The sequence below is a fragment of the Actinacidiphila oryziradicis genome, assembly GCF_005047355.1.
In the GTDB taxonomy this organism is placed as follows: domain Bacteria; phylum Actinomycetota; class Actinomycetes; order Streptomycetales; family Streptomycetaceae; genus Actinacidiphila; species Actinacidiphila oryziradicis.
This window is the reverse complement of the sequence record NZ_SUMC01000058.1, coordinates 1-52,632: the sequence shown is the minus strand read 5'-3', so window position 1 is coordinate 52,632 and position 52,632 is coordinate 1. Positions and strand designations below refer to the sequence as shown.

Below are 52,632 nucleotides of genomic sequence, written 5' to 3'. Positions count from 1 at the left end.
GGGGGTTCACGTAATTCACCCGTCCAGCCTTTCCCTCGCCTGTTGCTCCCCGATGGCCGGAGAACTCTTGGGCTTGAACGCTCAGCTTCACACCCCGCCGTTACCGGCAACGCATGTGAGCGCGGGAACGGATTTTGGACACTAATCCGGGGTCAGCACATGTCTCCTTCCTTCGCGGCTTTCCCACTTAACGTGTGCGGCTTCGTGTCGCACCTTGATCTTGTTGATGCACCGCTCCACGGTGTTGCGCTGTTTGTACAGCTCGGCGTCGTGCGAGACCGGGCGCCCGCCCCGCGCCCCCTTCTTCCTCCGGTTGGCCGCCTGGTCCGCCTTCTCCGGGATCACCGCCTTGACCTTGCGTTTCCGCAGATGGACGCGGTTGGCCCGGGAGGAGTACGCCTTGTCCGCGGCCACCGCGCCGGGCCGGGTGCGCGGGCGCCCGACCGGCCCGCGCACCCACACCCCGGCCAGCACGGCGGCGAACTGCGGGCTGTCGGCGACCTGCCCGGCGGTGACCACGAACGACAAAGGACGGCACCGCCGGTCGGCCGACAGATGAACCTTGCAGGTCAAACCGCCACGGGAACGGCCCAGGGCCGCCGCCTTCAGCCGGGCCCGCCGCCGACGCCGCAACCGGCGGCGCTCCTCGCGCTCCGCATCGGGCTCGGCCTCGGTGTCCTCCGGCGGGGTCACCGCCTCGGCTGCGACCTGCCCTTTTCGCACCTTTCGTGCGCCCCCTTTTCGGCCTCGGCGGCCCGCTCCAGGGCGACAAGGACCTCCTCGTCCACGACCATGCCGGCCGCGTCGTGGTGGGCGCGGGCGGTGGTGGAGTCCACGCTGACCAGGGACAAGTCCGCCTGCCCACGGCGAGCGGCCTCGGCGATCACGGCTTCCATCACGGCTGCGAACACCCCGGCGTCGCGCCACTGGGCGAACCGGTCGTAGACCGTGGACCAGGAGCCGAACACCTCCGGCACGTCCCGCCACGGGCTGCCGGTGCGGAACCGCCAGATGATTCCCTCCAGCTGATCGCGCAGGTGCTCCGGGTAGGGGCCGTACTGCCCGATCGGCAGGTGAGGGCAGATCAACTCCCAGTCGTCGTCGTTCAGTTCACGTCGCGCCACACCGGTGTTCTACCAGCTCAACCACGATCGTCGGTACCGGTTGGGGAAACCGAGATCACGACTCCGAACAGGCCCTAGGTCGGATGCGGATCCATAGGCGTGATTCAGACGGGACCAGTCCAGTGTCATGCCCGCGATCATCCCAGCCGCATCCGACCGGCACCCCGTGCCTCACCAATCCCACCAACAAGATCGTGTCACGATTTCATAGCGCTGTTCGGGCGCATTGCACCGCCCCGCCCAGGCATGCCATGAAAATGGGGGGAGGTGTTGACCATGAACATGGACTTGCTTTCTGGCCCCGTAGAGCAACTCTCAGCGTGGCGTCGAGGTCCAGGACCAGGCCGGGAAGTTCTCGTCCGCCGGCCTGGACGGCCGGTATGTCCTGGCCGGTCTCGGCGGCCTGCATCCAGGCGACTTCCCGGGCTGAGGCGCGGGCCGCTCGCACCGAAGCGAGTACTGCCCCGTCGGTGTCGGCGAGCAACCGCCAGGCGGTGGGCGTGGAGGCGACCGGTCCGAATACCTCGCCCTGGTCCCGCAGCACGGCCAGATCCGCTATCGCCTCACTGCCGTCGGCGAGCATCACCGCGAAATCGGTGGCGGTCCGACCTGGATCGTGCCCGGTGCCACGCGGTCGCAGCGGCCTGAGCGCAGTGGAGTAGGCGGTGGTCAGACCGGCGGCATCGGCAAGATCCGCCAGCAAACGTGCGCCCGCGTGCCCGACCACCCCCGAACCGTCAGTGGAGACGTGGAGCTTGGGACGAGAACCGATACCCTGCACGCAGATAGCGCCTTCCGCTTGGACCGACAGAACCCCTCGACAAGGTTCATCGTCCCAGCTCAGAAGGCACTTTCGTATTTCCTCCCCGCTTCCGGCCTCATCTCAACCGAAACGGCGAGGTTAGTCGCCGAGGACCCGCTCCCACAGCAGCCCGTCCCGCCAGCTCCCGTCGAGAAAGATCGAGGAGTGCGCGACGCCGTACGGGCTGAACCCGTTGCGGCGCAGCACCCGCTGCGACGGCAGATTCTCCAGATTGGTGGACGCCTCGGCGCGGTGCAACCCGAGTTCGTCCGTCATCACCCGGAGTACAAGCCCGACGGCGTGCCCGGCGTGCCCTTGATTCTGGGCAACGCTGGCGATCCAGTATCCGACGGAGCCGCGGCGCAGGTGCGGCTGCAGCAGGATGCCTCCGACGGTGACCTGCCCTATGACCTGGTCGTCGGCAAGCACCACGCCCGGCCAGACCGCGCCGGCCCGGTATCCGGCCAGCAGCCTGTCGATCCGCTCCGCCTGGCCCTCCGGGGTGAAGAAGTCGGCCGGCTGGGCCGGTTCCCACGGCCGGAAAGCCTCGAAGTCCCGCACCCGATGCGCGACGATCGCGGCGACGTCGGTGGGCTCGATCAGGCGGATCCTGGTGCCGCTGCGCATGCGCTGATCCTCGTCGCGGTGCGTCGGATGACACGGCCAGCCTATGCGAGGGTGGCCCGGCCGTCACCGCCGCCGTGTCCTCGGTGCCGTCGGGGGCGGGGGGTCCGGGTAGGCCGCCACCCAGTACGATCACGGGCGCCGCGCAAGCCGGCCAGCGGCTCATCACACCTCCACCCCAGGTGATCGTCCCCATAACGAGGAAGAGCGACCATGCGCGGCACTGCGCCCCCGAACCGCATCGAGCGCGGCGGCCTGAGCATCTCTGTCCGAGCCGCGCTGGCTGTCGTCCTGCCGGCCGGCTTCTACCTGCTGGCCCTGGGCATCGTCGTCGGCACGGTCGCGGTGGACGTCGCCCTGGCCGAGCACTCCAACTATCCGTTCAGCGTCGGAGCGTTCAAGGTGTACTTGGCCAGCGCTCTGCTCGTCTACCCGGTGCTCCGGGTGGTCTTCCTCTCACGCCGCCCGAGGCACGGCGCCCCGGCCGTAGGACTGCCCGTCACGCCCGAGGAGCAGCCGGAGCTGTGGGCCAGGGTCCGGCAGCTGGCCGAGCGCACCGGGACCCGCCCGCCCGCCGAGATCCGGCTGATCGCCGAGGTCAACGCTGCCGTCAGCGAACAGTCCCGACTGCTCGACCTGCTCCCCGGCAGGCGCACCCTGGCGATCGGCGTGCCGCTGCTGATCGGCCTGACCGAAGCGGAACTCGGCTCTGTCCTCGCCCATGAGTTCGGCCACTACAGCAACCAGGACGCCCGGTTGGGCGGGCACGTGTACGCCGGACGCCGGGAGGTGCTGCGCACCGTCGGCGATCTGCACCGGCGCGCCGACCGCAAGCAGGCCGAGCAGCAGGCGCAACTGAACGCCGTGGCCGCCGCCCGCCGCGCCAAGGGCAGGAAGATACGGAAGCGGCTGGCCACCGGCGGCCTCGACCGGGTGCTGGCCATGATCTTCGCCGGTTACGCCAAGCTGTACGTCACCGTCTCCGAGTCGGTGAACCGCCGTCAGGAGTACGCCGCCGACCTTGCCGCGGTCCGGATTGCCGGCCGCGACGTGACCGCCGCCACCCTGCGCAAACTCCCCTCGCTGGACGCCGCGTTGAGTTTCTACCTGGACCATTACGCGATGCTCGGGTGGGAGGACGGGCTGCTCCCGCTGCCCGGACAGGTGTACGGCGGGCTGGCGAATCTGCTGACCGATCCCAAGCGCCGGCAGGAGCTGACCGAGCTGCGCCTGGAACTGCCCGAGGACGAGCACGACCCCTACGACTCGCACCCACCGATCGCGGCCCGGGTCGCCGCCGTCGAGTCCCTCCCACCGGACGGCTGCGGCCCGGACACCTCCGGACCTGCCCTGGGTGTACTGGCCCGCTCCGAACAGACCCTCGCCGCTCTGGAGGCGGTCACCCTGCTGCCGGAGGCGGCGGCGATGAGCCGGCTGGACTGGCCCGAGCTGGCCCATCGGGCAGGCTGTGCCAGGCACACCAAGGGCGCGGAGGCACTCCGACAGGCCGTCGGCGCAGTGAGCCCGGGGGCCGCGTTGGCCGCCGTCCTGGACGCGGTGGCGGCTGGACGTCGCTGGGAGCTCGCCGACCGCCTCCCCAAGAGCCCTCAAGCCCAGGCCGCCACCGGACGGGCCGCTCAGGAGTTCACCCGCCCGGTGTTCCGCTCGGCGCTGCGCGACCTGGTGATCCTGGCCCTCGCCGAGACCGGCGCGGCGCGCTGGGAGCTGTCCTGGTCCGAGCCGGTCCGCCTGCGGCTGGCGGACGGCCTGGCCGAGGCGCTGCCACCCGCGCTGGACGCCGTGATGGCGGACCCGCAGGACGTCACGGCCCTACGCACGCTGCTTGCCTCGACCCCGCTTTCCCGACTCCTCTGACGCCCCGACAAGAAAGCCCCATCATGGATCTCCTCACCTCGATCGGTGGTGGCACCGGTCTGATCCTGGTCACCGCCGCCTCTGCCTACCGCAAGGCCCGCCTGGCCCGCCGCCCGGCGCCCGCTCCGCCGCGGACCGGTGGCCGTACCATCAACCCGGCCGACTACGGTCTGGTTCCTCGCACCGGGCTGATCGTCCAGGGGAATGAGATCACCCCCGAGGTGGCCGCCGCCCTCGAGGCCGCACGGGTCGGCGACTGGCGCCCGGCCGCCGGCTACCTCGGCCGGCGCGGCACCGACTGGGACCTGGCCTGGACGCGGCTCGGCCCGTTCCACGACCTGGTGCTGGAGGACGACCGCTGGCTGCAGGCATGGCGCCAGGAGCAGCCCGACAACGCGGACGCTGCCCTGCTGCACGCCGACGGGCTCGTCGGTGTCGCCTGGCAAATCCGCAGCTCGAAGCTGGCGCCCGAGGTGAGCCGTGAGCAGTTCGAGGGTTTCCACCGAGTGTTGCGGGAGGCAGAGCAGGCGGCCTACGAAGCGATCCAGCTCGCGCCGACGCACGATCCCAACCCGTACGTGGTCCTCATCGCCGCCGCGATGGGTCTGAACTGGCCCAACGACCGCTTCCGCGCGCTGTGGTCGGAGATCGCCTCCCGTGCGCCCCAGCACTGGCGGGCACACGACCGCGCGCTGCAGTACTGGTGCCAGAAGTGGCACGGTAGCCATGAGTTGATGCACGGGTTCATCGACAACGCCATCGCCACGGCCCCCGCCGGCAGCCTGCTCCCGATGCTCAAACTGGAGGCCTTCCGTGAGCAGTTCACCCGCGATGACGAGCCGATGACCGCCTGGCAGCGTCCCGAGGTGACAGCTGCGCTGGACACCGCACTCGCGGACCTCGCCGCCGCCGACCCCGCGCACCCGCGCCTGATGGCGGCCCGTGGCTGGCTCGCCTACGGCCTCACCAGGAACGGCCGGGGCGCCGAGGCCACCGAGCAGTACCGTGCCCTCGGCAACATGGTGACCTGGCCGTGGAGCGGCTTCAACGACCCGGTCGGCAGCTTCGTGGGCATGCGGGCGGACGCCGTGCTGGCCATGCTCGAGGCGCAGGCCGCGGGGGCGGGATCCCACGCCGCCAGTTGAACACCTCCCGCTGACTTTCCCGCTCCCTTGGAGCCCCGCCGGCAGGGCCCGGCGGGCAGGGCCTGGCCGGCCGGACGGCCCCCAGCCTCGTTCAGATTGACCAGGCCGAGTCGTATTGTCATGGTGGCTTTGTACGTGGGACTCGGCCCCGTCATCCCGCGCGTCCCGGGCCTTCCGCCACGTCGGCCGCGGCTGGATTGGGGGCCGTGGTGATTCCGAGCAGCGGTTTGAAGGGCGGGGGCAGCATGCCGGGTTGGTCGAGGAGATCCCACTGACAGCCGGGGATCTGCTCGTCCGCAGCGCGCAGTGCTTGCCTCATCAGCAGCAGGGGCAGTGTGGAGTTCGCGTGATCGGCGGGTGACCAGCGGCGGTCGCGCAGCACGTCCATGACGTAAATCCCGGCCAGCATCCAGCGGCCGGATGTCCACTCGCTGAAGGCGTCGCCGAGCTGCCCAGCATCGAGTTCGGCTTCGAGGCGCTCGCACAGGCCCAGGGCCCAGTCCCGGGTCTCCTGCGCGGTCTGCCAGGCCGCGTGGAAGTCATCGAGGGACGCGGTGTCGGCCAGGAGACGGAGGGTGTCGCGGACATGGCCGTCGGGGACGGTGGTCATCCCGCCGTCGGGACGGAAGATCGTGGGGCGTCGGGAGCGTCCTGGAAGGTGTGCTCGGCCAGAGAGGCGATTGGGTTCGCGGCCGTGCCCGGCTGCAGGGCGCGGAACAGGTCCCCGAGTCCCTGCGGGTCGATGGCGGCGCCGCCGAGGAACATGGTGGTCACTGCGGAGGTGGTGGCGTCGTCAGCGGTGAGTGGTGTGGGGCCGGGGTTGTCGTCCAGGCGGCCAGTTCCGGCGGGGGCCAGGACAGCCCCATACCGTGAAGGTGGCGCGCGATCCGTGCGTCGATGCGCCGGGCCCGGGCCGGGACCAGAGTCATGGTCAGCTCGGCGGCGACCGCCCGGTCGGCGATCCGGGCCGCCCGCTCCTCCGGGTCCTCTGCTGGGTCGTTGTCCTCTTCGGGTTTCTCGACGCTGAGGACGACGCGGTCCACGGCGGCGCGGAACGCGGCCCGTACGGTGGCCTCCGGCACCGGCAGGCGCTCGGCGAACAACAGGAGCGCGAGATCGGCCGGGCGCCGTCCCCGCCCGCCATGCCGGGCGAGTCCGACCACCAGGTCGAACGCCTCGGGGGCCGGCTCGGAGGTGCTGCCGTAGCCCCGTCCGCGGGAGGTAGGCGTGTACGGGTCCTCGGGGGTGAGGACGCCGAGGCTGCGGCACAGGTCCACCAGGTGGCGGTAGCGCGGTTCGCCGCGCAGGCCGAGCGGGTCGCTGTCGTGGGTCCACAGTTCGTGGTTGCCGGGGACCCAGACAACCTGGGCGAAGCGGTCGGCGAGCAGGCGCAGCGTCCACTCGATGTCGGCGGACCGCTCGCCGATGTCCCCGGCGACCAGCAGCCAGTCGCCGTCGTCGGTGGGCCTGATCCCCTCGACGACCGCGCGGTTCTCCTCGTAGGAGACATGGAGATCGCTGACGGCGAGCAGACGGCTACCGGACATGCGCGTTCAGCCGGTCTCGGAGGATGCGGATCACGGCTTCCTGATGATCTGCCAGGTAGAAGTGGCCGCCACCGAACACCTCCAGGAGGAATCCGGCGGTGGTGTGATCGCTCCACTGACCGGCCTCGGCCAGGGTGACCTTGGGGTCGGTGTCGCCGACGAGAGCGGTGACGGGGATGTCCAGCCGCGGGCCGGGGTGGTGGATGTAGGTCTCCACAGCCTGGTAGTCGGCGCGAAGCGCCGGGAGGACCATGGCGAGGATCTCCTCGTCGTCGAGTGCGGGGTTCGCGGTGCCGTTCAGGGCCCGCAGTTCTGCGACGAGACGATGGTCGGGGGCGAGGTGGAGGCGTTCGTCGCGGTGGGTGGACGGGGCACGGCGGCCCGAGGCGAACAGGGCCAGAGGAGCTCTGGTGGTTCCGTCCTGTCCGAGTCGGCGGGCGACCTCGTAGGCGACGACCGCGCCGTAACTGTGGCCGAGGAGGGCGTAGGGGCGGTCGGTCCAGGGGGACAGCGCGTCGGCGACGTGGTCGGCGAGGAGATGGAGGTCGGTGAACGGCTGCTCCCTCAGCCGGTCGTGGCGTCCGGGGTACTGGACGGACAGCACCTCGATGCCGGGGGTGAGTGCGGCGGACAGCGGGAACCAGTAGCCTGCCGCGCCTCCGGCGTGCGGAAAGCACACCAGGCGGATCCCGGCGTCGGGAGCGGGGTGGTAGTTCCGGATCCAGGCGTCGTCGGTCATGCCAGGGCTCCTCCGGGGACGGCCGCGAGCAGTTCGCGGGTGTACTCCTGGGCCGGGTGTGCGAAGACCTCTTCCACGTCGCCAGTTTCCACCACCCGGCCGTCCTTCATCACCACGATGCGGCCGCTCACGTGGTGGACGACGCCGAGGTCGTGCGAGATGAACAGCAGGGCCACTCCGGTATCGCGTCTCAGGTCGTCCAGCAGGTCGAGGATCTGCGCCTGGACGGACACGTCGAGTGCCGAGACCGGTTCGTCGCAGACGATGACGTCGGGTGACGGGGCGAGGGCGCGGGCGATGGCGACGCGCTGGCGCTGGCCGCCGGAGAGTTCGAGCGGACGGCGGTCCAGCAGGGCGGCCGGCAGGCCGACCCGGTCGAGCAGTTCGGTGACCGCGGCCCGGCGTTCGCGGCCACGGCGCGGTCCGGTGAGGGCGACCGCCTCGCCGATCACCCGCTCGACGGTGAACCGCGGGTCGAAGGAGCCCAGCGGGTCCTGCTGCACGGCCTGGATCCGGTGCCGGGCCGCGCGTCGGGACCGCTCGGGGATGCCGCTCCACGGGCCGCCGTCGAAGCGTACGGCGCCGGCGTCGGGCTCGGTCAGGCCGAGGACGATACGGGCGACGGTGGTCTTGCCGGAGCCCGACTCACCGACCACGCCCAGAGTCTCCCCGGCGCGCAGCCGGAAGGACACCTCGCGTACGGCGTAGTACGACGTGGCGTCCGGGGCCCGGAAGCGCTTGGAGATGGCGTCGGCCTCGACCAGCACCTCGCCCGGTGCGCCGTCATGGCGGGCGGGCTGCGGGACGCGGAGGGTAACGGCGACGGGCTGTGCGGGGTACCAGCACAGCGCGCCCTGGCTGTCGCGCTCGGGCAGGGCCTTGCGGCAACCATCGTCGGCGGCGGCGCAGCGGGTCGCGTAGGGGCAGCCATCCGGAGCCGGAGCCGGGCCAGGGCGGGACGCGGTGTCGGCGGAGAGCCGGGTGCCCTTGGCGTGGGCGGCGGGCACGGCGTCCAGCAGGGCCCGGGTGTAGGGGTGGCGGGGATCTCCGAGTACGTTGGCGGTGAGGCCCTGTTCGACTATCCGGCCGCCGTACATCACGGCGACGCGGTCGGCGAGCCGGGCCACCACGGACAGGTCGTGCCCACTCGGGGGACGGGGGCTGCGGTCCGAGACCGAGAAAGCTGAGTCCGGAGGCGGCGATGAGCGAGGAGCCGAAGCCGACCGTGGCGAGGACCAGCATGGGTCCGAGCGCGTTGGGGAGCACATGACGGATGATCAGCAACGGCCGGGGCAGGCCGAGTCCGATCGCGGCCTCGACGTATCCCGAACGGCGTAAGGAGAACGCGGTCAGCAGCAGGATGCCGGTCCAGTACGAGGGAGTGGAGACGGTCAGCAGTTCGGCGAACGTGGCGACCGCCCGCAGGACCGGGTTGCGCCCCGCCGTCGCCACCGCCGCGGTGACGGCGAGAGCGACAGCCAGGAACAGCGCGGCCAGGGCGAGTTGCACGGTCGGCCAGAGCTGGTCGCCGATCAGCGCGGTGACCGGCCGCTGGAGCTGGTACGACTCCCCGAAGTCACCACGGGCCAGGTGGCCCAGGTAGTGCAGGTACTGCACGGCGACCGGCTGGTCGAGTCCGTACTGGGCGGTGATCTGCGCCCGTACGGCCGGGGTCGCCGCCGTCCCCGGCCCGAGCATCACCGTCACCGGGTCGCCGGGGATGAGCTGGAGCGCGGCGAAGGCGACGGTGGCGGCGCCGAGCAGGACGGCGACCGCCGCCGCCAGCCGCTTGGCGACGCCGCGCAGGACGTGTGCCGTCATCACGTCACTTCCCGAGCCAGGTGTCGTAGAAGCTGACCCAGGTGTTGGGGTCGGTCTTCAGGCCGTGCACCTTGACGGAGGCGCCGACCACGGCGGTGCGGACGTAGAGCGGCACAATCAGGGCGAGGTCGATGGCGCGCTGCTGGGTCTTGCCGTACACGTCCTCGCGGGTGGTCTTGTCCAGGGTGGACTTCCCGGCATCGGTCCACTTGTCGAGGTCGGCGTCCTTGTAGAAGGTCGCGTTCTGGCCGCCCTTGCGGGGGTCGCTGGCGCTGTTGAAGTACAGCCGCAGGACGTCCGGGTCGAAGCGGCCCCAGCTGTAGTCGGCGATGGCCTCCTGGCCGCCGTAGACCTTGGTGATGTAGGTGCCGATGTCCAGGCGGGGGCGCTTGACCTCGATGCCGAGCTTCTTCAGGTCGGCCTGGATGGCCTGGCCGAGGGTGTCGCGCTGCTCGCGGATGTACTGCTGGGGCATCAGCGGCCACTCGATGGACAGCCGCTTGCCGTTCTTGGTGCGGTAGCCCGCGGAGTCGCGGGTGGTCCAACCGGCCTGGTCGAGAAGCTTGTTGGACAGGTCGGGGTCGTAGGGCCAGCTGTTCGCCAGGGAGCTGTCGTAGTAGGGCGTGGTCGGGGAGACCGGGCTCCAGGCGCGCTTGTAGACCCCGAAGTAGACGCTCTTGACGTCGGTGGCGATGTCGATGCCGCGCTGAACGGCCTTGCGGACCTTGATGTCGTTCAGCGGCGTCTGGGTGGTGTTCAGCACCAGGCTGTAGTTTGCCCCCGGCGCCTGCGAAGTGAGCGTCGTCAACTGGGAGTTGGCCTCGACGGCCTTGACATCGGTGGGCGCGACCGGGTCGGCGACCTGGACTTGGCCGCTGCTCAGGGCACCGGCGCGGACCGAGTCCTGGGTGAGGAAGCGGATGGTCAGCTTGTCGAGGTAGGCCGGGCCCTGGTGTGCCGCGGTGGAGGGGGCCCAGTTGTAGGCGGGGTTCCGGGTGAGGACCACGCTCTGGCCCTTGGTGTAGCTGGTGAAGACGAACGGGCCGGTGCCGACGTCCGCCGGACCGCCGGAGCCCAGCTTGGAGCCGTACTTCTTGATGGCCGCCGGGGAGTAGAAGCCCAGGTAGGAGGTGCTGGCAGTCCGCAGTGCGTGCAGTGCGCCCATTTCCAGCCGTGCTCGTGCAGTCGGTCGGGGGCCGGGTGGTGGCCCAGGGGTATAAACAGTTGAAGACCCTGGTTCCGGGAGAGCCCGTGCGGCTGGAGATCCATGCCCACGAGCCGTTCGCCGACGGTCATCGGTTCGCCGGGACCGGGGCGTACGAGGTGATCACCGCCACGGCTCACTACGCGGTCGATCCGGCCGCGCCCGCCCATCGATCGATTGCCGACCTCGCGCTCGCACCCCGCGACAACACGGGGCGGTCCGGTTCAGCGGGGACGTCGAGATCTACCGGCCGGTCGACGGCGGGCGTCGACGGTTGTTCTTCGACTGGGGCAACCGGGGGAACAAGCGGGCCATCCAGTACTTCTGCGACGCCCCGCACACGAACCGCCCGCGGACGATCGCCGGTGCGGGCAACGGCTACCTGATGCCGCGCGGGTACACGATCATCTTCGGTGCGTGGCAGGGCGACCTGCTGCCCGGCGAAGGCCGGCTCCTGCTCGATCTCCCGGTGGCGGTCCGCGACAACAAACCCGTGCGGGGCCTGACGACGGCCGAGTTCATCGTGCAGGAGCCCACCTGGTCGCTTCCACTGTCGCGCTGGACGAACACCAGATCCTCGCCGGTCAGCGAGGCGGGTCAGCTCACCGCCCGGCTCACCCGGCGGCGCTACCCGCACAGTTCGGCGGAAGAGGTACCGGCGAAGACCTGGCGGTTCGCCCGGCTGCAAGGGGGCGGGGGTGACCTGCAGGGTGGTGCCGCGGGCGTCCAGTGGTCAGCGGGTGCCCGCTCCCGCCGGTCGGTCACCGGTGCTCTCCAGCGTAAGGCGGCCGTTCAGACCGGGTCCGGTTCCCGCAGCAGGTCGAGGAGCTGGTCCCCGATCCGCACGATCTCCTCCTTGTAGGGGGTGTCAGAGAGCACGAAGTGGGTGATGCCCAACTCACCGTACTTCCGCAGGGCCGCGGCGACATCGTCGGCGGAGCCGACGAGCCAGGTCGTGGCCGCGCCGCCGCCGCCGACCTTACCGGGAGTGGTGTAAAGGCAGGAGTCGAGCACCTCACCGCGCTGCGCGAGGTCGAAGAGCCGCTGCTGGCCCACGGCCCGCCGCCGGTGGCTGTTGAGGAGCGGATCCCCGGCGCCTGCCATCTTCGCCACTTTCGCCTCGGCGTCGCGCCATGCCTGCTCGGTGGTGTCCCGGACGAGCGTGGTGATCCGCAGCCCGAACTCCAGCGGAGGATGCTCCCGGCCGAGGGACTCAGCCAGTGCCTTGAGCCGGTCGATGCGCCCGGCGACGCCGTCCAGCGGCTCGCCCCAGAAGAGCTGGACGTCGGCCTCGGTAGCCGCGACGCGCTCCGCCGCGGCAGAGGCCCCGCCGAAGTACAGCCGCGGGTGCCGGCCATGCTCGGCACCGTAGGGCCGCGGGCTCACGGTGGAGCCTTCGACGCGGAAGAACTCGCCTCGGAAGGTGACGTTCTCCTCGCTCCACAGTCGCCGTACGAGTCGCAGGAACTCCTTCGTGCGGTCGTAGCGGCGCGCGGGGTCGAACTCCACGTCACCGTACGCTTCCAGATTGTCCAGACCGCTGACGATGTTGACGAGCAGACGCCCTTGGCTGAGCTGGTCGAGTGTGGCGGCGGCGCTCGCGAAGTGGGCCGGCTGCCAGTAGCCGGGCCGGGCCGCCACCAGGGGTTGGAAGGTGGTGGTGCGAGCGGCCAGCGCGGTCGCAACGGTGAAGGTGTCCGGACGTCCCCAGCCCGTGCCGAGGAGGGCACCGCCCCAGCCGTGGTCCTCCGCGGTGCGGGCGAGATCGGTGGAGAAGTCAAGGCTCCCCCACCCGTCCTTCGTGTCGTCGCCGCGGTGCCCGTGCTCAACCGTGTTGGGGATGTACCAGAGGAATTCCTGACTCATGCCACGGCTCCGATTCGCTTCTGCTCATGTCGGTCCGGGGTGGCCGAGGGACCGGCCAGCCCGAGGTTCTCGCACAGCGCCAGGCCCGGGTACTCGGTGTGGAGCAGGCTGCGCTGCTTGAGCAGCGGCACCACCAGCCGCGCGAAGTTCTCCAGGTCGACGGAGGTGTCCGCCGGCATGACGGTGAATCCATCGGCCGCACCGGCCCGGAACCAGAGCTCAAGGTCGTCGGCTATCTGCTCCGCGGAGCCGACGAGCAACCGGTGGCCGGACCCGCCGGCGGAGCGGTGGACCAGCTCGCGCACGGTGATCCCTCCCTCGGCGAGCAGCGCGCGCGTGCCCAGAATCCTTCCGAGGAGTTCTCCGCCGGACGGTCCGGCAGATCCTCCAGCCGGATCACGTCGTCGGGCCGTATGTGCGCGGGGTCCAGTCCCAGCGCTGCCGCCAGCCCCTGCGCCGACTGCTCGATCGGCAGCGTGTCGTACAGCTCGCGTTCACGGCGGCGCGCCTCCTGCTCGGTGGCCGCGACCAGCACCACCACCCCGAGCGAGATCTCCACCGAGTCGGGGTGGCGGCCGACGGCTGCCGCGCGCCGCCGGATGTCGTCGCGGAACGCGACGGCCTTGTCCTGGGTCTGCGCGACCGTGAAGACCACGTCGGCGTGCGAACGGTGTCATGCTCGACGACAGAGGGACGCGCTGGTGCGCGCCAGATCCACATGCAATCTGCGGTACAAGGCCGGGGCGGTCACGCGACCACGGTAGTCGGACGGGTTCGCCGCGGCGAGGGAGCGTAGTCGCTCCGGGCCCGTCGGTAGCCCGCTTCGAGCGTCGGGACAACCCTTGCGGCGCAGGTCAGGCCACATCGTTTCACTCGTATGAAAAATCGGCAGTCGAGTCAGAAGCCGATGCTGTGGCGAAAGTCATCCCCGGACCGACCGCCCGAGTGGTGCCGGCGGTTCGGCGAGGCATTGTTCAACGGTGGCCCAGCGGTTAACGTGAAGGGCGATCACACGCTTCAGCAGCAGATCCCTGAGCTGCTGATCGACCCGACGACTGTGAGGTGACCGGCATGCAGGCGCGACGCTCTGGCGGACGCGACGGCCGCATGCCGCATCACGGTGGGTCCTTCGAGCTGCGGGTCGCCCGGCGCCACGTCGACCTGCTCCGGGTGAGCAGCGCGCTGTGTCCGAGCACGTCTCCGGGCTGCTGAGCGCACTTGCCGCTCGCGCGCCGTTCGGCGCCGAGATCTGATCGCGCCTCGCGTGTACCGACGTGCCTCGCGCATCCCCTTTCCTGTGTCTGACGTCTGTCGCGTTTTCCCGTGTTCGGCGACTGCCGCGTTCGGCCTCCCCCGCACGCCTGACTGAGAGGATCACGGTGTCCGAGAGCACCGCACGACCAGGGGTGTTCGCCGCATTGCGGGTCCGTGACTACCGGGTCTACTGGAGTACGGCCTGGTCTCCAACATCGGCACCGCGATGCAGGGTGTGGCGCTGGACTGGTTCGTGCTGAACCTTACTCACAGCGGGACCGCGGTCGGCTGGGCTGCAGGTCTGCAGTTCGCCCCGGTCCTGATGTTCGGTCTGTGGGGAGGCGTGCTCGCCGACCGGTGCGACCGGCGCACCCTGCTGCTGTGGACCCAGTCGCTGTACGCGGTGCAGGCGCTGCTTCTCACGGTCCTAGTGCTGTCCGGCCATGCGCCGCTGTGGTTGATCTACCTGCTGTCGTTCGCCCTGGGCTGTGTGTTCACAGTGGAGAACCCCGCGCGGCTCTCCTTCGTCACGGAACTGGTCGGCGGATCCTTGATCCCGAACGCGGCGGGGCTGAACATCCTGTCCCTGAACGCCGCCCGTCTGATCGGACCCGCGATCGCCGGAGTGCTGATCGCCGTGATCGGCACGGGTTGGGTGTTCGCGGTGAACGCCGTGTCCTTCGCGGTCGTGACCACTGGCCTGCTGACGATTCGTCCCCGGGCGAAGCCGACCCCCGTGGAGCGGGATCCTTGGACGGGAGCGGGCGCGGCCGGGCTGAGCTATGTCGCCGCTCGGCCCGAACTGGTCGGAGTGTTCACGATCTTCGGTCTGGTCGCCACCTTCTCGCTGAACTTCTCCACGACGCTCACGCTGTTCGCCGGACGGATCTTCGACGTTGGTTCCAGCGGTCTCGGATTCATGTCGACCGCGCTGTCCGTCGGCACGATCGCCGGAACGCTCGCGGCCACCCGCCGTGCCTCGCCACGCGTGCGGACAGTGGTAATCGGCGCGGTGTTGTTCGGCGTCAGTGAGGCGCTGGCCGCGCTCATGCCGTCGTACCTCACCTTCCTGGTGATGCTGCTGCCCGCCGGATTCACGCTGATGACGCTCAACACGGCGGTCAGTGCCTTCGTTCAGTCGGAGGTCAGCGATGCCATGCGCGGCCGGGTGATGGCCGTCTACACGGTGGTCTCGATGGGAGGCGCTCCGCTCGGCGGTCCCCTGATCGGCTGGATCTCCCAGCACGCAGGGGTGCGCTGGGGACTGGCATCGGGTGGCGCGGCAGCCGTGGTCGCCGCCGTCACCGTGGCGCTCTGGCTGTCGCGGCAACACGCCGTCGCCCCTCGGCTGCTCCTCCGCGACCGGGCCGCTGCCGCCGATCCCCCTCGCTCTCCCACGCTGTCCGCTTCCAACTCGCCTGATCCTGAACCCATTTCGACCGGAGGCATTCCCCATGACTGACCGCGACGCCGGGCTTCCCCGCCTGCACCTCGCCCTGGAAGTCGACGGCGACGGCGCACACCCCGCCGCCTGGCGCCATTCGGGACGTCCACCAGGCCGAGTCGGTCGACGGGGTCAGGCTGCACCCCGCCGTGCTCGCCGTCGATCTGCCGGTCCTGGCCGAGCGGGTGCTGCCGAAACTGGCCGCCGCGGGGCTGCGGCGCGCACCCCGGCCCGGCGGCACCCTGCGCGAAACGCTCGGCCTTCCCCGTCCCGCTAACCGATTCGCCGCCGCGACCGCGACCGCCTGAGGTGAGTGCCATGACCGAACCCAATCCCCAACTTCACCTCGGCGTCTTCTTCACGGGCGTCGGGCCTCAGCTGATCTGGACTGACCCGGACGCGCCCTCGCACACGGCGATCGAGACGTTTGTCGAGATCGCGCAGGTCCTTGAACGCGGCCTGTTCGACGCGTTCTTCCTCGGCGAGGGACTGCGGGTACGGGAGAACCGGGGCCGGGTCTTCGACCTCGACGTGGCCGGCCGCCCCGACGCCATCACCCAGCTGTCCGCGCTCGCCGCCGTTACCGAGCGGATCGGCCTGGTGGCCACCCAGAACACCACCTACAACTATCCGGCCGATCTGGCCCGCCGGCTGGCGAGCCTGGACCTGTTGTCCGAGGGCCGGGCCGGATGGAACATCGTCACCACCGACAACGCCTGGACCGGAGCCAACTTCCGCCACGGAGGCTGGCTGGAGCACGAACGCCGCTACGATCGGGCCGGACAGTTCGTCGCCGCGGCCAAGGCGCTGTGGGCCTCCTGGGCTCCGGACGCCGTCGCTCCCGACGGGCATGCCGCGAGCTGGGCGCGGCCCGGTTCCATCAGCCCGGTGGAGCGGGACAGCAACCTCGTACAACTGCGCGCCACCGCCACCGTGCCTGGCAGCCGTCAGGGCCGTCCAGTGCTGTTCCAGGCCGGCGACTCCGACGGCGGCCGTGAACTCGCCGCCCGCCATGCCGACGTGGTCTTTTCCGCCAACACCGAGTACGGCAAGGCCGTGGCCTACGCCGCAGACCTGCGCGACCGGCTGGCCCGCCACGGCCGGACGCCGGACTCACTGCGGATCCTGCCGGGCGCGAGCCTCGTCCTCGGCGACACCCCGGCCGACGCGGAGGAGAAGGCCCGTTGGGTGCCGCGAGCAGGTCAACGGACCTCGGGCGATCGCCTTCCTGGAGCAGTACTGGGGCACCGACCTGTCCGGCTACGACCCGGACGGCCCGCTGCCCGACATCGAGCCCAGTGAGGACGAACTCGACCATTCCCGGGGCACGATCTCGATCGAGCGCCGCAGCGGCAAGCTGACCCTGATCCAGAAGTGGCGCGACCTCGCGGCCGAACGTGGCCTGTCTATACGTGAGTTGGTGATTGAGGTGTCTCCGGGCCACCCACCCTTCGTCGGTACCCCTTCGACCATTGCCGACGAGTGGACCCGCTACGTCCGCACCCGCGCTGTCGACGGCTTCAACATCGTGCCGCACCTGCTTCCGACCTCCATCACGGACATCGTCGACAAGCTCGTCCCGGAACTCCAGGAACGGGGCGTCTACCGCACCGAGTACCGGGGCACCACCCTGCGCGAACACCTCGACCTGCCGTCGCTTCCCGCTGGCAGCCATTCGTAGCGTTGGCTAACCCAGGGGGTGTCGGGTGTGGCTCTCAGTAGTCCGTCGACCGTAGCTGAAGCTGAACGGCCGCCCGACACCCCCGGCATCTGCTGTCGAGACGGGTGCCCAACGACGAAGAGGAACTGCCACGGCTCCTCGCCGACGCCTGCGGCCTGGGTAAAGACGTCACTTGGGCATCGACCTGGCCGACGGCGCCGCCGCCGTGCTGATCGATTTGCTGCTCAACCTCAGCCGACAAGCAGTCGCCGGACGGCCGTCCTGGCGGTGTGGATGAACGGCTCTCGCTTCGGCGGGATAAAGGGTGCGACGGCGGTCGAACGCCCGCTCCCGCACTGCCCCCAGTGCCCCAACCACCGAGTCTTCCTTCGCATGACCCCGCGTACATGACCCCGGTGCCCGGCGACGAGGAGGCCGCGCGGGCCCTGGAGGAGGCGTACGCCCTCATCGAGGGCGCAGCCTGCGGGACGTGGCCCTGGCACCGGGCGACATCCTGATCCTGGACAACTACCGGGGCGTGCACGGCAGGCGCCCCTTCGAGGCCAAGTACGACGGGCGGGACCGCTGGCTCAAGCGGGTCAGCGTCACCCGCGACCTGCGGCGGCAGCGCTGTGGGACTCTGTCGCCCGATTCGGCCGACCTGCCGAAACCGACCGGCGGCCAACGGTGAACGTGCTGGTGAGGCTGATCAAATCGGCCCTCACCGCGGATCGGGCGACAGAGTCCCACAACCTTGCCCAACGACCGATCCCCGAAGCGGCGTCGGCTCAGCCACGATTCGATCCGCGATCGTGGCCGTTGTCACCCCCACGAGCTACGTGCGGAAGACAGGCCTAGCGGCCGCCGGTGCGTTCGTACGGGATCTTCTCGCCGGCCTCGATGGCGACCGGCAGCTTGTTCTCGGCCGGCGGCAGCGGGCAGGTGGCCAGGTCGGTGAAGGCACAGGGCAGGTTGGTGGCGCGGTTGAAGTCAATGACCACCGTGCCCTGGTCGTCGGGCGGGGGGATGGAGACGCTGCGGTTGGCCGCGTAGGTCGTGACGCCGGAGGTGGCGTCGGTGAACAGGACCAGCAGGCTGCCGGGCTGCTTGCCGTTGAAGGCGGTGAGCCGGTATGTGCGGCCGTCCAGCGCGAAGTCGACCTGCCCGGGGGCGTCGTAGACGTGCTGGAGCCCCTCGACCGCGGCTCCCACGGTCACCGAGCGGGGAGCGTCGAACGGGAGGTAGCGGCCGGTCAGTGCCCAGCGGTGATCGGGGGCGTAGGCGGGGGTGTGGGTGTAGTCGAGCAGCAGCTTGTTGTCGGGGTGGCGCGGGCGCAGGATGTCGTGGCCGCCGCGCTTGGCGACCTCGATCGCGGCGTCGCCCGCTGTGGCCAGGAGGCTTGCCCGCTCCGCGATGACCCCGAAGTGGTACTGGCCGCGCACCACGGCGCCCTGGACGGTCAGTTCCTCGCCCTCATCCAGTTGGACCGTCACACCGTCGTCGGTGCTGGACCACGCTCCGGGCGCGTCGGGGAATCGGGTCGGCTCACCGTCGAGCCACCGCAGGCTGGTGACGGCGAGGAAGCCGTGCGGATCCGCCAGGTTCTGTTCGTGCTGGGCGTGCCATTCCTCCCACTGCCGGACGAAGTCCGTCCGGTCGGTGCCTGTGTCGGTGTGCTGGATCGTCATGTCGGCTCCTTGTCGGTGGCGGCGGTTTCCAAGCGGCGGAACCGGCTGGCGTGGAAGACCAGCGGTGCCACCGTGTGGTCGGTGTCCACTTCGTGGATCCGGAGCAGGACGATGTCGTGGTCGCCCGCCCGGATGTGCTGTTCGACGCTGCAGTCGAACCAGGCGCTCGCGCCCTCGATCAGCACCGCCCCGTCGGGGGTGGCGCGCCAGTCCAGGCCCGTGAAGCGGTCGCCGTCGTGTGCCGCGAGCTGCCGGCAGGCGGCTTCCTGGTGGACGCCGAGCACGCTGACACCGATGCGGGGGCGGTCGCGCAGCAGGGGCCAGGTGGTCGAGCTGTGGGCCACGCAGACCGAGACCAGCGGCGGATCCAGGGACACGGAGGTGAACGAGCTGGCGGCAAGGCCGACCGGCGTCCCGTCGGCCAGTGCGGCGATAGCCGTGACCCCGGTCGGGAACGCCCCGAAGACCCGCCGCAGCTGACCGGGTTCGATTCCCTGCCGGGTCCGGATCGCGGTCACCGCCGGCTCCATTCTCTGGCCAGCAGTTCGTAGGAGCGGACCCGGTCCGCGTGGCCGTGGGTGATGGTGGTGATGGTCAGCTCATCGGCGCCGGTGGCGTCGCGCAGCGTCTCCAGCTGGTCGGCGACCTGCTGTGGCGAACCGACGAACTGGGTGTCGACGCGGTCCGCGACCAGCGCGCGGTCTTCCTCGGTCCAGGCGTGCGCGCGGGCTTCGTCGGGAGTGGGGAAGGCAATCGCGCCCTCGCCGCTGCGGATGCTGCGCACCCACAGGCCGTAGCCAGTGGCCAGCTCGCGGGCGGTGACCTCGTCCTCGGCGACCACGACGTCGGCGGAGACAGTGACGTACGGTCGCGCCAGCTCGGCGGAGGGGACGAAGGCCGCTCGGTAGGCTTCGGCGGCCTCCAGTACGGTGGCTGGGCTGACGTGGTAGTTCGCGGCGAACCGCAGCCCGTTGGCGCCGGCGACCTCCGCGCTGATCCCGGCGCTGCTGCCCAGAATCCAGACTTCCACCTGGGCCTCTTCGCCGGGTACGACGTGCGCCTCGATCCCGTCGGCGGTTGCGTAGGTGCCGGCCAGCAGGGCGAGGATGTCGGCTATCTGCTCGTCGTAGGGCTGGGATTCGGCGCCCGGCTGCGCTAGCAGCTTCTTGTGCAGGGCGAAGCGCGGGGAGCGCAGCAGGTGCTCGAAGGAGAAGCGAGCCGGGATCTTCAGCCCGCCCGGGGTGCGGCCGTCCACGACGGCTGTGGCGCCGACCAGCGCCGGTTGCCGGGCGGGCGGCGCGGGCCGGCCGCCGGACCGGCCCAGGCCGAGGTCGAAGCGGCCGGGGTGCAGGGCGTCGAGCAGCCCGAACTCCTCGACAGTGGCCAGAGCGGTGCGGTGCCCGAGCTGGACCGCGCCGGAACCGAGCCGGATGGTGGAGGTCGCCGCCGCGGTCAGGGCGAGGACGACCGCCGGGGAGGTGCCCGCGACGCCGGGGTTGAGGTGGTGCTCGGCGAACCAGTAGCGGGCGTAACCGAGGCGCTCGGCCTGCTGGGCCAGATCAATGCTGTTGCGCAGCGCCTGGCTCGCGGTGGACCCGGACGAGATCGGCACGAGGTCCAGAACAGCCAAGGGAGTGTTGGCCATGATGGTTCTCCTTGTCAGTGGGTCGCAGCGGGCGCGACCGGGCCCCAGGCGAACGGCGGGTCGGGGATCTCACGGCGCAGCGTGGGTGCGATGTCGGACTGGAACAGCTCCAGGTTGTCGCGGTGCTGGGCGTCGGTGAGGCCGTCGGCGTCCGCCTGAAGACTCAGCACGCTGTGGCCGAACCGCTCGTGGTAGCGGTGTACCTTCTCGATCACCTGCTGCGGGCTGCCGATCAGGGCGGAGCTGCGCTCGACGAAGTCGTCCAGGGTGGGGAAGACCGGTTCCAGACCGCGCTGCTTCTGGTAAGCCAGGCGGCCCTCGAAGACCGGTCGGTAGGCCGCCACAGCCTCCTGCGATGTGCGGGCCGCGTAGTAGCCGGCCGCGCCCGCGCCGACGGTGGCCAGGGCCGGGTCGTGGCCGTAGTGCTCCCAACGCTCCCGGTAGTAGCGGATGAGTTCGGCGTACGGCTCTATCGGATTGGTGCCGTTGGCCGAGAAGAGCGGGTCGCCGTAGCGGGCTGCGAGGTCGACGGACTCCCGGCTGGTCGCGCTGCCGTGCCAGATCCGGATCGGCTGCTGGAGCGGCCGGGGCCAGACCTCGGCCTCGTTCAGTTCCGGGCGGAAGCGCGACGCGTACGTCACCTTGTCCTGCCGCCAGATCCGGCGGAACAGCTCGTACGACTCGGCGTTGCGGTCCCACTGGTCCTCGGGGGTGACGTGGAACAGCTCGCGCTGGGCCGCGCCGTTGCCCTTGCCGATGATCAGTTCGAGCCGGCCCTGGGAGAGGTGGTCGAGGGTCGCGTAGTCCTCGTACGCCCGCACCGGGTCGAGCAGGCTCAGCGTCGTCACGGCGGTGAACAGCCGGATCCGCTGGGTGAGGGCGGCGAGGTGGCTGAGCACTACCGTCGGCGAGGACGAGATGAACGGCCGCTCGTGGCGCTCGCCGACGCCGAAGCCGTCGAAGCCCAGTTCCTCGGCGAGCAGGGCGTTGTCGGTCACCTCCCGGAAGCGGTCCTGGGTGGACTTCTGCACGCCGGTCACAGGGTCCGGGGCGTGCACGATCAAGGTGATGGCCAGGAACTTCACGACGCCACCCGCTCGGCCGGCGCGTCGGCGTCGGGGTGGGCGAGGCCGAGGTGTTCCCGCAGGGTGGTGCCCTCGTACTCCGTGCGGAACACGCCGCGCTCCTGGAGCAGCGGGACTACGGTGTCGGCGAAGACGTCCAGACCGCCGGGGGTGATGTGCGGGACGAGGATGAACCCGTCGCTGGCGTCGGCCTGCACGAAGGAGTTGATGGTCTCGGCGACCGTGGCCGGGGAGCCGACGAAGGACTGGCGGGTGCCGGTCTCGATGACCAGATCCCGGATCGACCACTTGTGAGCGGCCGCGAGCTCCCGCCACTCCCGGGCCGTGGCCAGCGGGTCTCGGTACATCCGCACTTGGGCGCGACCGCGGGCGATGGTGTGCTCGCCGAGGTCCGGGTCGACGTCGGGGAGCGGGCCCTCCGGGTCGTACGCGGACAGGTCGCGGTTCCAGACGAATTCCAGGTGCTTGATCGCGGTGGCCCCGCTGACCTGCTGCCGGCGCACTTCGCGGGCCAGCTCCTGCGCCTCGGCGTCCGTGTCGCCGAGGACGAAGGTCGCGGCGGGCAGGATCAGCAGCTGGTCGTGGGTGCGGCCGTGGCGGGCGAGGCGGCTCTTGACGTCCTTGTAGAACGCCTGACCTTCCTTGAGGGTGCTGTGGCGGCTGAAGATCGCGTCCGCGCTCGACGCCGCGAACTCGCGTCCATCCTCGGAGTCGCCGGCCTGGAAGATGACCGGGCGTCCCTGTGGGCTGCGCGGGACGTTGAACTGTCCGGCGATGTCGAAGTGCTGTCCCTTGTGCACGAAGGCGCCGGCCCGCGCGTCCCGCAGGAAGGTGCCGGACTCCTTGTCGGCGGCTATCTCGTCGCCCTGCCAGGAGTCGAACAACTCGGTGGTGGTGCTCAGGAACTCCTTCGCCCGCGAGTAGCGCTCGTTCTGCGGCAGGAAGCCGCCGCGGCGGAAGTTCTCGCCGGTGAAGGCGTCCCACGAGGTGACGACGTTCCAGGCGGCGCGGCCGTCCGACAGGTGGTCGAGGCTGGCGAACTGGCGGGCCACCTCGTAGGGCTCGTTGAAGGTCGAGTTGATCGTACCGGTCAGGCCGAGGCGTTCGGTGACGGCGGCGAGCGCGGTCAGGACGGTGAAGGTGTCGGGCCGCCCGACGACGTCCAAGTCGTAGATTTGACCGCCCTGTTCACGCAGCCGCAGTCCCTCGGCGAGGAAGAGGAAGTCGAACTTGGCGCGCTCGGCGGTCTGCGCGAAGTGTACGAACGAGCTGAACTCGACGTGGCTGCCCGCCTTGGGGTCGCTCCATACGGTGGTGTTGTTGACGCCGGGGAAATGCGCGGCGAGGTGGATCTGCTTCAGTGGTTTGGCGGACTTGCTCATTACTCGTACGGTCCTTCCGGCTCAGGCGGCGGCGTAGCGGTTGGCGGGGCGGGTCAGGCCGAGCAGTCCGCGCAGGGTGCTCGCCTCGTACGCGGTACGGAAGGCGCCACGGCGCTGGAGTTCGGGCACGAGGTGGCGGGTGATCTGCTCCAGGTCGTACGGAAGGGCGGCGGGCCGCAGCCGGAAGCCGGTCAATCCGGCGTTGCGCAATTCCTCGAGCAGGTCCGCGAGTTGCGCGGGCGTCCCGGTGAAGACGCGGGCGTCGCTGCTGTACTCGGCGCCGGCACGTTCGTCCAGGCGGGCCTTGCGGTCCGCGGCGGCACCGGGGTCGTCGTCGAGGAAGACCACCAGGTCGCCGAAGACGTGCACGGTCTCGTCGGCGCGGCCGGCGGAGGCCTGCGCCGCGCGGATCTCGGCCAGGATGGCCCGGGCGTCATCGGCGCCGCCCGGGGTGACGAATCCGAGGTCGGCCGAGCGGGCGACCAGTTCGTACGGGACGGTCGCGTGCGCCAGCGCGGCAACGAGCGGCTGTCCCTGGGGCGGGCGCGGGGTGATCGAGGGGCCCTTCACGCTGAAGTGCGCGCCCTCGAAGTCGATGTAGTGCAGCTTGTCGCGGTCGATGAAGCGGCCGGTGGCGACATCGCGGATCTCCGCGTCGTCCTCCCAGCTGTCCCAGAGCCGGCGCAGCACCTCGACGTAGTCGGCGGCTTCGTCGAACAGCTCCTTGACCCATGACTGTGCCGCTACCGTGGCCAGGTCCTCGATCCGCAGGCCCGGCACCGTACGACGGCCGAAGTGCGTGGCCTCGTCTGCGCGTCCGGAGACCCTGACCTGGATTCCGGCCCGTCCGGTGCTCACGTAATCGAGGGTGGCGATCGCCTTCGAGAGGTGGAAGGGCTCGGTGTGGGTCACCACGGCGGTCGGGATCACCCCGATGTTCCGGGTCAGCGGCGCCACCCGGGCGGCGATCAGTACCGCGTCCAGCCGGCCCCGTACCTGGTCGGTGCGCTCGTCCGGCTCGACGTACCGGGAGGTCTGGAGGCTCAGCGAGTCATCGATGGTCACGAAGTCCAGCAGACCCCGCTCGGCCTCGGTGACCAGGCCGGTCCAGTACCGCGGGGTGAACAGTTCGTCGGGCCGGGCGTCGGGCTCCCGCCAGGCCGCGGGATGCCAGCCGGCGCCGTCGAGGGCGACGGCCAGGTGGAGGGCTGCGTGTGATGCTCGGGGCATGGGCGTACTGCTTCCTATGAGCATGCCGAAAGACGTCCGCGCCCGTGCTCAGTCGGGGTGGAGGGTCGGCGAAAGGGAGAGAAGAGGGCCAGGTGCGGGAAATGGCCTAAGCGGCCGGGTGTCGCGCGGCGACGGACTCGTAGGCCGGACACAGGGCGGCGGCGACGCGCTGGAGATCGATGTGCCGCCGCGAGTACGTGGCGGTGGTGATCATGGGCCGCTGAGGGGCTCCCCGCACTGCCGTCACCTCCATCCCGATCGGCTCGCGCCGTCTCGGGCTCGCGCTTGCGGAACCGTCTTCGGCTCCGCCCGGTCGTCACCTGGAGCACCCCGCCGCGCGGGAGGGTTGCCGTTCAGCAAGCCAGGGCTTGACGCTGACACTCATGACCTGCCAGCACCGTAACCCGGCTTTGGTCTACGACACAATCCTTGTCGGATGAACACAGATCCTGACCGCTGTGTTCCCGCTTTCCCTCCGTACGCGGAATGTCGTGGAAAGCCGGATGGGCACCCAGCCGCCGTACATACGACCAGAGGCGGTCACGGGCGGCGACGCGCCGCACGGCGTCGGCGTCCAGGTGGACGAGGGCCACCCACAGATCCACGTCCGCGGCAGTCAGCATCTCGCCCAACACGTAAGGTTGCGAGGCCAGTTGACGCTCCAGGAGATCCAGCGCCGGGTCCTGGGCGAGGTCCTCGGCGAGGAGTTCGCGGACGGCGTCGATGTCGGCGGCCAGGGCGGCGGGCCGCAGGCGGGGCAGATCCGCGTTGTCCTGGTCGGTGAAGTGGAGGGCGAGGTCGTCGAGGATGTCGGGGGTGTGGTTGCTCACAACCCGTCCGCTCCACACGTCGCACAGCGCGGGCACGGTCAGCGGACCGTCGTAATGGTGCCAGGTGGTCTCGTAGGCCGTGCGCAGCGCTGTGAGCGCGTCGCAGGCGCCGGCCGGGGACGGAAGGAATGTGGTGCTGACCGAGTCCTCGAGTCCGAGCAGGCCGAGGGTGATCGAGACACGCAGCGAGAGCGGACAGCCCAGCGAGAGATACAGGTGGTAGCGGTGCGCCGCCGGATAGTAACCGCCGCCCGGATCGGCGCCGATCCGGGCGCGGAAATGCGGGGGCGGGCCGGGGTGGGGATCGCGAAGCGTCGACGGGAACGACGTCTGCGTAAAGGTCTCGGACATGGCTCTCTCCATGGGTGCGGTGGAGCCCCAGTGGCTTCTTCGGCGCCGGTGGCCGTACGGGAGGAGGGTTCGGCGGCGCGCGGCAACGCACAACGCACGGACCCGGGAGCGCGATTGCGGACCGGTTCGGCTCAGGCGGTCGGAGCGCAGCCGCTGCGGAGCCGCAGCAGATCGATGTGGCGGCGCCTGGTCAGCAAGCGCGGACGCGGCAGCGGCGCCGGCCGGAAGGTCCGACAGGCGCTCTTGCTCTTCTCGGATGTCCTGGGCATCTCCGCCGGTCCCGTCATCGGGCCTCGCGAGACAACGAGACCGCACTTGCCCCACCGCACCGTTGGGACCTGGTCGTCACCCGGGGCACCCCGTCGCGGTGGAAGGGTTGCCTGTCAGCGGGCCGGGGCCGATGACCCACCCGAGCAGGGACTCCTGCGCGGGTGAGCGCTGACAATCGTGACCGTCGCCAAACAGTGTGAGTGCGCTCCGGTGGGCCGTCAAGAAGGCGGTACGGCGAGATCTCGGCAGGGACCGGGTGTTGAGACGGCGTTGACATTTTTCCGATTACGGCCCTACCTTCCGATACAGAACGGTCATGAGCGTCAGCGACAAGCCCTGGCTTGCTGACCGGCAACCCTCGCATCGCGGTGGGGTGCCCCAGGTGACGACCAGACCGAAGGACGTTCGGTAAGCGCGAGGCCCCGTGGGGCGGAATGGTGATGGTGGCGGCGATGTACGCAGGTCCGGGGATGGCCGCATGGCGGCGCCACGGTCGCGTTGCGGCGTACCTGAACCGGCACATCGACCTGCTCCACGTCAACAGCGCACTGTGTACGGCCCCCAGCAGCGCCCTCTGTCAGGGCTGACGGCCTCCTGACGCACGCCTCCGGCTGCGTCCCTCCTCGTCAGACCCGCCCGTGGGGCATGTTCTCCCCCACCCTGGCATCCCACTCCGTCGTGCCGTAGCCCTCCCGGCCGCAATGTTCGAATTTGCTGGAGTTCCCCATGAGTGAGCCCCTTGTCCCTGTTGTAACCTCCGGTGCGGCCCCGCCCCCGGCAGCGGTGCCATCGGCCGCCGGGGCGCGCCCGTTGTCGGCGCAGCGGGTGATTCCGCTGCGGCATCCGGGCCGGTGGATCGCCACCGCTGTGGTGCTGGTGCTGGCGGCCCAGGTCGCGCACGGGCTGGTCACCAACCCGTTCTACCAATGGGACCGGTTCCAGTACTGGTTCGTGCGGCCGGTGATCGTCGACGGCCTGGTAATCACCCTTGAGGTGACCGCCTTCAGTGCCGTGCTCGGGCTGGTCGGCGGCATCGTGCTGGCGCTGGCGAGGCTGTCCCGGAGCCCGGTGCTGCGGGCGGTGAGCTGGATCTACATCTGGCTGTTCCGCTCGGTGCCGCTGATCGTGGTGCTGCTGTTCCTCTACAACTTCAGTGCGCTGTACCACACGTTGAGCGTCGGCATCCCCTTCGGACCCGCCTTCGTACGCTTCGACGAGACCCGACTGGCCACCGACATGGTGATCGCCGTCATCGGTCTCAGCCTCAACGAGGCCGCCTACGCCGCCGAGGTGGTGCGGGCCGGCATCCTGTCCGTCGACCAGGGCCAGCACGAGGCCGCCGCCGCTCTCGGACTGCCCAAGCGCTACCAGTTCGCCCGGATCGTCTTCCCCCAGTCCCTGCGGGCCGTCATCCCCTCCTACGTCAACCAGCTGATCGGCCTGGTCAAGAGCACCTCACTGGTCTTTTACGTGTCGCTGCTCGACCTGTTCGGCTCAGTGCAGAGCATGGGCAGCACCTACCCCGGCGACATCGTGCCGCTGCTGCTGGTCGCCACCATCTGGTACGTGATCCTCACCAGCGTCGTCTCCGTCGTCCAGTTCTACGTGGAGCGGTACTACTCACGCGGCGCGCTGCGCACCGTCCCCCCAACCCCCTTGCAGAAACTCCGGGCAGCCCTGTGGGACCTGCGGGCCCGCATCCAGAGGGAGACGGCGATATGACCACCGAGATACGCCCGGCGGCAGTCGAGGTCCATGACGTCCACAAGTGGTACGGCGCGCACCGGGTGCTCGACGGAGTCGACCTGACGGTGCAGCCGGGGGAGGTCACGGTGATCCTCGGGCCGTCCGGCTCGGGCAAGTCGACCCTCCTGCGGGTGATCAACCATCTGGAGAAGCCCGAGATCGGCTACGTCAGCCTCAACGGCGAGCTGATCGGCGTGCGCCGGCACGGAGAACGTCTCAAGGAGCTGAGCGAGCGGGCGATCCTCGCCCAACGCAGCCGGATCGGCTTCGTCTTCCAGAACTTCAACCTCTTCCCGCACCTGACCGTGCTGGACAACGTCGCCGCCGCCCCGGTCGCCACCGGCCTGCTGCGCAAACCCGAGGCCCTGGAACTGGCCCGCACCCTGCTCGGCCGGGTGGGGCTGGCCGACAAGTCCGGGGCGTATCCCCGGCAGTTGTCCGGCGGCCAGCAGCAACGCGTGGCCATTGCCCGTGCCCTCGCCCTGCGGCCCGGGGTGATCCTCTTCGACGAACCGACCTCGGCCCTGGACCCGGAACTCGTCGGCGAGGTGCTGGCCGTCATCAAGGACCTGGCCCGCAGCGGCACCACTCTGATCATCGTCACCCACGAGATCGGCTTCGCCCGCGAGGTCGCCGACCGGATCGTGTTCGTGGACGGCGGCCGGGTCGTCGAAGAAGGTCCGCCCGCCGACATACTCGACCGCCCCCAACACCAGCGGACCCGCGAATTCCTCAGCAAGGTCCTCTGACCCAGTCTCCCCGTTGTATGAGTTGTCCCCGCCTGGCCCCCCGCACCACCCACACCACCGAACAAGGACACAGCCATGCCCGGCACCCGTTTCCGCAGCAGACTCACCCGCAGCCTCATCACCGGCACCGCCGTTACCGCCCTCGCCGCCGGGCTCGCCGCCTGCGGAAGCAACAGCGGCTCGTCCACCTCCTCCGCCGGCAACGCGCCGGCGACCGGGACCGTGACCGTCGGCGCTCTGTCCAACGGTGCCGCCCAGCAGACCGACCTCAAGGTCTCCGAGGTGGCGTCCATCAACGCCGAGCTTCCGGCGTCGGTGGCCAAGAGCGGCGAGCTGGTCATCGGCGTCGGCGCCCTGCCCGCCGGCTTCCCGCCGCTGGCCTACATCGGCAGCGACCAGAAGACCCTTACCGGTGCGGAACCCGACTTCGGCCGCCTGGTCGCCGCCGTCCTCGGGCTCAAGCCGGTGGTGACAAACTCGACCTGGGAGAACCTCTTCGTCGGCATCGACAGTGGCAAGACCGACGTCGGCTTCTCGAACATCACCGACACCGAGGAGCGCAAGAAGAAGTACGAGTTCGCCTCCTACCGGCAGGACAACCTGGCGTTCGCGGTCCCGAAGTCCAGCACCTGGAACTTCAACGGCGACTACGAGAACCTGGCGGGCAAGACGGTCGCGGTGAGCGCCGGTACCAACCAGGAGAAGATCCTGCTCGAATGGCAGACGAAGCTCAAGGCCGAGGGCAAGAAGCTGACCGTCAAGTACTACCCGGACAACAACGGTGTCTACCTGGCGCTGTCCAGCGGGAAGATCGACGCGTATTTCGGCCCCAACCCCGGCATCGCTTACCACGTCACACAGGACGCCAAGACGACCAACCCGACCCGCAACGCCGGCAAGTTCTCCGGCGCGGGCGCATCCCTGCAGGGACTCATCGCCGCCACCTCGAAGAAGGGCAGTGGGCTGGCCAAGCCGGTCGCCGACGCCATCAACTACCTGATCAAGAACGGTCAGTACGCGAAGTGGCTGGCCGCCTGGAACCTGTCCAACGAGGCCGTCAGCACCTCTCAGGTCAACCCGCCCGGCCTGCCCATCACCAACTCCTGATCACCTCCTGATAACCCGTCACATCCCCGTCCGCCGCATTGAGAGGACTCCGCCCCCGTGCCGTCACGTCACATCGTTGTCGTCGGAGGCGGGGTCATGGGTTCCTCCGCCGCCTGGCACCTGGCCTCACGCGGCGAACAGGTGACCGTCTTCGAGCAGTTCCCGCCCGGTCACGACCGGGGCAGCTCGCACGGCAGCTCGCGGATCTTCCGGCTGGCCTACCCCGATCCGTTCTACATCTCCCTGGCGGTGCGGGCCCTGCCGCTGTGGCATCGCCTTGAGGAGGAGACCGGACGACGGGTGCTGGAACGGACCGGCGCCCTGGACCACGGTCCGGCCACCGCGACCTCGGCGCTCCACGACGCCCTGCGCGCGGCCGGCCGGCCGTCGGAACTCCTCACCCCGCCGCAGGCCGCCGAGCGCTGGCCGGGGCTGAGGGCCGACACGACCGCGCTGTTCCACCCCGAGGCCGGCAGGCTGCACGCCGATCACGCGGTCGCGGCGTTCCAGCAGGCCGCCCGGCAGGGCGGCGCCCGCATCCGGCACGGCGTCAAGGTGACCCGGCTGTCGGTGCGCGGCGAGCGCGCCGAGGTCGTGACCGAGGGCGAGGAAGCGGTCATCGCCGACGCGGTCGTCGTCGCGGTCGGCGGCTGGGCACCGAGCCGGCTGTCCGGACTCGTACCCGGCCTGCCGCCGATGCGGGTCACCCAGGAGCAGCCCGTGCACTTCCCGGCACCGGACGCCCTCGGCTGGCCGAGTTTCATCCACCACCCCGGGGCCGGGCTCCCGGCCGACAGCGGCGGAATCTACGGACTCGGCAGCGACGACGGCGTCAAAGTCGGCTTCCACGGTGTCGGGCCTGTCGTCGATCCGGACCACCGGGACCGGACCGCCGACCCCCGTGCGCTCGGCCGGGTCCAGCAGTACGCCTCCCGCTGGCTGCCCGGCGTCGACCACACGGCCCCGGCAGCGACCACTTGCCTGTACACCACCACCCCCGACCACAACTTCGTCATCGACCGTGCGGGGCCCCTGACCGTACTGGCCGGCTTCTCCGGACACGGTTTCAAGTTCGCCTCGGTCATCGGGGCACTCGCCGCCGACCTCGTCGGCGGCGCCTCGGCGCCCAGTCGGTTCGCACTCGGGCCGCCACGCGCAAGCTGACCCCCAACCCGGAACCCCACGGATGGAGATCCGCACCACCATGTCCACCAGCGTCCACCCGCCCCAGCACCAGCCGCTCCCTGAGCCTCAGCCTCAGACCCAGACCCAGGGCACCGCCGGCGCGCCGCACATCCTCGACAACCCGGCCTGGGCCGCTCTCACCGGTCCGCACTCCCGGTTCGCCGAGCGTGTCGGCCTCGCCGCCCGTTATCCCACGGACGTCTCCCCGTTCACCGCCCTCGCCGATTCGGCCGATCCCCGCGCTTGGGACGACCTCGTCACCCTCGTCGGACCGGATACCCTCACCCCGGTCAGCGGCGCGACGGAACTCCCCGACGGTTGGGAGACCGTCGAGAAAGGACAGGGCGTCCAACTGGTCGACACGGCCCTGCGCGCCGAACCCGACCCCGAAGCGGTCCGCCTCACCCCAGGCGACGTTCCCGAGATCCTGGACCTGATCGCCCGCACCAAACCGGGCCCCTTCCTGCCCCGCACCATCGAACTCGGCACCTACCTCGGCATCCGGCGCGACGGCCGGCTCATCGCCATGGCCGGCGAACGCCTCCACCCGCCCGGGTGGACCGAGATCAGCGCCGTCTGCACCGACCCTGACCACCGGAGCCAGGGCCTCGCCACCCGGCTGGTCCGCGCCGTCGCTGCGGGCATCCGAGACCGCGGTGACACCCCGTTCATGCACGCCTCCGCCGCCAACACCGGCGCCATCCGCCTCTACGAGTCAATCGGCTTCACCCTGCGCCGGCGCTCGGCGTTCCTGCTGGTCCGCACCCCAGCCGGCCGACCGGCCGCCGCGGACCGAAGCCGAGCCTGACGGCTACCGCACCCGGTGGTCAATCCTGCCGGTCGAGTTGGTAGTCGGGCACGCCGACAGGCCGGCCGTAGGCAACGGCCTCGGCCTGGCCGGCGTCGTCCCCGCGCCCGTAGCGGAAGACCTCCTCCGCGAACACCCATGGAAAGGACAGCAGCCTCCGGGCCGTCTTGTACAGCAAGGACATGATCACGCGGACGTGAGTCCCGGTGGACCAACCACACCCGGTCCACTGCTGCCATGACTTTTCGAGCGGCACAGAGTCGGGTGAGTAGTTCGTCGACGGCCAGCCGATCGGCCTGTCCATCATCGAGGCGCTGGGCACGTTGTACGTCGCTCGGGCCACGTTCAGCGACGCCGTGGGCTCATCGAAGATCACCACGGCTGACGCTCGGGTGGGCTTGCCCTCCCCCGACGGCCCGACCAGAGCGGTACGCGCCCGCGGGGATCCGGCAGGTAACGGCGTCCAAGAGCACGGAGCCGCTGCGCGGCACGGTCACCTGTTCCAGGGCGACCACCGAGGGTGCGCCGGTCTGCATCGGGTCGCCGACCTCCGTAAGCGGAACGCTTATTCAGCCACGGTTACATTGGCGCGGATAGGGTTCCGTGCCTGCCGGGGCGCATGATCCCCACGTGGTGATCGTCCCCTGGGTCTCGCCGGCTCGCCGCTCGCGCCGACCTGGTGCGGCATACCGCTGGCGCTGTCGCGGCCGCCCAGAACACCAGCAGCAGCCACGATGCCAACCGTGAACCTCACCGTTCATCTACCTTCGCATAAACGAAGATAGGCATGTATGGTGACGGGGTGCCTACCAGACATGTGACGGTGACGGTCTGCCGTGGCTGCTGCTGCGGCAGCAGCGTCAAACATCCGGACGTCGACCACGACGGCACCCTCACCGTGCTCACCCACGCGGTGGAGAGTTCGCGGTGCGGGGTGGTACGGGTCGTGAACTGCCTCGATGAGTGCGAGCGCTCCGACGTCGTGGCGGTACGCCGGCGGCAGCCTGCCGGTGCGGAGGTCATCTGGCTGGGTCCGCTCAACGCCCCACTGGACGTGGCCGTGCTGGGCGACTGGCTTCGGCGCGGCGCGGTGGATGACCTTCCGGCACGCCTGGCTCCCATGGTGTTCACCAAGCGCCCGCCCCGTCCGCCGATCGCGGTCCGTCACGAACGCGGCGAGGAGGAGAGCCTGGTGTGCCCGGCGCTCCGCCCGGCGCTGGAGCGCGCGCAGGCGGCGGACGAACCCGACGTCGCGCAATAACACAGTCCTAGCCCGGTTCCTCATCCGGGTTGCTGCGGGCATCGGCGCCGGCAGCCGACCTGCGCCCTGCCCAGGTCGTCGACGCCAGGTCGAGTACTCGGGCCGGCCGCGAGTCCCGATTTTCATACGTACGACGCTTGGAGTGATGACAATGGTGGCTACCCCTGGCCCCACGGCTACGGCCGAACCCCGGCCCACCGCGCCTCCGGCCGCCGCCTACGGCGCGGCCCCGCGTGCGGCGGTCGTACGCGCACGCCGCACCCGGCTGTGGGCGCTGCCGGAGGTGCGGTGGGCGAGCGCGTCGACCGTGCTGTTCGGCCTCGGGATCGCGGCGGAGTTCGGCGGGGCACCGGCCTGGCTGTGGTGGACGCTGTATCTGGCCTGCTACGTGGCCGGCGGCTGGGAGCCGGCGTGGGCGGGGTGGGAGGCGCTGCGGGAGAAGAGCCTGGACGTCGACCTGTTGATGGTGGTGGCCGCGATCGGGGCGGCGGCGATCGGGCAGGTGCTCGACGGCGGCCTGCTGATCGTCATCTTCGCCACCTCGGGCGCGTTGGAGGCGTTCGCCACGCAGCGGACCGCGGACTCGGTGCGCGGCCTGCTGGACCTCGCGCCCGAGCAGGCCGTCCGGGTGAGTGCTTCCGGGGACGAGGAGGTCGTGGACACCGCGCTGCTGGTCGTCGGCGACGAGATCCTGGTACGGCCGGGTGAGCGGATCGGTGCCGACGGCGAGGTCGTCGACGGTGCCAGCGATGTGGACCAGGCGACGATCACCGGCGAGCCGATGCCGGTGCCGAAACTGACCGGTGACGAGGTGTTCGCCGGGACCCTGAACGGTGCGGGTGCGCTGCGGGTACGGGTGGACCGGCCGGCGGCGGACTCGGTGGTGGCGCGGATCGTGGCGCTGGTGGAACAGGCGAGCGCCACGAAGGCGCCCACCCAGTTGTTCATCGAAAAGGTCGAGCAGCGGTACTCCGTCGGTGTCGTGGTCGCCACGCTGCTGGTGTTCTTTATCCCCCTCGGTTTCGGTGAGGATTTGCAGGCGGCGCTGCTGCGGGCGATGACGTTCATGATCGTGGCGTCGCCGTGCGCGGTGGTGCTGGCCACCATGCCGCCGCTGTTGTCGGCGATCGCCAATGCCGGGCGGCACGGTGTGCTGGTGAAGTCGGCCGTCGTGATGGAGCAGGTGGGCGCCACCGACCGGGTGGCGTTCGACAAGACCGGCACTCTGACCGAGGGCACCCCGCGGGTGGCCGAGGTCCGGGTTCTGCCGGAGTCAGAGCTCGATGAGGAGCGGGTGCTGCGGCTGGCGGCCGGTGCTGAGCACCGCTCGGAGCATCCGCTGGCGCGCGCCGTCGTGGCGGCGGCCACGGAGCAGGGGGTGGAGCCGGGCCGGGTGGATGAGTTCACCTCCACGCCGGGCCGGGGCGTCACCGCGAAGGTCGACGGGCACGTGGTCCAGGTCGGCAGCCCCGCCCACCACGTCCCCGAGGGCGATGCGGCCCATGCCGTGGCGGAGTTGGAGGAAGCCGGGCGTACGGCGGTGGTCGTGGTCGTCGACGGCACCCCGGTCGCGGTCTTGGGGATCGCCGACCGGCTACGGGCGGGCGCCGCCGAGACGGTGGCGCGGGTCCGGGAGCTGACCGGCGCCGCGCCGGTGCTGCTCACCGGGGACAACGCCCGCGCCGCGCAGCGCCTGGCCGCCGAGGTCGGCATCCAGGACGTACGGGCCGGGCTGCTGCCGCAGGACAAGGTCGCCGCGGTCCGCGAACTGGAAGCCGCCGGACGCAAGACCCTGGTGGTCGGCGACGGTGTCAACGACGCCCCGGCGCTGGCCGCCGCCCACATGGGCGTGGCGATGGGCCTGGCCGGTTCCGACCTGGCGCTGGAGACCGCCGACGCGGTCGTGGTGCGCGACGAACTGGCCACGATCCCGGCCGTGGTGGCGCTGTCCCGGCGGGCCCGCAGCTTCGTGGTCGCCAACCTCGTGATCGCTTCGGTGTTCATCACGGTCCTGATCCTGTGGGACCTGATCGGTCACCTGCCACTGCCGCTGGGCGTGGCCGGGCACGAGGGCTCCACGGTCATCGTCGGCCTCAACGGGCTCCGGCTGCTACGCGTTACCGCCTGGCGCCGCGGCATGCCGCAGCCCGCCGCCGGAGGCGCCCGGTGAGCCGCCGCAGCCCTCGCCCCAATGCCGGGGCGGGGGCAGCACCGCCCACGTCAGCGGCTGGGCCGACCCCCGCGTACGGAGCACCTCATGACGACGCCGGACCGACTTCGGTGCCCCGCGGACACCGGAGCGGCCGCTGCCGGTCGGCCCGCGCCGGGGAACATCCGGCCCGCCGCCCCGACGGCCAGATGTACCGCAGACCGTCCCGCGCGCCGGGACCGGCCGGCGCGGACCGCAGATGGGGGGATCATATGAGCAGCACCGTAACCGACCGCGTCGAGCCTGCCGCCGCGCGCCGTATGCGGCGGCGCACCCTCGCTCGGTCGCTGACCGGGACCGCCGCCGGACGCATCGGCCTGCTGTGCGCCCTACCTGCAGGTCCTGTGCCACCGCGTCGTGGAATTCCACGACGGAGAACTCCGCGAACGCTACGGTGACCGGCACCCCTCGTCGCTACCCTCACCCGCACCCTCCGCAAGCCGGGAAGACCGAGCCGATCCCCCCACCGCAGGCACCCCAGCTGCCGCACCGCACCTGTCCGGTGCGGCGCCCGCATGATGACTCCCCCTGCCATCCGCCGTGATCCGAGTGTTACAATCTTCCTATGCATGCAGATATTGAAGGTTTCCACGTGCCGGAGGCCGAGGTCATCGAGCAGGCATGTGATGTTCTGCGCATTCTCAGCGACCCCACCCGGATGCGGCTGCTCTACGCGCTGGCGCAGGGCGAGTCGAACGTGGCCTGTCTCGCCGAGATCGTCGGCGCGAACCCGACCGCCGTCAGCCAGCACCTGTCCAAACTGCGCCTGTCCGGCATCGTCAAGGCCCGCCGGCAGGGAACGTTCATGTACTACACCGTGGTCGACCCCACCGTCCACGACGTCCTCCACACCCTCCTCGGCCAACTGGGACCGCAGACCGGCGAAGCAGCCACCGAGCACGCCAAAGCAATCGCCGCAGTCCCCTCCTAGAAGGCCCGGCCTGGAGCCGACCGGCCAGCCGCCAGCGGCAGGCAGACCGCTCGTACCGTCCCGCACCACGGACACACCCGGGGTCGTATCCGGCTCCCCGATCCGTGCCTCAACCTCACGCGATGCGATACGCGCGATGAGCCCGGCCGGAGACGGCGCGCCTGATCACGCGCACACAGGGGCCACCGCGCGGCACTGTTCCGGCAAGCCATCCCCGTCCTCGGCAGCCCCCGCCTCTACCCGGTGTCGGCACACCCACCGGGCAGGCACGCATCCAGGGGGCGATACCGCCTGCGGTCCCCCGCCGGGTCTGTCGCATCGACCGTGTGTCGACCTCAACGTGCGTCGTCGAGGTCCAAGTCCTCCCTCTCCTAGCCGCCCAGTGCTTGTGCGGACTGTTGGTCTTCACACCGTGAGCAACGGGGTGATGAGTGTGGTGGGGTCGGTTGCGGCGGGCAGGTCGCTGACCTGGCCGTCGCCGACCTCGATGACCCGCCAGGTGCCGTCTGTGCGCTGGGCGAGGTCGGTGGTGACGAACCGGCAGCCCAGTGCGCTCACCGGAAGCCTGATGCCGTCGAGGGCGGGCTGCGGCCGTAGGTCCGGAGTGTCGGGGTGGGCGGTGGTCAGCACCGGTTCGCCGTCGAGCCACCACACCCTGGCTTCGCCTGCCGCCCGCTGGAGCGGTTCGAAGGCGCGCAGCACGATGCCGCCCGCCAGTGTGTCCTGCTGGAGTTCGACGAAGCGGGAGACGACGCGGTGCACGGCGGTGGTGTCGGCGAGGTCGGGCAGGTAGCAGGCCTGGTCCCAGTCGTGCTTGCGGGACTTGACGAAGTCCTTGACGATCCCGGGCCCGGCGGGAAGGTTCGCGGCGACTGCGGCCAGTACCCCGGGGGCGGGCGCTCCGTGCGGGGCGCAGGCGACCCAGGCGCTGGGCGGGGTGACGTCGGCGAACGTGCCGTACCAGCCGGGTAGTTCATGCGCGGTCCGGTACATCGGCGGGTCGGTGAGCAGGCGGGTGCCGCGCGCGGCCAGGGCCGTGTCCAGGTCCGCGTAGGCCGCCGCCGGGATCATCCAGCCCCGGTACCACGCCGGCCCAAGGTCCTGGGGCACGCGGCGAACGGCCTCGTCGGCGCGGCCGGCGAGCAGGGCATCATGGTCGATCAGCGCCACCGCTGTCCCGGCGAGTCGGGCGGCGGCGGCCTGCGGGGTGAAGTGCGGGTCACAGCGGGTGGGGCGCAGCGGGTCGGCGCACAGCAGCAAGGAGGCGGTCACCAGCCCACCGTAGAGGCGGGCGGGTCTCGCTACGGTGAGAATTTCCGGCGCCCGTGCGGAGCGGCCTCCCGCTCGGCGAGCCAGTCCAGGTACCAGGTGCGGAAGTCGGCGGCGGGGCTGATCCCGCCGTCCGATCCGCGGTCGTCCAACCACACCTGGCCGCGCCCCGGTCCGGTGACGACAAGCCGGAAGACGGCACCGCAGCCGAAGTGGCACAGGGCCATCGAGCCGGCGATCCAGCGGTCGTCGAAGTACCCTTCCTCCTCCATCCAGGTGGGCGAGGGCCGGCTGGAGTTGGGGTTCCAGTCCTGGGTGTGCGGAAAGGGCGTCAGCGGACGTTATGACCCGGCGGTTACCGTCGGACATGTGCGGGACGGATACCGCAGTACGGGCGACCATGGCGTCCTGCCCCATGGCACCTACGCCGTCCCTGTGGCAACAGCAGGGCGCCGCCGGGCGATTGGTCCGTCGGCTGCTCGCGCCGCGGCAGCACCGGTCCGGCCACGTCGGCTGCGGAGCGGGCCGTGACCCGATTGGCGGGGGATCGCCATCACCGGGCGCACGACCCGACCCGCTGACTCTTGCGACATACGGCTTCTCGGGGCGGTTGCCATATAGCTGCGGTCACCATCGTGAAGCAGGGAAATATATGGTCCGATCACGTGTGCCGCGTGTCACGCCGTTCCTACCGTGTCCTTGATGGAGAGCAGCCAAAGACCCGGTAAGGGCTGGGTCGACGACACCGATCCGCACGACGCCGCCGACCGCGTACCAGCCAGTACTCGGTTCTTGGCCGAGCGGACAGCCATGCTCACCGGAGCCGCCAGCGGCATGGGGCGGCCCCGCGCGACGGCTCTCGCAGCCGCCGGGGCTGCCGTCCTTGTGGTGGACCGGGCGGCCTCCCAGGCTTCAGAGCCCCGGCGGGCGGGTGCCCGGACAGCTCCGCCCGCCGGTTTGTCCCACCCGAAGCGAACTCCCCCGCCCCGTTGACCGGATCCGCTCGCCCGTCCCGCGACATCCTCGTCCCCCGACATCCCCGAGCCGGGGCAGCCCTCAGTACCCATCCGCAACCCGAGACGGTGACAACAATGGCCAGCGCTCACACCGCCGTGACCGGCCCACCCAGCTCCGCCGAACCCAGTGCCCTGCGCAAGGTGGTCGCGGCCAGTCTCATCGGCACCACCATCGAGTGGTACGACTACTTCCTCTACGGTTCCGCCGCCGCACTGGTCTTCGGCCACGTCTTCTTCCCGAAGTCCGACCCGTTGACGGGCACCCTGCTCTCCTTCCTCACCTACGCCATTGGCTTCGCCGCGCGCCCGCTGGGCGCCCTGGTCTTCGGCCACTTCGGCGACCGCATCGGCCGTAAGAAGCTCCTGGTGGTCAGCCTGCTGATGATGGGCTGCGCCACTGCGTTGATCGGCTGTGTGCCCGGCTACAACTCCATCGGGATCCTCGCGCCGATCCTGCTGACCACCCTGCGCGTCATCCAGGGCTTCGCGCTCGGCGGCGAGTGGGGCGGGGCGGTACTCCTCGTCTCCGAGCACGGCGACGCCAAGCGGCGCGGATTCTGGGCCTCTTGGCCGCAGAACGGCGCCCCCGCCGGCAACCTGCTCGCTGTCGGCATTCTCTCCCTGATGACGACTTTCCAGAGCGATGCCGCTTTCGTCGCGTGGGGCTGGCGGATTCCCTTTCTGCTCTCCGCTGCCCTGGTCGGCATCGGCCTGTGGATCCGCCTCACCGTCGACGAGTCCCCGATCTTCAAGGAGGCCCTGGCCAAGTCCGAGCAGCGTAAGGCCGCGCAGAAGGCCGAGCAGCCGCCGCTGCTCGCGGTACTGCGCCACCACTGGCGCGACGTCCTGGTCGCCATGGGTGCCCGGATGGCCGAGAACATCTCGTACTACGTGATCACCACCTTTGTCCTCGCCTACTGTGTCGGCCATCTGAAACTCAGGGAGCAGACGGCACTCAACGCGGTGCTCATCGGCTCGGCCATCCAGTTCTGCCTCATCCCGGTGTTCGGCGCGCTGTCGGACCGGGTCGGCCGCAAGCCGGTCTACCTGGCGGGGGCTGTAGGAGTCGGCGCGTGGGCGTGGGCGTTCTTCGCCCTGTTGAACACCAGGTCCTTCCCTTCGCTCGTCCTCGCCGTTACGGTCGGTCTGGTCTTCCACAGCGCGATGTACGCACCGCAGGCGGCCTTCTTCTCCGAGTTGTTCGCCACCCGCATGCGCTACTCGGGAGCCTCCATCGGCGCCCAGTTCGCCTCCGTGGCGGCGGGAGCGCCGGCCCCGCTGATCGCCACGGCACTGCTGTCCTCTTACGGGAACACCACCCCGATCTCGGTGTACGTGACTCTTGCCGCCGTGCTCACCGTGATCGCCCTGTTGGCCGCGAAGGAGACCCGCGGCCGCGACCTGGCCGACATCTCCGCGACCGACGACGGAGCGGCGCTGCCGAGCACGGGAGAGACTGTCGCGACATCCGCCTGAGATCATGCGGGTAGTGGAGGGGCGGGTTATCCCGCCCCTCCACCTGGTGTCGGCGCGATGTGCCGCGGTGAGCACCGTGTCGATGGTGTCGACGGCCTCCCGGGCGGCCTGGCGGGTCAGGTGCCCGTAAATGTTCGCGGTCGTGACAGCGTGGAGTGCCGCAGCATCTTGGAGACCACGGTCAGCGGGACGCCGACGGTGATCGTGAGGGTGGCGGCGAGGTGCCGCAGCTCGTGCACCGTGATGCGCGGCACGCCTGCCTCTTCGGACAGGTGGCGGAAGCGGTCCAGCACCCGCTGGGGCCGCAGCGGCCGACCATCGGGGCGGCAGAAACGTCGTCTGCACGGCCGGCCGGGTCCAGGGGCTGGCCTGCTGCAAGGGCCTGGTGCTGGAGTGCGGCGGTGACACGGGGTGACAGGGCGACCCAGTTCTTGCTGCTGCGGGTTTTCGGTGAGGTCAGCACCACGCGGTTGTTGTCGATCGCTGACAGCGTGTATCGGACGTACAGCACCTGTTCGGGAAGGTGGACGTCCTTCCAGTGCAGGCCGAGGGCCTCGCCTTTGCGCATTCCGGTGCCGATCAGGACCTCGCACAGGTCGGCCATGAACGGGTCCGCCCGGTGGCAGTGGCGCAGGAAGCGGGCTGCTTGTTCCGGGGTCCAGATGCGGCGCTCGGCGGCCGGTGGCCGAGGCAGCACGCTGGGCCGGGCCGGGTTATGAGCCAGCCGACGCTGACGGACGGCGTCACCGAGCGCGCTGAGGGTGAGGCTGCCGGGCCGCAAGGGGGGTCAGCCCGGGCGGCGGGCTGGCGCGGAGTGGGGTCGCTCGGTGGCGAACAGCGGGACGTCGAGGGCGGCTGCCGCCAGCGCGGTCAGGCCGAAGAGGACCAGCGCGGTGGAAAAGCCGAGGAGCAGGGCGGCCTGGACCGCGATACCGCCGAACAGCCAGCCCAGCACGCGCCCACGCTGCGCGAACGGCACCAGGTCGCCGACCAGGGCCAGCGCGATGGGCACCAGCCCGGAGGCGCCGTCGCGGCGGCAGCCCATCCTCATCGTCCAAGGTGGCCGCGACTACCAGGTAACCGTGGCCGGCGATCTTTCCAGTTGGCAGGCCGCCCTCGACGGGAGGCCCAACGTCACGATCCGCGTCGCTCGCTGTCTGCGGCCTCCAGGCGTTCACGCTGCGGCACCACGACGTAGGCGGGATCCTTTGTGGACGCGACCCCCGCTTCGAACGTGCCGAAGCGCTGCAGGGCGCTGCCGGCGAGCAGGGCGAGCCCGGCTGCGGCTGCGGCCAGTCGGCTGCGCCGGGCGACGGACACCGCGGCGACCGCTCCGCCCAGTGTGAGGTATTCCGACGCCCGGCGCAGATGGTGCGCTCGCCCGGTGGTGTACGCCTTGGTCACTAGGCCGGGGCGCCGGTCGATCAGCCGTGACGCGAGGAGTTCCGCCGCCGCCCCGGCCGCGCCGAGTCGACGAGCAGGGCCCGCCTCGGCGACCGGCGCCAGCAGCATCCCCAGGCCGCCACCGCTGGCTGCTGCGGACCCGGTGAACACGAACGGCAGTTCCTTGTGGGCCTCATGCCAGGCCGGCGCGGCCGTCTGGGAGAGCAGCACCGCGGTGTAGGAGGCGAGCCCTGGGGCGAGGGCGGCCGCGGACAACCCGGCCGGGCGCGCGGCCATCCGCAGCAGCCGGCCGGGCAGGGTGGCGCGCAGGGAGGCGGGCAGCAGTTCGGCCGTGGCCGCCAGGCCGTTGCCGGGCCCGTAGGCCACGAGGATCCAGGTGCCGACGGACATCGGCGAGCTTGGCTTGGCGACCCGCAGCATGTGGTGGAACCGCTCGGGCCGGCCCAGGTCCGCGATCAGCAGGTACATGCTGGCCACCAGGGCGCCGAAGCTGCCCAGGCGGCTCGCCCGGCGAAGGGCCGGGCGCCCGGTCAGGTCGGCGCCGGCCGCGAGCAGGGCCGCGCCGGCCGACAGCCCGCCGGTGAACAGGTACGCCGGGACCTTCCACTCCCATACCGGCGGCTTCAGCACTGGCCGGCCGTAGTAGGAGCCGAACTCCGCGCGCGGCACGGCGGACCGCTCGCGGCTCCCGTCGTCGTCCCGGCCAGAGCCGAACGTGCGCGCCCGGATGTCGGCCGCCCCCGTGTCGCTGGGCGGCTCCCGCAGGATTCCGTCGTCTTCGGTCATCGCTGGCCTCCGCCCAGGAAAACCGCGGCCGAGGCGGCAAGCAGGGCCGAGGCGGCCACGCCCGCGTGCTTCCACATCGAGGGCAGGTCACGTGTGGGCACGACCGGGTCCGGCGGCAGCCCGTACACCTCCGGCTCGTCCAGCAGCAGGAAGAACGCGCCGTCGCCGCCCACCCCGTCATCGGGGTCGTGGCCGTACAGCCGGGCCTCGCCCACCCCCGCCTCGTGCAGCTGCTCCAGCCGCTGGCCGGCCCGCTCCCGTAGCTCGTCCAGCGGGCCGAACTGGATGGAGTTCGTCGGACAGGCTTTCGCGCAGGCTGGTTCCAGGTCGCCGCGCAGCCGGTCGTAGCACATGGTGCATTTCCAGGCCCGCCCGTCGTCGGGCCGCCGGTCGATCACCCCGTAGGGGCAGCCAGATACGCAGTAGCCGCAGCCGTTGCAGATGTCTTCCTGCACCACCACGGTGCCGAACTCGGTGCGGAACAGGGCCCCGGTGGGGCAGACATCGAGGCATCCGGCGTGTGTGCAGTGCTTGCACACGTCGGAGGACATCAGCCAGCGGAAGTCCGTGCGGGTCTCCGCGCCGGTGCCGGCGCCGGGCGGCTCGAAGGAGGGGAACCCGAGGTGCACCGGGGCGGTGCCCAGATCACCACCGCCTCGTTCGGAATCAGCAAGAGCGTCGGCCACCACTGCGGCCGCGGCATCGGTGCTGGAGGGGCCGGTGGGAAGGCCGGACAGGCCCGCGTCCTGCCGGCCCAGCGGGCGTTCCTGCTCGATGAAGGCGACGTGCCGCCAGGAGTTCGCGCCGAGACTGCCGGTGTTGTCGAACGACATGCCCAGCAGGTCGAGGCCGTCCTCGGGCACGTTGTTCCATTCCTTGCAGGCCACCTCGCACGCCTTGCAGCCGATGCAGACGGAGGTGTCGGTGAAGAAGCCCACCCGGGGCGGGTGGTCGCGGTGGCCGGCGTCGGCGGCGGGATCGCCGAGCGGCCCGTAGAAGCTGTGCTCGTGCGTCATTGTGGTCCCTCCGGTGGGCCCGGTTCGGTGTGGGCCGGCTTGTTGCCTTCGCCGGCCGTCACGATGCGGGTGCCGGTTTCCGGTGTGATCCCGGCCCGGCGGCGGTAGTCCTGGATGTAATCCAGCAAGGCGGGACCCCTCGGCCGGCGCCCGGGCCGGACGTCGCAGGTCAGCACCTTGCTCTCCTGAATGAACACGTTCGGATCGACCACCACGCCGATCAGGTCGTTGACCACGTCCCCGGTGGTCAGCCCGGTGTGCCCCCAGTGGTAGGGCATCCAGACCTGGTGGACGATCCGGCCGTCGACCCGGAGCGGCGCCATCCGGTCGGTGACGACCACCCGGGCCTCCACCGCGGTCCGGCTGGTGATCACGTGTCCCCAGTCCAGATGCCGCAGGCCGCGTTCGGCCGCAAGTTCCGGTGACACCTCCACGAACAGCTCGGGCTGAAGCTCCGACAGGTACGGAAGTTGACGGCTCATGCCGCCTGCGGTGTGGTGCTCGGTGAGCCGCGCCGCGGTGAACACGTAGGGGAACACCTCGCTGTGCCCCTCGGGCGGAGCGGGGTTGGACGGGTTGTCCGGACGCCCGTACACCTTCCGCACCGGGTTGCCCTGCTGGCCGTAGAGGACGTTGCGCATGGGCGACTCGTGCGGCTCGTAATGGGTGGGCAGCGGGCCGTCCGCCAGCCCGGCCGGGGCGAACAGCCACCCCTTCCCATCGGACATCATGATGAACGGGTCGTCGCCGCGCAGCGCCTCCGGCCCTGTTGCCCCGTGGGGCGGCCGGTAAGCGGGCGGCTTGTTCTTCTCGAAGTCCGGGGTGTCGAGCCCGGTCCACTCACTGCGCTGCTCGTCCCACCAGATGAGGGCCTTCCGCTCGCTCCAGGGCCGTCCCTGCGGGTCGGCCGAGGCGCGGTTGTAGAGCACGCGCCGGTTCAGCGGCCAGGTCCAGCCCCACTCCGCCTCGTACGGTCCCTGCTCGAAGCGGGACTTCCGGCGCCGGGCCTGGTTGATTTCGTCGGCGTACACCCCGCTGTAGATCCAGCAGCCGCAGGACGTGCTGCCGTCGGCTTTGAGGTCGGGGTAACCGCTGACCGCCCGCCCGGTGCGCAGGTCGATCCCATTGATGTGGCGCAGCACGTCCGCGGCGGACGGCTCGTCACCCTCGGTCCGGTAGTCCCAGGCCAGATCGAGGATGGGGCGGTCGCGCTCGTCGGCCGAGCCGGCCAGCCTCTCCTTGAGCCGCCGGCCGAGGTGGAGGAAGAACCACAGCTCCGACCGCTGGTCACCGGCCGGCTCGACGGCCTGGTCCCGCCATTGCAGCATCCGCTGGGTCTGCGTGAAGGTGCCGGACTTCTCCACATGCGAGGCGGCGGGGAAGAAGAACACCTCTGTGCGGCAGCGCTCGGTGACGATCTCGCCAGTCTCGATCTCAGGGCCGTCCTTCCAGAACGTGGCACTTTCGATCATGGTGAGGTCGCGGACGACCAGCCAGTCGAGGTTGGCCATGCCCAGGCGCTGCAGGCGGCCGTGCGCCGAGCCGACCGCGGGATTCTGGCCGAGCAGGAAGTAGCCGAAGACTTTCCCGTCGATCATGTCCATCGCGGTGCGGTAGGTGCCGTGGTCGCCGTTGATCCGCGGCAGGTAGTCGAAGCAGTAGTCGTTCTCCGCTGTCGCCGCCTCGCCCCAGTACTCCTTGAGCAGCGAGATCATATAGGCGTCGGCATTATTCCAAAATCCCTTCCGGTTGCGGCTGCAGATGTCGTGCAGATAGGCGGCCAGGCTCTCGTGGGTGGTGTCCGGCATCGGCAGGTAGCCGGGCAGCAGGTTGAACAGGGTCGGGATGTCCGTGGAGCCCTGGATGCTGGCGTGCCCGCGCAGTGCGTAGATCCCGCCGCCGGGACGGCCGATGTTGCCCAGCAGAAGCTGGATGATCGACCCGGCTCGGATGTACTGGGCGCCGACGGAGTGCTGGGTCCAGCCGACGCTGTACACCAGCCCGGCGGTGCGCTCCCGGCCGGAGTTCGCCGTCCAGGCGTGGCACACGTCCAGAAACAGATTCTGGGGTACTCCGCAGATCTGCTCCACCATCTCCGGGGTGTAGCGGGCGAAGTGCCGCTTGAGCACCTGGAACACGCAGCGGGGATGCTCCAGGGTGGGATCGGCCGCGATCTCGTCGGCGTACCCTTCGACGTCCGGGCCGCTGGCGCCGTGCCGGTACGGCGCGGACTCCTCCTTCGCGCGGCGGCCCGGTCGCTGCTCCACCTCGATGCTCTCGTACGACCAGCTCGACGCGTCGTACGCAGCGGTGCGCGGGTCGTACCCGCTGAACAGCCCGTCCAGGTCCTCGGTGTCCTGGTACTGCTCGTCGAGCAGGAACGGCGCGTTGGTGTACGCCTGCACGTACTCCCGGAAATCCAGGTTGTTGGACAGGATGTAGTTGATCACACCGCCGAGGAAGGCGATGTCGGTGCCGGCCCGCAGCGTGACGTGCTGGTCGGCCAGCGCACTGGTGCGGGTGAACCGCGGGTCGATGTGGATGACCCGCGCGCCGCGCGCCTTGGCCTCCATCACCCACTGGAACCCGACCGGATGGGCTTCGGCCATGTTCGAGCCCATGATGACGATGCAGTCGGAGTTGGCCAGATCCTGCTGGAAGTCGGTGGCGCCGCCGCGCCCGAACGAGGCTCCCAGACCGGGAACCGTGGCGGAGTGTCAAATACGCGCCTGGTTCTCGATCTGCAGCGCGCCCAGGGACGTGAACAGCTTCTTGATCAGGTAGTTTTCCTCGTTGTCCAGTGTGGCGCCGCCGAGGCTGGCGAAGCCCATGGTGCGCCGCAGCGTGTTCCCGGCCCCGTCGGTGTCCTGCCAGCCCTTCCGCCGCGCGTCCAGCACCCGGTCGGCCACCATGTCCATGGCCGTTTCCAGGTCCAGTTCCTGCCACGCGGTGCCGTAGGGCGGCCGGTAGAGCACCTTCTGCTCACGCTGCGGGCCGGTGACGAGTTGCTTGCTGGCCGAGCCCTTCGGGCACAGGCGGCCGCGCGAGATCGGGCTGTCCGGGTTGCCCTCGATCTGGATGACCTGCTCGTCTTTCACGTAGACGCGCTGCGCGCAGCCCACCGCACAGTAGGGGCAGATGGAGTCCGCCACCCGGTCGGCGGTGTCCGTCCGGGGCACCAGGCCCGCCGAGCGTGCGGACTCGGCCGCCTTGCCCCGCCCCAGGCGGTCGATCCCTGTGAGCTGCCGGTATATCGGCCATGTTCCGATCCACCGTTTCACGCCCATCCGCCTGCTCCTCCGTGCAGTGGCATGTACCTGTACTCAACGCTACTGGTCAGCTAGCCTTCCGCAAGTTCGGGGAACTCCTCTTGCACCGGCACATCACCCCGTCCACGGCCGCCCTCGCCGCTATCCGGGCACACGAACTGCCCAAGGGGGGGTCCGCAGCCCGACACGACGGCCTGATACCCCTGTCCGTCGCGGAGATCCGCCGCCTCATCCACCTGGTTTTCCACCCCCGCCGCCTCACTCCCATCCACCATCTGCACTGGTCATCGTGGCGACGACGCAGCCAGACCCGCGCCCGCCACAGCCGCTACAACGCCGAGCCCAGGCCCCATGACTGTGCTTGCGGTATCAAGGGTTCGCCGGTAGTCCATCCGGGTACCGGCACACGGCTCGCAGCTGTCCGGTACGCGCTGCTGCAGCGCGTACCGGATGATGCTGCGCAAGGCCAGGACGGACCGGCCGCACTTCCCCATCCCGCACTCCTCGGGAGGCCACCCATGGATCACCAGGACGGACCGACGACGTTGCGAGGGCGCCCGGAGGCGGGCAGCACCGCGAGAGGCACAGGGTCCGGCGGGGACCCGCGGCGTCACATTGTCCGGACTGACGCGGTGCTCGGTGATCCCCGGCTTGTGACCGCTGTCGAGCGGCTGGGGCCCGATCTGGTGAAGTCGGTCGTCGGGGGGGCTCAGGAGCGGGCGCGGGCCGGTGAGATCCCCGGCGCGTCCGTTGCCGACGCGGCGGTGGCGGCCCTGCCGGAGACCGCGGCCGGTCTGCGTCCGGTCATCAACGCGACCGGGGTACTCCTGCATACGAACCTGGGTCGGGCGTCGCTGTCCGGGGCCGCCCAGGAGGCGGTGCTCGCTGCCTGCGGGCACACCGACGTCGAACTGGACCTGGCCACCGGGGCGCGGTCCCGACGTGGCCGGACGGCGCTGGCGGCTCTGCTTGAGCGGGTACCGGCTGCGGAGGCGGCTCACGTGGTGAACAACGGTGCGGCGGCTCTGGTCCTGGCCGCGACGGCGTTGGCGGCCGGGAAGGAGATCATCGTCAGCAGGGGCGAGATGGTGGAGATCGGCGACGGCTTCCGCCTCCCGGACCTGCTGGTGTCGACCGGAGCTCGGCTGCGCGAGGTGGGTACCACCAACAGGACCGTTGCCGGGGACTACGCGCAGGCGGTCGGCCCGGACACCGGATTTCTGCTGAAGGTCCACCCGTCCAACTTCCGCGTCACCGGATTCACCAGCTCGGCGAGCGTCGCCGAGCTGTCCGGACTCGGTGTCCCGGTCGTCGCCGACATCGGGTCCGGTCTCCTGCGACCGGACCCGATGTTGCCCGGCGAGCCGGACGCCACCAGCTGGCTGCGTGCCGGCGCCTCCCTCGTGACCGCCAGCGGCGACAAGCTCCTCGGCGGACCGCAATGCGGCATCGTCCTCGGGCAGGCGGAGTACGTGCGGCGGCTGAACCGTCATCCGCTGGCCCGCGCGTTGCGGGTGGACAAGCTGACGCTTGCCGCTCTGGAGGCCACGGTGCGCGGCCCCGCGACACCCACGCACGCGGCACTGCACGCCGACGTGCGTGCCTTGCGGGAACGAGCCGAGCGACTCGCCGCCGAGTTGTGCGATACGGGACTTGACGCACGAGCAGTGGACAGCGAGGCAGCGGTCGGCGGTGGGGGCGCTCCGGGCGTCACGCTGCCCAGCGCGGCCTTGTCGCTGCCCGCGCCGTATGCCGCGCGGTTGCGGTGTGCGACGCCCGCCGTGATGGGCCGCGTCGAAGGCGGACGATGCCTGCTCGACCTGCGTGCGGTGCCTCGCGAACTCGACCAGGCGGTTGTGGCGGCCGTCCGGTCGGTCGCCCCGACCGCTGGTCTGGGGAGGTGAGCGGAGATGCACGTCGTCGCCACAGCCGGGCACGTCGACCATGGAAAGTCCACGCTGGTCCGTGCCCTCACCGGCATGGAGCCGGACCGCTGGGCGGAAGAACGCCGACGCGGACTCACCCTGGACCTCGGATTCGCGTGGACGCGGCTGTCGCCCGGCGGGGAGCAGGTGACCTTCGTGGACGTACCCGGCCACGAACGGCTGGTGGGGAACATGCTGGCAGGCGTCGGCCCCGTGCCGGCCGTGCTGCTGGTGGTCGCCGCGGACCAGGGCTGGCAGCCCCAGTCGGAGGAGCACCTCGCGATCCTGGATGCCTTGGGCGTGCGGCACAGCTTGCTCGCTGTCACACGCACCGACCTGGCGGATCCGGGACCCGCACGCGACGAGGCGCTGACCCGGCTCGCCGCCACTTCACTGGGCGGGGCCGAGGCCGTGGCGGTCAGCGCGGTCACCGGCGCAGGACTCGACGAGCTGCGTGGAGCGCTGGTCCGGCTGGTCCATGCGCTGCCCGGCCCCGATACGAACGCCGACGTACGGCTGTGGGTGGACCGTTCCTTCACGGTCCGGGGGCGCGGCACCGTGGTGACGGGAACGCTCGGCGCCGGCGCCCTCCACATCGGCGACCGTCTCACCCTCGCCGGAGACGCGAGTCAACTGAGGGTGCGGGGCCTGCAGACCCTCAAGGAGGACAGGGACGCGGTGAGCGCCGTCGCCCGCGTCGCGGTGAACGTTCACGGAGCCGCCGCAAAGTCCCTCAGGCGCGGCGACGCACTGCTGGCGCCGGGGCGCTGGCTCGCCGCCGACGTGATCGACGTCCGCCTGCGCGGCGACCCGTCGTCCGACCTGCCGCGGCAGCTGACCCTGCATGCCGGCTCCGCCGCCGTCCCGGTCACCGTGCGGCCGCTGGGCCAGGACACCGCACGCCTGTCGCTGGCCCGGCCGCTGCCGCTGCGCATCGGCGACACCGCGATGCTGCGGGACCCGGGACGGCATCGGGTCCCGGCCGGCGTCACCGTCCTCGACGTCCGTCCGCCGCGGCTGACCCGGCGCGGCGCGGCCGCGGCCCGTGCCCGCGAACTGGCGGCCATGACCGGCACTCCGGACGGCGGGGACGAGTTGCGCCGCCGCGGCCTGATCCATCGGGAGGAACTGCTCGCCATGGGCGTGCCGGACCCTGTGGAGCCCGTGACCGCGGACTGGCTCGCCGACCCGGACCACTGGGCGGAGCTGGGCCGCCGACTGGTGACGGCCGTCGAGACCCACGCGGCCGCGCACCCCATGGACCCCGGCATGCCAGTCGAGGCCGCGCGGCGAGCCCTGGGCCTGCCCGACCGCAGGCTCGTCGAGGCGCTGATGGCCACCGGTGAGAAGACCCTGCTGCGGCAGCGGGACGGCAGGCTCTACGGCAGCGCCGCCGGGCCCGAGCTCCCACCGCACGTTCGGGCAGCGGTCGACGCCGTGCGCCGCGAATTGGCCGGTGCGCCTTTCCGGGCTCCGGAAGCCGACCGTCTGGCCGAACTCGGCCTGACACCGAAACTCCTCGCCGCCGCGGCGGCAGCCGGCGCCGTGCTGAAGATCACGGACGGAGTCGTACTGCTGCCGGAAGCCGACGCGCGGGCGGCCGAGGTCCTCGCCCGGCTGGAGCAGCCCTTCACCGTCAGCGAGGCCCGCCGGGCCCTGGACACCACCCGGCGGGTCGCGGTACCGCTGCTGGAGTACCTGGACAAGCGGGGCTGGACCGTCCGGGTGGACGACACCCGGCGGCGCTGCCAGGCTCAGCAGCCCAGCGGAGGCGGACGGGAATCGAACCCGCCTGTCCGAGATCCTCGGACACCTCGGTTTTGAAGACCGGGAGGGCCACCAGGCACCCCTACGCCTCCACGCCAGGCGTGCGCGTACCGACAGACGAGCGGCAAACCCGGGCGGACCCTCATCGAACCGCGGCAGCCCGGCCCGCCGGCCCAAGCCCATCGGCGTGTCGCGGAAACCGTCCCCGGACGGACGAGAAGAACGGAGAAGGAAACAGGATGAATCTCGCCAGGAGGTCCCGAGTGGAACCCGTCCGCCTGACCCAGTACGCGCGCGGCGGCGGCTGCGCGTGCAAGATCCCACCCGGCGAACTGGAGGATGTGGTAGCGGGCTTGACCGGCACGCCGGTGGCCGGCGCCCCCGAATTGCTGGTCGGCCTGGACAGCGGCGACGACGCGGCGGTCGTCCGGTTGCCCGGCGCGAACCCCGGCACTGGGGGCGCTGTTGTGGCAACCGCCGACTTCTTCACACCCGTGGTGGACGATCCGTACGACTGGGGCCGCATCGCCGCCGCCAACGCGCTGTCAGACGTGTACGCCATGGGCGGGCAGCCGGTGGTGGCGGTGAACCTGCTGGCATGGCCTCGTGAGGTGTTGCCGTTCGACCTGGCCAGGGAGGTGCTCCGCGGCGGCCTGGACATCGCCTCCCAGGCAGGCTGCCACGTGGCAGGCGGCCACAGCGTCGACGACGCCGAGCCCAAATACGGGATGGCGGTCACCGGGGTCGCCGATCCGGACCGGCTGCTGCGCAACGACCGCGGCCGGCCGGGAATGCCGCTGTCGCTTACCAAGCCGCTCGGCCTCGGCGTGCTGAACAACCGGCACAAGGCCACGGGCGAGGTGTTCGAGCAAGCGGTGGCGGTCATGACGGAACTCAACCGGGACGCCGCTGCCGCCGCTCTGCGCGCTGGCGCCGTGTGCGCCACGGACGTCACCGGGTTCGGCCTGCTCGGGCATCTCTACAAGCTGGCCCGCGCCTCAGGGGTCACCGCCGTAATCGACGCTGCGGCCGTTCCGTACCTTGACGGCGCTCGGGCAGCGGCCCAGGGCGGCTACGTCAGCGGCGGCACGCGCCGCAACCTGGCCTGGGTTGCTCCGTACACCGACTTCGGCACTGCGGACGAGGAGACACGGCTGCTGCTGGCCGACGCGCAGACCTCCGGCGGGCTGCTCGTGGCAGGCGAGGTTCCCGGCGCGCCGCTCATCGGCGAGCTGGTCCCGGCGCAGGAGCATACGCTCGTGATCCGCTGAGCCTGCCCTGGGCCTGTGCGGGTGCGCTGGACCCGCAGAGTGGGACTTTCCACCCTGATTGCGCAGGTGGGAGGCCCTGGCCTGGCGACGGTCGGGGATGAGCCCGCAGGCTGCGGGACACGGCTCTTGTCGTCCTGATCATCAGGCCGTCGCCTCCAGGGCGGTGTGACCGCCAGTGCGCGGACATACCCCGGGATGCAGCCAGGACCGTGCCCTTCCCGGACTCCGTCCCGGCGACGGGGCCGCGATCTGCACGACCTGCGCCGGCGTCTGGCTGTGGGCGCGCGGGTACCCTCGCCGTACCGGAGAGGTCGCGGTGGCTGTGCTGGGCGGGTCTGGTGTTCTTCGGCTTGGGGGTAGCGCTGTACGGGCTGGCGCTGGCCCGCTTCGACCGGCGCGAGGTGCGTACGGGCGCCGACGACCACTGGATAGCGGGCGGGGCGCTGTCGATCTCCGCGGCCGTCAGTGGCATAGACCATCGGGGTCGAGCTAAGGCAGCAGCGTGAGCGCGGGGACGTGGGAGGGCTTGACGACGCTGAAGTGCCGCCGGTCCAGGGTGGCCACCCGGTCCACGCGGAAGCGTTCGGCCACCGCGATGACCGAGGCGTCGACGCCGCCGAGTGGGAAGTCCGCGTACTGGAGGACCAGCTCACCCATGCGCGTCAGGTCGGCTGGGGTGAGAGGTGGACCAGCTCGAAGGTTCCCCGTGCGACCTGGGCCAGGAACGCTGCCTCGACCTTGGGCCAGCGCTCCAGCAGCCAGCAGACCTCGGTCATGACCGGGCTGGGCAGCAGGCGGCGACCGGTGAGCGACATCAGCAGCGAGGCGCATTCAGCGTGCCGTCGATCGCCCCCGTTCAGTGCTGCTGCCAGGGGGCCGGTGTCCAGGACTGTGGCGATCACGCCGAGTCGCCGAAGCGCTCGCGCATCCGCTCGCGGATGTAATCGTCGTGTCGCTCGCCCAGGTCCGCCGGGCCGTCGATGCTGCCGATCAGGGCCAGCAGCCCCTCCGGGACCGCCTCCGCCTCGGGCGACTGGGCCTCGTGGAGCATCTGAGCGACCTGGGACAGTTCCTCGTCCTGGGTAACGAGCAGACGCAGGCGTCGCACCTGGGTCGGGGTGAGCCGGTCCACCAGGTGGTGCATGTCCTCATAGTCGTATGCAGCGGTCACGCAAGCAGTGTAGGACGGCCGTGCGGCTCTGGTCAGCCCGATCGGCAGGGGTTCACCCCCGCTGGCGAGCACACAGTCGCGCGGGGGTTGGCGGGATCTTGGGCCGGTGTCCTGTCCGTGCTGGGGTCGGGCATGATCAGGGGGCCCTACGCTGGTCGGCAACTCGGTCAGCCTTATGGCCTGACCGCAATGTGATCGAGTGGCCCCCTGGTCTTGCTCGACGCGGGTCCCAGTGCGGGCAGGTGGCTCAAGATGCCGTCGGCCCCCGCCCCAGCCACCGCGGACCCGTTTCCACCCGCGCCGCTGCCTGGCATCTCAGCCAGGGCGAGCCGCCCGCCGACCACGGAAGCGAGCAGGCAATAGCGGCCCTGCCGGAGGCGTCACGGCCACCATCTGCGCTGCGGATGATCCTGCGTCAAAGCCGTTGCCGCGCCGCGAGTTTCCCCGCCATGCTTCCTGCGCGGCAAGGCTGGGGTCGGCAAGCGGTGGCGAAGCCGAAAGCGGCCGGCCCGGGCCCGGCCGCGCGCGACCCGCGATAGCGGGTCGCCTTGATCGCCGAGTAGCCGGGGGCATCGCAGCCCCCGGCCCTCACAGAACCGTGCTTAACAGTCGCCCGTTACACGGCTCTTGTCGTTCTGGTCACCAGACCCGGGGGACGTAGGTGATCCAGGTCCAGTGGG

At 70.7% G+C, this 52,632-nt stretch carries 52 protein-coding genes, 1 tRNA gene, 5 pseudogenes and 3 riboswitches; of the genes and pseudogenes, 22 read left to right on the top strand and 36 right to left on the bottom strand.

Going from position 1 to position 52,632, the window contains the following annotated elements:
• Positions 1–213 precede the first annotated feature (213 nt).
• The 3 genes and pseudogenes from FCI23_RS60650 to FCI23_RS37635 form a co-directional block, all read right to left on the bottom strand.
• A pseudogene (locus tag FCI23_RS60650) lies at positions 214–1,124 on the bottom strand (transposase); the annotation flags it as partial.
• Positions 1,125–1,329: 205 nt separating this feature from the next.
• Positions 1,330–1,851, bottom strand: a complete 522-nt coding sequence (locus tag FCI23_RS37640; protein ID WP_246144461.1) for a hypothetical protein — start codon at positions 1,849–1,851, stop codon at positions 1,330–1,332.
• A 174-nt stretch (positions 1,852–2,025) separates the two neighbouring features.
• Complete coding sequence (locus FCI23_RS37635; RefSeq protein WP_136728662.1) at positions 2,026–2,553, bottom strand: GNAT family N-acetyltransferase; 528 nt, start codon at positions 2,551–2,553, stop codon at positions 2,026–2,028.
• Positions 2,554–2,763: 210 nt separating this feature from the next.
• Between FCI23_RS37635 and FCI23_RS37630 the strand changes: the two genes are divergently transcribed.
• Positions 2,764–4,425 carry a M48 family metalloprotease gene (locus FCI23_RS37630; RefSeq protein ID WP_136728661.1) on the top strand — a complete coding sequence of 554 codons (1,662 nt, stop codon included), beginning with the start codon at positions 2,764–2,766 and terminating at the stop codon, positions 4,423–4,425.
• A gap of 23 nt (positions 4,426–4,448) precedes the next feature.
• Positions 4,449–5,570 (top strand): DUF4034 domain-containing protein, encoded by a 1,122-nt coding sequence (locus FCI23_RS37625; protein ID WP_136728660.1) that lies wholly within the window; start codon positions 4,449–4,451, stop codon positions 5,568–5,570.
• Positions 5,571–5,721: 151 nt separating this feature from the next.
• Here the strand turns inward: FCI23_RS37625 and FCI23_RS37620 are convergent, their stop codons facing one another.
• The 8 genes and pseudogenes from FCI23_RS37620 to FCI23_RS37595 all read right to left on the bottom strand — a co-directional run bounded on the left by FCI23_RS37620 (position 5,722) and on the right by FCI23_RS37595 (position 10,842).
• On the bottom strand, positions 5,722–6,180 hold the full coding sequence (locus tag FCI23_RS37620; protein ID WP_136728659.1) for a hypothetical protein: 459 nt from the start codon (positions 6,178–6,180) through the stop codon (positions 5,722–5,724).
• Positions 6,177–6,344, bottom strand: coding sequence for a hypothetical protein (locus FCI23_RS57015; RefSeq protein ID WP_169317102.1), 168 nt, complete (start codon positions 6,342–6,344; stop codon positions 6,177–6,179). The genes FCI23_RS37620 and FCI23_RS57015 overlap by 4 nt, the downstream gene beginning before the upstream one ends.
• The gene (locus FCI23_RS60645) at positions 6,341–7,117 is read right to left on the bottom strand and encodes a metallophosphoesterase (RefSeq protein ID WP_246144460.1); all 777 of its coding nucleotides are present in this window, start codon (positions 7,115–7,117) and stop codon (positions 6,341–6,343) included. Before FCI23_RS60645 ends, FCI23_RS57015 begins: the two co-directional genes overlap by 4 nt.
• Positions 7,107–7,856 (bottom strand): thioesterase II family protein, encoded by a 750-nt coding sequence (locus FCI23_RS37610; protein WP_136728658.1) that lies wholly within the window; start codon positions 7,854–7,856, stop codon positions 7,107–7,109. Before FCI23_RS37610 ends, FCI23_RS60645 begins: the two co-directional genes overlap by 11 nt.
• The gene (locus FCI23_RS60640) at positions 7,853–8,623 is read right to left on the bottom strand and encodes an ABC transporter ATP-binding protein (protein WP_246144463.1); all 771 of its coding nucleotides are present in this window, start codon (positions 8,621–8,623) and stop codon (positions 7,853–7,855) included. The genes FCI23_RS37610 and FCI23_RS60640 overlap by 4 nt, the downstream gene beginning before the upstream one ends.
• A gap of 156 nt (positions 8,624–8,779) precedes the next feature.
• Positions 8,780–8,953, bottom strand: a pseudogene (locus FCI23_RS60635) (oligopeptide/dipeptide ABC transporter ATP-binding protein); the annotation flags it as partial.
• A 100-nt stretch (positions 8,954–9,053) separates the two neighbouring features.
• Positions 9,054–9,677 (bottom strand): annotated as a pseudogene (locus tag FCI23_RS60630) (ABC transporter permease); the annotation flags it as partial.
• 4 nt (positions 9,678–9,681) lie between these two features.
• Positions 9,682–10,842, bottom strand: coding sequence for an ABC transporter substrate-binding protein (locus FCI23_RS37595; RefSeq protein ID WP_136728656.1), 1,161 nt, complete (start codon positions 10,840–10,842; stop codon positions 9,682–9,684).
• A 313-nt stretch (positions 10,843–11,155) separates the two neighbouring features.
• On the opposite strand from FCI23_RS37595, the gene FCI23_RS37585 reads away from it, so the two are divergent.
• The gene (locus FCI23_RS37585) at positions 11,156–11,743 is read left to right on the top strand and encodes a hypothetical protein (RefSeq protein ID WP_169317101.1); all 588 of its coding nucleotides are present in this window, start codon (positions 11,156–11,158) and stop codon (positions 11,741–11,743) included.
• On the opposite strand, the gene FCI23_RS37580 is transcribed toward FCI23_RS37585, so the two are convergent.
• From FCI23_RS37580 to FCI23_RS64095, 4 genes are read right to left on the bottom strand one after another with little or no spacing between them, the layout of a single operon-like run.
• Positions 11,674–12,747 carry an LLM class flavin-dependent oxidoreductase gene (locus tag FCI23_RS37580; protein ID WP_136728653.1) on the bottom strand — a complete coding sequence of 358 codons (1,074 nt, stop codon included), beginning with the start codon at positions 12,745–12,747 and terminating at the stop codon, positions 11,674–11,676. The two genes, FCI23_RS37585 and FCI23_RS37580, sit on opposite strands and share 70 nt — an antisense overlap.
• The gene (locus tag FCI23_RS58555; protein WP_211265628.1) at positions 12,744–13,007 is read right to left on the bottom strand and encodes a hypothetical protein; all 264 of its coding nucleotides are present in this window, start codon (positions 13,005–13,007) and stop codon (positions 12,744–12,746) included. Before FCI23_RS58555 ends, FCI23_RS37580 begins: the two co-directional genes overlap by 4 nt.
• Positions 12,980–13,402: an LLM class flavin-dependent oxidoreductase gene (locus tag FCI23_RS58550; protein ID WP_211265627.1), complete on the bottom strand. Its 423-nt coding sequence runs from the start codon at positions 13,400–13,402 to the stop codon at positions 12,980–12,982. The genes FCI23_RS58555 and FCI23_RS58550 overlap by 28 nt, the downstream gene beginning before the upstream one ends.
• 18 nt (positions 13,403–13,420) lie before the next feature.
• Complete coding sequence (locus tag FCI23_RS64095; protein WP_407646086.1) at positions 13,421–13,612, bottom strand: putative leader peptide; 192 nt, start codon at positions 13,610–13,612, stop codon at positions 13,421–13,423.
• 206 nt (positions 13,613–13,818) lie between these two features.
• Here FCI23_RS64095 and FCI23_RS64090 point away from each other — a divergent pair, with 206 nt between their 5' ends.
• The 6 genes from FCI23_RS64090 (at position 13,819) to FCI23_RS37555 (ending at position 17,796) form a co-directional block, all read left to right on the top strand.
• The gene (locus FCI23_RS64090) at positions 13,819–13,959 is read left to right on the top strand and encodes a putative leader peptide (RefSeq protein WP_407646085.1); all 141 of its coding nucleotides are present in this window, start codon (positions 13,819–13,821) and stop codon (positions 13,957–13,959) included.
• 232 nt (positions 13,960–14,191) lie between these two features.
• On the top strand, positions 14,192–15,463 hold the full coding sequence (locus FCI23_RS37570; RefSeq protein ID WP_322973948.1) for an MFS transporter: 1,272 nt from the start codon (positions 14,192–14,194) through the stop codon (positions 15,461–15,463).
• A 131-nt stretch (positions 15,464–15,594) separates the two neighbouring features.
• Positions 15,595–15,753, top strand: a complete 159-nt coding sequence (locus FCI23_RS37565) for a hypothetical protein (protein WP_211265625.1) — start codon at positions 15,595–15,597, stop codon at positions 15,751–15,753.
• A 10-nt stretch (positions 15,754–15,763) separates the two neighbouring features.
• On the top strand, positions 15,764–16,747 hold the full coding sequence (locus FCI23_RS37560; protein WP_322973947.1) for an LLM class flavin-dependent oxidoreductase: 984 nt from the start codon (positions 15,764–15,766) through the stop codon (positions 16,745–16,747).
• Between the two features lie 118 nt (positions 16,748–16,865).
• Positions 16,866–17,126 carry a hypothetical protein gene (locus tag FCI23_RS63265; protein WP_322973946.1) on the top strand — a complete coding sequence of 87 codons (261 nt, stop codon included), beginning with the start codon at positions 16,866–16,868 and terminating at the stop codon, positions 17,124–17,126.
• A 469-nt stretch (positions 17,127–17,595) separates the two neighbouring features.
• Positions 17,596–17,796, top strand: a complete 201-nt coding sequence (locus FCI23_RS37555) for a TauD/TfdA family dioxygenase (protein ID WP_246144459.1) — start codon at positions 17,596–17,598, stop codon at positions 17,794–17,796.
• Between the two features lie 163 nt (positions 17,797–17,959).
• On the opposite strand, the gene FCI23_RS37550 is transcribed toward FCI23_RS37555, so the two are convergent.
• The 8 genes from FCI23_RS37550 to FCI23_RS37520 form a co-directional block, all read right to left on the bottom strand.
• Entirely contained in the window at positions 17,960–18,793 is an 834-nt protein-coding gene (locus tag FCI23_RS37550; RefSeq protein ID WP_136728650.1) for a DUF1684 domain-containing protein, read from the bottom strand.
• A complete protein-coding gene (locus FCI23_RS37545; protein ID WP_246144458.1) occupies positions 18,790–19,311 on the bottom strand; it encodes a flavin reductase family protein in 522 nt (173 codons plus the stop codon). Before FCI23_RS37545 ends, FCI23_RS37550 begins: the two co-directional genes overlap by 4 nt.
• A complete protein-coding gene (locus FCI23_RS37540; protein ID WP_136728648.1) occupies positions 19,308–20,438 on the bottom strand; it encodes an LLM class flavin-dependent oxidoreductase in 1,131 nt (376 codons plus the stop codon). Before FCI23_RS37540 ends, FCI23_RS37545 begins: the two co-directional genes overlap by 4 nt.
• 14 nt (positions 20,439–20,452) lie before the next feature.
• A complete protein-coding gene (locus tag FCI23_RS37535) occupies positions 20,453–21,523 on the bottom strand; it encodes an LLM class flavin-dependent oxidoreductase (protein WP_136728647.1) in 1,071 nt (356 codons plus the stop codon).
• The gene (locus FCI23_RS37530) at positions 21,520–22,905 is read right to left on the bottom strand and encodes an NtaA/DmoA family FMN-dependent monooxygenase (RefSeq protein WP_136728646.1); all 1,386 of its coding nucleotides are present in this window, start codon (positions 22,903–22,905) and stop codon (positions 21,520–21,522) included. The genes FCI23_RS37535 and FCI23_RS37530 overlap by 4 nt, the downstream gene beginning before the upstream one ends.
• 21 nt (positions 22,906–22,926) lie before the next feature.
• Positions 22,927–24,135, bottom strand: coding sequence for an LLM class flavin-dependent oxidoreductase (locus tag FCI23_RS37525; protein WP_211265624.1), 1,209 nt, complete (start codon positions 24,133–24,135; stop codon positions 22,927–22,929).
• Positions 24,136–24,241: 106 nt separating this feature from the next.
• Complete coding sequence (locus tag FCI23_RS63260) at positions 24,242–24,349, bottom strand: putative leader peptide (protein ID WP_322973944.1); 108 nt, start codon at positions 24,347–24,349, stop codon at positions 24,242–24,244.
• Between the two features lie 62 nt (positions 24,350–24,411).
• Positions 24,412–24,524, bottom strand: a riboswitch (SAM riboswitch).
• Positions 24,489–25,316 carry a glutathione S-transferase C-terminal domain-containing protein gene (locus FCI23_RS37520; protein WP_169317100.1) on the bottom strand — a complete coding sequence of 276 codons (828 nt, stop codon included), beginning with the start codon at positions 25,314–25,316 and terminating at the stop codon, positions 24,489–24,491. (Overlaps the previous riboswitch by 36 nt.)
• A 306-nt stretch (positions 25,317–25,622) precedes the next feature.
• Positions 25,623–25,769, bottom strand: a riboswitch (SAM riboswitch).
• Positions 25,770–25,898: 129 nt separating this feature from the next.
• Positions 25,899–26,007: riboswitch (SAM riboswitch) on the top strand.
• Positions 26,008–26,312: 305 nt separating this feature from the next.
• Here FCI23_RS37520 and FCI23_RS37515 point away from each other — a divergent pair.
• The 5 genes from FCI23_RS37515 (at position 26,313) to FCI23_RS37495 (ending at position 31,181) form a co-directional block, all read left to right on the top strand.
• On the top strand, positions 26,313–27,308 hold the full coding sequence (locus tag FCI23_RS37515; RefSeq protein ID WP_136728644.1) for an amino acid ABC transporter permease: 996 nt from the start codon (positions 26,313–26,315) through the stop codon (positions 27,306–27,308).
• Entirely contained in the window at positions 27,305–28,081 is a 777-nt protein-coding gene (locus FCI23_RS37510; protein WP_136728643.1) for an amino acid ABC transporter ATP-binding protein, read from the top strand. Before FCI23_RS37515 ends, FCI23_RS37510 begins: the two co-directional genes overlap by 4 nt.
• Positions 28,082–28,156: 75 nt before the next feature.
• Positions 28,157–29,188: an ABC transporter substrate-binding protein gene (locus FCI23_RS37505; protein WP_136728642.1), complete on the top strand. Its 1,032-nt coding sequence runs from the start codon at positions 28,157–28,159 to the stop codon at positions 29,186–29,188.
• 57 nt (positions 29,189–29,245) lie between these two features.
• Positions 29,246–30,352: an FAD-dependent oxidoreductase gene (locus tag FCI23_RS37500; RefSeq protein WP_246144457.1), complete on the top strand. Its 1,107-nt coding sequence runs from the start codon at positions 29,246–29,248 to the stop codon at positions 30,350–30,352.
• A 40-nt stretch (positions 30,353–30,392) separates the two neighbouring features.
• On the top strand, positions 30,393–31,181 hold the full coding sequence (locus FCI23_RS37495; protein WP_136728666.1) for a GNAT family N-acetyltransferase: 789 nt from the start codon (positions 30,393–30,395) through the stop codon (positions 31,179–31,181).
• A 19-nt stretch (positions 31,182–31,200) separates the two neighbouring features.
• Here the strand turns inward: FCI23_RS37495 and FCI23_RS57010 are convergent, their stop codons facing one another.
• Positions 31,201–31,557: a hypothetical protein gene (locus tag FCI23_RS57010; protein ID WP_169317099.1), complete on the bottom strand. Its 357-nt coding sequence runs from the start codon at positions 31,555–31,557 to the stop codon at positions 31,201–31,203.
• Between the two features lie 426 nt (positions 31,558–31,983).
• Between FCI23_RS57010 and FCI23_RS37485 the strand changes: the two genes are divergently transcribed.
• From FCI23_RS37485 to FCI23_RS37475, 3 genes are all read left to right on the top strand, one after another.
• Positions 31,984–32,442: a hypothetical protein gene (locus tag FCI23_RS37485; protein ID WP_136728641.1), complete on the top strand. Its 459-nt coding sequence runs from the start codon at positions 31,984–31,986 to the stop codon at positions 32,440–32,442.
• Between the two features lie 145 nt (positions 32,443–32,587).
• Positions 32,588–34,612 carry a heavy metal translocating P-type ATPase gene (locus FCI23_RS37480; RefSeq protein WP_246144455.1) on the top strand — a complete coding sequence of 675 codons (2,025 nt, stop codon included), beginning with the start codon at positions 32,588–32,590 and terminating at the stop codon, positions 34,610–34,612.
• A gap of 604 nt (positions 34,613–35,216) precedes the next feature.
• Positions 35,217–35,582, top strand: coding sequence for an ArsR/SmtB family transcription factor (locus FCI23_RS37475; RefSeq protein WP_136728640.1), 366 nt, complete (start codon positions 35,217–35,219; stop codon positions 35,580–35,582).
• A gap of 405 nt (positions 35,583–35,987) precedes the next feature.
• Here the strand turns inward: FCI23_RS37475 and FCI23_RS37470 are convergent, their stop codons facing one another.
• Both FCI23_RS37470 and FCI23_RS60625 read right to left on the bottom strand, forming a co-directional pair.
• Positions 35,988–36,857: an ATP-grasp domain-containing protein gene (locus tag FCI23_RS37470; RefSeq protein WP_246144462.1), complete on the bottom strand. Its 870-nt coding sequence runs from the start codon at positions 36,855–36,857 to the stop codon at positions 35,988–35,990.
• 26 nt (positions 36,858–36,883) lie between these two features.
• Entirely contained in the window at positions 36,884–37,123 is a 240-nt protein-coding gene (locus FCI23_RS60625) for a hypothetical protein (RefSeq protein WP_136728638.1), read from the bottom strand.
• A gap of 819 nt (positions 37,124–37,942) precedes the next feature.
• On the opposite strand from FCI23_RS60625, the gene FCI23_RS37455 reads away from it, so the two are divergent.
• Positions 37,943–39,343, top strand: a complete 1,401-nt coding sequence (locus tag FCI23_RS37455) for an MFS transporter (RefSeq protein WP_136728637.1) — start codon at positions 37,943–37,945, stop codon at positions 39,341–39,343.
• Between the two features lie 116 nt (positions 39,344–39,459).
• On the opposite strand, the gene FCI23_RS64085 is transcribed toward FCI23_RS37455, so the two are convergent.
• The 6 genes and pseudogenes from FCI23_RS64085 to fdh form a co-directional block, all read right to left on the bottom strand.
• Positions 39,460–39,636, bottom strand: a complete 177-nt coding sequence (locus FCI23_RS64085; protein ID WP_407646084.1) for a tyrosine-type recombinase/integrase — start codon at positions 39,634–39,636, stop codon at positions 39,460–39,462.
• A 158-nt stretch (positions 39,637–39,794) separates the two neighbouring features.
• Positions 39,795–39,947, bottom strand: a pseudogene (locus FCI23_RS64080) (site-specific integrase); the annotation flags it as partial.
• A gap of 183 nt (positions 39,948–40,130) precedes the next feature.
• The gene (locus FCI23_RS37445) at positions 40,131–40,394 is read right to left on the bottom strand and encodes a hypothetical protein (protein WP_136728635.1); all 264 of its coding nucleotides are present in this window, start codon (positions 40,392–40,394) and stop codon (positions 40,131–40,133) included.
• A gap of 83 nt (positions 40,395–40,477) precedes the next feature.
• Entirely contained in the window at positions 40,478–41,533 is a 1,056-nt protein-coding gene (gene nrfD, locus FCI23_RS37440) for an NrfD/PsrC family molybdoenzyme membrane anchor subunit (protein ID WP_136728634.1), read from the bottom strand.
• Positions 41,530–42,549 carry a 4Fe-4S dicluster domain-containing protein gene (locus FCI23_RS37435; protein ID WP_136728633.1) on the bottom strand — a complete coding sequence of 340 codons (1,020 nt, stop codon included), beginning with the start codon at positions 42,547–42,549 and terminating at the stop codon, positions 41,530–41,532. The genes nrfD and FCI23_RS37435 overlap by 4 nt, the downstream gene beginning before the upstream one ends.
• Complete coding sequence (fdh, locus tag FCI23_RS37430; protein WP_246144454.1) at positions 42,546–45,836, bottom strand: formate dehydrogenase; 3,291 nt, start codon at positions 45,834–45,836, stop codon at positions 42,546–42,548. Before fdh ends, FCI23_RS37435 begins: the two co-directional genes overlap by 4 nt.
• Before the next feature lie 500 nt (positions 45,837–46,336).
• Here fdh and selA point away from each other — a divergent pair, with 500 nt between their 5' ends.
• Entirely contained in the window at positions 46,337–47,722 is a 1,386-nt protein-coding gene (gene selA / locus FCI23_RS37420) for an L-seryl-tRNA(Sec) selenium transferase (protein ID WP_136728630.1), read from the top strand.
• 6 nt (positions 47,723–47,728) lie between these two features.
• A pseudogene (selB, locus tag FCI23_RS37415) lies at positions 47,729–49,474 on the top strand (selenocysteine-specific translation elongation factor); the annotation flags it as partial.
• A gap of 34 nt (positions 49,475–49,508) precedes the next feature.
• Here selB and FCI23_RS37410 read toward each other — a convergent pair.
• A tRNA-Sec gene (locus FCI23_RS37410) sits at positions 49,509–49,602 on the bottom strand.
• Between the two features lie 147 nt (positions 49,603–49,749).
• On the opposite strand from FCI23_RS37410, the gene selD reads away from it, so the two are divergent.
• A complete protein-coding gene (gene selD, locus FCI23_RS37405; protein WP_136728629.1) occupies positions 49,750–50,781 on the top strand; it encodes a selenide, water dikinase SelD in 1,032 nt (343 codons plus the stop codon).
• A gap of 350 nt (positions 50,782–51,131) precedes the next feature.
• A complete protein-coding gene (locus FCI23_RS57005) occupies positions 51,132–51,287 on the top strand; it encodes a hypothetical protein (protein ID WP_169317098.1) in 156 nt (51 codons plus the stop codon).
• Here FCI23_RS57005 and FCI23_RS58545 read toward each other — a convergent pair.
• From FCI23_RS58545 to FCI23_RS37390, 3 genes are read right to left on the bottom strand one after another with little or no spacing between them, the layout of a single operon-like run.
• Positions 51,271–51,438 (bottom strand): PIN domain-containing protein, encoded by a 168-nt coding sequence (locus FCI23_RS58545; protein WP_211265622.1) that lies wholly within the window; start codon positions 51,436–51,438, stop codon positions 51,271–51,273. The genes FCI23_RS57005 and FCI23_RS58545 overlap by 17 nt on opposite strands.
• A 5-nt stretch (positions 51,439–51,443) precedes the next feature.
• On the bottom strand, positions 51,444–51,683 hold the full coding sequence (locus FCI23_RS58540; RefSeq protein ID WP_211265621.1) for a PIN domain-containing protein: 240 nt from the start codon (positions 51,681–51,683) through the stop codon (positions 51,444–51,446).
• Complete coding sequence (locus tag FCI23_RS37390) at positions 51,680–51,952, bottom strand: hypothetical protein (RefSeq protein WP_246144453.1); 273 nt, start codon at positions 51,950–51,952, stop codon at positions 51,680–51,682. Before FCI23_RS37390 ends, FCI23_RS58540 begins: the two co-directional genes overlap by 4 nt.
• Positions 51,953–52,632 lie beyond the last annotated feature (680 nt).

What these genes read in the sequence shown, in the direction of transcription:
- FCI23_RS37635 (WP_136728662.1), bottom strand. Translation starts at nt 2,553, where the DNA reads ATGCGCAGCGGCACCAGGATCCGCCTGATCGAGCCCACCGACGTCGCC.
- FCI23_RS37630 (WP_136728661.1), top strand. Translation starts at nt 2,764, where the DNA reads ATGCGCGGCACTGCGCCCCCGAACCGCATCGAGCGCGGCGGCCTGAGC.
- FCI23_RS37625 (WP_136728660.1), top strand. Translation starts at nt 4,449, where the DNA reads ATGGATCTCCTCACCTCGATCGGTGGTGGCACCGGTCTGATCCTGGTC.
- FCI23_RS37620 (WP_136728659.1), bottom strand. Translation starts at nt 6,180, where the DNA reads ATGACCACCGTCCCCGACGGCCATGTCCGCGACACCCTCCGTCTCCTG.
- FCI23_RS60645 (WP_246144460.1), bottom strand. Translation starts at nt 7,117, where the DNA reads ATGTCCGGTAGCCGTCTGCTCGCCGTCAGCGATCTCCATGTCTCCTAC.
- FCI23_RS37610 (WP_136728658.1), bottom strand. Translation starts at nt 7,856, where the DNA reads ATGACCGACGACGCCTGGATCCGGAACTACCACCCCGCTCCCGACGCC.
- FCI23_RS37595 (WP_136728656.1), bottom strand. Translation starts at nt 10,842, where the DNA reads ATGGGCGCACTGCACGCACTGCGGACTGCCAGCACCTCCTACCTGGGC.
- FCI23_RS37580 (WP_136728653.1), bottom strand. Translation starts at nt 12,747, where the DNA reads ATGAGTCAGGAATTCCTCTGGTACATCCCCAACACGGTTGAGCACGGG.
- FCI23_RS64095 (WP_407646086.1), bottom strand. Translation starts at nt 13,612, where the DNA reads ATGTGGCCTGACCTGCGCCGCAAGGGTTGTCCCGACGCTCGAAGCGGG.
- FCI23_RS64090 (WP_407646085.1), top strand. Translation starts at nt 13,819, where the DNA reads ATGCAGGCGCGACGCTCTGGCGGACGCGACGGCCGCATGCCGCATCAC.
- FCI23_RS37560 (WP_322973947.1), top strand. Translation starts at nt 15,764, where the DNA reads ATGACCGAACCCAATCCCCAACTTCACCTCGGCGTCTTCTTCACGGGC.
- FCI23_RS37550 (WP_136728650.1), bottom strand. Translation starts at nt 18,793, where the DNA reads ATGACGATCCAGCACACCGACACAGGCACCGACCGGACGGACTTCGTC.
- FCI23_RS37540 (WP_136728648.1), bottom strand. Translation starts at nt 20,438, where the DNA reads ATGGCCAACACTCCCTTGGCTGTTCTGGACCTCGTGCCGATCTCGTCC.
- FCI23_RS37530 (WP_136728646.1), bottom strand. Translation starts at nt 22,905, where the DNA reads ATGAGCAAGTCCGCCAAACCACTGAAGCAGATCCACCTCGCCGCGCAT.
- FCI23_RS37525 (WP_211265624.1), bottom strand. Translation starts at nt 24,135, where the DNA reads ATGCCCCGAGCATCACACGCAGCCCTCCACCTGGCCGTCGCCCTCGAC.
- FCI23_RS63260 (WP_322973944.1), bottom strand. Translation starts at nt 24,349, where the DNA reads ATGATCACCACCGCCACGTACTCGCGGCGGCACATCGATCTCCAGCGC.
- FCI23_RS37520 (WP_169317100.1), bottom strand. Translation starts at nt 25,316, where the DNA reads ATGTCCGAGACCTTTACGCAGACGTCGTTCCCGTCGACGCTTCGCGAT.
- FCI23_RS37515 (WP_136728644.1), top strand. Translation starts at nt 26,313, where the DNA reads ATGAGTGAGCCCCTTGTCCCTGTTGTAACCTCCGGTGCGGCCCCGCCC.
- FCI23_RS37510 (WP_136728643.1), top strand. Translation starts at nt 27,305, where the DNA reads ATGACCACCGAGATACGCCCGGCGGCAGTCGAGGTCCATGACGTCCAC.
- FCI23_RS37505 (WP_136728642.1), top strand. Translation starts at nt 28,157, where the DNA reads ATGCCCGGCACCCGTTTCCGCAGCAGACTCACCCGCAGCCTCATCACC.
- FCI23_RS37495 (WP_136728666.1), top strand. Translation starts at nt 30,393, where the DNA reads ATGTCCACCAGCGTCCACCCGCCCCAGCACCAGCCGCTCCCTGAGCCT.
- FCI23_RS37480 (WP_246144455.1), top strand. Translation starts at nt 32,588, where the DNA reads ATGACAATGGTGGCTACCCCTGGCCCCACGGCTACGGCCGAACCCCGG.
- FCI23_RS37475 (WP_136728640.1), top strand. Translation starts at nt 35,217, where the DNA reads ATGCATGCAGATATTGAAGGTTTCCACGTGCCGGAGGCCGAGGTCATC.
- FCI23_RS60625 (WP_136728638.1), bottom strand. Translation starts at nt 37,123, where the DNA reads ATGGAGGAGGAAGGGTACTTCGACGACCGCTGGATCGCCGGCTCGATG.
- FCI23_RS37455 (WP_136728637.1), top strand. Translation starts at nt 37,943, where the DNA reads ATGGCCAGCGCTCACACCGCCGTGACCGGCCCACCCAGCTCCGCCGAA.
- FCI23_RS37445 (WP_136728635.1), bottom strand. Translation starts at nt 40,394, where the DNA reads ATGAGGATGGGCTGCCGCCGCGACGGCGCCTCCGGGCTGGTGCCCATC.
- nrfD (WP_136728634.1), bottom strand. Translation starts at nt 41,533, where the DNA reads ATGACCGAAGACGACGGAATCCTGCGGGAGCCGCCCAGCGACACGGGG.
- FCI23_RS37435 (WP_136728633.1), bottom strand. Translation starts at nt 42,549, where the DNA reads ATGACGCACGAGCACAGCTTCTACGGGCCGCTCGGCGATCCCGCCGCC.
- selA (WP_136728630.1), top strand. Translation starts at nt 46,337, where the DNA reads ATGGATCACCAGGACGGACCGACGACGTTGCGAGGGCGCCCGGAGGCG.
- selD (WP_136728629.1), top strand. Translation starts at nt 49,750, where the DNA reads ATGAATCTCGCCAGGAGGTCCCGAGTGGAACCCGTCCGCCTGACCCAG.
- FCI23_RS58545 (WP_211265622.1), bottom strand. Translation starts at nt 51,438, where the DNA reads ATGGGTGAGCTGGTCCTCCAGTACGCGGACTTCCCACTCGGCGGCGTC.